We start from the raw sequence: 50,952 nt of genomic DNA on the forward strand, positions 1-50,952 counted from the left end.
AAGACCCTTATAGGGTCAGAGCAAACCACCCGTTCTACGGGTGGTTATGATTTATTTTGATATTAAAATATATTTAATGAGTTTATCTTCTCCTTTTAAATCTGAGAAGTGTTGGCAGGTTTTCACAATCCGTGTACAATCATAGTAATTAGTAATATACATTTATGTGTGTAGTTTTCAGTATGAGAGAAGATTATGGTTTTTAATTATGGTGAGACATTACGTATTCGAAGGGATTTATATACGATCTTAGGCAAGATACGCTATATTGATACTCATGGAAAAATTGGGTATGAGTATAAGTTAGTTAGACATAAGAATAATGCAGAGTTTTGGCTCAGTTGGGATAAGAAGCGAGATGCGTACCAGTTTTCCAAGTTGTGTGGAAAAGCGCTACCAGCCGATATGAAACTCTTAGATAGTGGTTATGAGATGGTAACAGGCACTTGGGGTGAGGTAGACGTAGGTACTACTGATACTGCTAAATATAAAGAGTATGAAAATGTTGATGGTACTGCTACATTTTCTGTTCAAGAGTGGGCTTTTGAAACGGAATATTCAAAAGGCTTTTACGTTAATAAAGAATACGTATCTGTCGAAAAGGATTCAGAGGTAACCGAGTCTATTCTAGATAAAATGGATACGATTAAGAAGCTAAAGTTCATAGGACCAATCGGTTGGATTTTGGGGAACTTACTACTTTATATGCCAATCTTTGATATAAAAATATTGAATGATGTACGGGATGTACTTATATGGCCTTATATAGTAGCTGGGAGTATAGTCCTTGGTATCATTGTGATATCTGTCCTTATTATTAGAAGAATTATCCGTTGATGTAATTACATATCGATTATCATTGTTGACGATAGGGCTGTCCACTGATCTATAAGCTCATCATAGGTGCTATTAATTCCTATATTTCGGGCGATACAGTTTGGTAATACTCTATTATTATTGATTAATATATAGAAGCGACAAAAATGGCGTTAATACGCCGTTTTTTATAGAGGGAATACATGAAAAAGAAAAATATATCATTAACGATACTTTCGCTAGCGATTTCAGTTCAACTTGGTTCTGCTGCAAACCTACAAGAACCAGTTAAAAATATAAATGTAGGTATTGTAAATGATATAAACTCAACAGAAAATTTAAAATTAGAGCGGATTGAGGTGATTCCTGGTGCTATCAGAAATATAGTAAAAGATAGTGCAGGAAATCCAAGGAAACTTTCAATTGAAGAACTGGTGTTATTAAATGCGCAAGAACAGGAGCATTCTGCTCAGAGACTAAAAGTATCACAAAAAGCAGATTTTGGAAATCAGTATAAGACGTTTGATCCTTTTTACAATGATAAGGATGAAAAGTCGCTCAAACAAATCAATAACTATAATAATGAAAAAACACGTAGTCAAGGCTATTTCATCGGAGGTCGAGATAAACCATTACGTGTCGTAAGTCCATATATGAAAAAGAATGGTCAGGGGGAAGTTAAATTAACAAATTTAGTTGATACACTCAATTATCGGACACGTTCGGAGAAAAAAGTAGCAGATGAAAAGAAACTTCGAGAATATTTAGATAAAAATAAAGGTAAAGGGCACGATTTATATACGGCTAGATCTAAAGCTGAGATTAAAGATTTCTTAGAAAGTTTCCTTAAACCCATAGAGTTTATTGAGTATCCTATCAATGATCCTAAGAATTATAAAGTGATTTCTACAATTCCTGGTTTTCCTAAAAGAATACCAAGTTTTGCTAAGAATATTCATATGCATAGTAATCCAGGATTTTTGCAAGGCGGTTCACATATACAACTTGCATTTGGTGGTACGTCTGAGCAATTAAAGTCATATATTGATGAAGCACGTATAAATTCCAAATTAGTTATTTCCAAATCTGATTTAGAAAATGTATATGTAAAACAATATATTGATTCGGATATGACTCATGCAGATACTTTAGCACAATTGTTGCCTAAATCCATGGTGCTTGTTGAAAGTACAACGGTTCCTATGGGGAAATTTATTCAAAATAGATTGGATAATCCTATTGATAAAACTGTTGATGAATTATATGAGTTAGAAAATCAAATTTTGAGTGAATTTAATAAGGTTAAGATTGATGGTGAAGATCGGGATGCAAAGTTTAAACGGTATGTCGAGACTCGTAAGCGCATAGAAGCTGAGCGAGATAAATTAAAACCTAAACAAATAAACCAAACTAGTTTATCTAAGGATAAATCATATCCAACTTATACGGAAACTGAGAATCGAAGACTTCAGAAACAATATTTACATAGATTATCCTTTAACGAAGACTCTGTAAAAATACCTGATGAGTATGTGATTTATCTATTTGATTTTGGTAAAAGTTGGAATCATCCATATGCATTGGGAGCTGCAGTCAGTCCTAATAAAGATTATATAATTTATTTTTGTCAACAAGGTTGATAATATAAAAGGTAGATAAATATTTTAGATTTTTATATAGGAGGTGTGATATCTATGAAATATTTACGCCGTGAACTTAATCAAGTAGAAAAAGAATATGTAAAACAATTTGGTGAAGACTCTTTAAATCGTGTCATCCTTCATGATCCTAATACAAAGGATAAACAAGATGTGCAGGATACTATTGATATTCTAAAAGAAGCAATTGCAAAAAATAAACCTCTAGAACAGGTTCCAGAGGATATGTGGAAGCTTATTGAGTTTTAATGTATATGAATTCCATAAATAAAATAAAAAGGCACATTGTCATATGAATAGGCTATCTAACAATGAAATAATTTTAGATGGGTGTTCAATACAATGTGCCTTTGTTTTATAGTTTGTAGAGTTCAGGTTTGCGATCTCTAAAAATGTTAATTTTATTGCGAATATCCTCTACTACGGTGAGGTCGATATCTACAGATGAGATGCCCTCCCTAGTGTCCATTTCGAGGAGGTTTGTACCCCATGGATCGTATACAGCGGAGTGACCAGTGCTTTGAACTCGACCTACTGTACCACAGCCGTTGACAGCACATAAGAAGAGTTGGTTTTCAATAGCTCGCACTTCGTTTAATACTTGCCAGTGGCGTAAACGCATAGTAGGCCATTGAGCAGGTACAAATAATAACTCTGTATTTGATAATGCAGCCATTCTTACGAGCTCAGGAAAGCGAATATCGTAACAGATGACGGTGCTACAAGTGATTCCATCTAGTTCAAAATGCGTAGTATGGGTACCGCTAGCAAAATAGGTATCCTCTTTAGCAGGGCTAAATCCGTGCATTTTAGAATATTCTCCTACGAGCGTACCTTCACGGTTGTAAGCATAGGAGGTATTAAATACTAAATCCTCTTTTGCTACGGCTACAGAACCGCCCACAATGTTTACATTGTGTTCTTTTGCGAATGTACTTAATAAAGCTTTTGTTCTTTCTCCATTTCTGTCAGAAATATTGATTAAATCCTTAGATGGATGAAATCCTGTATTCCATGTTTCGGGCAAGACGATAATGTCAGGCTTTTCTGATAGGGCTTGTGAAAGTAATTCTTGGACGCGCACATAATTGTATTTCACTTCGTTTACATGGACGTCCATTTGTATAAGGCTTAAGCGTTTTTTCATAGAGAATCCTTTATCTATTAGATGAGTATAATTCTAGTAATGTGTATTATAATTAGAATATTAAAGCATTATTGAGTGTATTACAATATAAGAGTCGATAAAGCTAGTTTAATTTTTTTACAATCTTTTGATAATAATAGTTTGCATACTATTTATGGAGATATAGGTTATTACTTTAGATAATGTTAGATCTTTTGGTGAAAATATGGAAATAATAGATGTTATAAATGCGCGAACTAGCGTACGTCGGTATAAAAAATCTTCTTCGGTTGGAGAAGACATAATTCAAAATTTGGTAGCCCTCGGAATGCGAGCTCCATCGCCTAAAAATCGTCAGCCCTGGCAGGTTATTCATGTGACGGCAGTGGAGAAAGAACATTTTGTGAATTTAGGCTTTCAGGTGTTAGAGCAATATAAAGAGCGAAAAGAACATTTTGGCAGCTTAGAAATTAGCCTTAAGGCTATGCAAACAGCTAGCGATTTACTCTTTGTAGTTAATCCTTATGATCACTTGCCTGACTATACTCGCGTGTGGGAGAAAAGTGATCTACAAGCTATTGGTGCTTTTGTAGAGCATATTCTACTGGGAGCTAAAGCGATTGGGTTAGGCACACTGTGGATGAATGATGTGTATTTTATGCAAAGTGAAAGTAAAGCCTTTTTAAATATTCCTCACGATGTACAGGCAATCATTGCTATAGGTATTCCAGATGAGTCCATGTATCCTAGACCTCGGAAATCGATTGATGAAGTACTAATAAAGCGTTAATTTTTACTATTCTTCATGGAAATGTTATAATATTCTGTATATAATTGTGTTCTAATAGAGGAGGACCTATGAAACGGATTCCGTTGGTAACACTGTTAGTTTTGGTATTGGCAATGGTGGTGGCAGGTTGTGGATTGCTTTCACAAAAAACAGAACCTACTAGTTCAGTACCGCCTGCAAAAGAAGTTAAGATGGTACATCCAACGGGTATTCCTGTTCTTATGTATCATAAAGTCGGCGACGACAAAGATAATGATGCAGTTATTCGGGAGGATTTGTTTAGAGAACAAATGAAGTTTCTCAAGGATAATGGCTATAATCCATTGACGATGGATCAATTGTATGATTATGTTGTAAATGGTGCTGCGGTGCCTGAAAAACCTGTTGTGTTAACCTTTGATGACGGTTATGCAGATACGTATTCTATCGTATATCCAATTATGAAAGAATATGGATTCCCGGCGACTGTATTTATCAATCCTGGCGATGTTGGGACGCGTCTAACTTGGGATCAAGTGCGTGAAATGCACAAAAATGGTATTACTATTTCAAACCATGGTTTCCAACACATAGAAATGGGTCAATTGTCGGAAGCAAAACAAATTGAAAATATAACAAAGGCCCAAGAGGCACTTGCTAAAGAAGTAGGCATTAAGGATAATCCTTGGTTCTGCTATCCATATGGAGATAAAAATGAATTCACCGACTCAGCATCTAAGAAAGCTGGCATTAAAATGGGGATGGCTATGAAATCTGGCTGGGCTCATACTGGTGATAATCCATATAATATTTTGCGTGTTTGGGTAGGCAATGCGGTGGATATCAAGCATTTTGAAGAACGCATTAGCACCGAACATTTCACTGATTTATAAGGAGAAATACATTGTTCAAAAAGAATTGGGTAAAGTTCATCATTATGGTGTTCTTATTTACCGTTGTCACATCACCCTTTGTGGTGCTCTTTGGACCATTTAATAATGTAAAGCGCGCTGTAATTGGTGCTATCTTACAATCTCGCCATCCTCATTACATTACATGGTTGTTTAATGAAGACGAGTTACAATCTATTTTGGGGACTGTAGGGGTTGTTAAAAGCCAAGATTTGTTCAAGTTTAATGCTCGTGAAGATAAGACTTTAAATCTTGAAAAAATCCAGTCTGCTCGTTATGTAGGCTATATTTTAGAAATTCCTGATCCTCGTCGTATTCAAGTAGGTACAGCGGCTAATATTCAAGAAAAAGGCGATACTACAAGTAATATTGCAAAAATGAATAATGCTGTAGCAGCGATTAATGGTGGTGGTTTCCACGACCCTAATGGTACTGGTACAGGCCGTTTGCCATATGGTTTCATCTTGCATGACGGTGAGTACGTTATCGGTAAGGATGTAGGCCCTGATGAAGACGTAGACTTTGTAGGTTTCTCTAAATCTGGTAATCTTATCGCTGGTAACTATGATAAAACTCAGCTCAGTGATATGAAGGCCATGGAAGGTATTACCTTTGGTCCGCCTCTTATCGTTGATGGCAAGAAGATGATTACCGAAGGTGATGGTGGCTGGGGCGTAGGTCCTCGTACTGCTATCGGTCAAAAGAAAGATGGTACAGTGCTATTCCTCGTAATCGATGGTCGTCAACCAGGGTATTCCATTGGTGCTACCTTGCGTGACGTACAAGATATTCTATTTGAAAAAGGTTGCTACATTGCAGCAAATTTAGATGGCGGTTCTAGTTCAACTTTGTACCTAAATGGTAAAGTCGTAAATAAACCTGCCGATTTGTTAGGGGAACGCATGATCCCAACGGCGTTTATCGTGAAATAGGAGGACAGATGAAACCTTTTACGCGTGTACTGAGCGCCTTTGCGGTAGGTATTCTTCTGCAAGGTGGGGTATACCTATACCTTGATCAATATATGTTTGCACCGGCTACAGAGTTTAACGTAGCAGGCGCATCAAAAGATGATACTAAAAACTTCCCTGATGTGAAGGAAGGCACTAAATATGTGTCCTATGACCGTCAATTTATGGCCGTTGTTACAGAAAACTCTTTGAAAATTTACAAGGCTAATGAAAGTAAGCCTACAAATATCGATTTGAAGGGCCGTTCGATTAGTTACTTCAACTGGATGCCAGACCGTAACTATGCTGTCATGGGTTTATATGACTCCAGAGATGTTGTCATGGCACGCCTCAATGCGGATGATCCAGAACACGAAGTTGATACGAAACTTGAAGACTTGCCTCGGGGCAGTAAAATTGTAGATGCTGCGTACTCTGAAGCGACAAATGTGGTGTATATGAAGGTAAAAGTTCAAGAACACACATATCGCATTTATCGTACCGATGCTAACTACGATACACGTCGCGTTTACATGCAAGCTACTGATATCGGTCATATCGGTGTATTCTATGATGAAGATAACTTCTTCTACGATAATGTGAGAACTGGGGATGTATTCATGTTCAACGGCATTGAAGGGGGATGGCGTGTTATCAACCCTGAAGGGCGTTTCCGCTTTATCGGTGTTGATATGGACAAAACCATTTACATCGCCCGTGTTGATGAGGACAATAATGCATTGACTGTTTACACTGGTAAATTAGGTGTAGGATTCAATCCAGTTTACAAATACAACCACCCTACTACATTTAATGAGTTGACATTATCAGATGTAAAAAACATCATTAAGAATGGTAGTGAAGAAACTACTAAGGTAACAGAAGATACTACATCTTCTAAATCATCAAATAGTAGTGGTAGTAAAAAGAAATCTTAAGAAAAAGCCTTTATAATGTTCTTTCATTATAAAGGCTTTATTCCTATAATAGTATGTACCCTAAGGATATCTATGAATATATTATTTGTACGCCTTAGTTACATAGGTGATGTTTTGCATGCTACACCTGCTGCGCGGTGGATTAAGGAACAGTATCCTGATGCTAAGTTGCATTGGATTGTAACGCCTAGTATGGTAGAGCTCCTGCAGGGCAATCCCTATGTAGATAAAATAATTCCCTGGGAACGGGATGAATACGAGGCACATTCTAAAAAACTACATATTCCTACAATGTGGCGCATGTGGTGGGATCTTAAGGCCAAATTAGAGCCTTATAAATTTGATGTAGCCGTTGATGTGCAAGGGCGACTCATAACAGGGCTAGTACTATTAGCTTCAGGAGCCCCCATTAGACTTGGCCTTGGTGGCACAAAAGAGTTGAATTGGCTGTTTACTAACTATAAAACGAAGCCTAGTACAGAACACATGATTAAGCGCTATGTAGAGGTAGCTCAGTTGTTAACAAAGGCTGTTACTGAACATGCAAATTTAGATACATCGCTTAACATAGCTAAATGCGGTGTTGAAAGCAGTTCTCCACTAAATGAATCTAGTGCTAATACGCTGTACCACATGGATTTTCAGGCGCCATCAAATTTACATAGTTGGGCAGAAGAACAGTGGAAAACGATTGATAACGACATTTCTTTGAATCGTGGGGAGGTGGATACACCTCTACGAGTTGGGCTTGTATTAGGCACCTCTTGGGCAACGAAAGAATGGCCTCAGGGAAAATGGTACTCCCTCATTAAATCCCTTCAATATAGAGCAAATTTTGTTTGTTTAGGTGGCCCTAAAGAGGCTACTCAATACAAACCCTTGATGGACTCGCTAACAGATGAGGGCATTGATAAAATCGTACTGAATATGTTAGGGAAAACGACGCTTCAAGAATTAGGGGCTTTAATTGAAAGTTGTGATGTAGTAGTTACTGCAGATACGGGAGCTCTGCATATTGCGTTAGCTTTAAATAAGCCTGTAGTAGCACTCTTTGGCCCTACGGACCCTAAATTATGGGGCCCTCTGACGGGGACCTTTAAGGTGCTCGTAAATGACGAATTAGATTGCTTGGGGTGTCGAAAACGACGTTGTCCTAAGCCAGATCAATATTGTATGTCTGGTATTGATCCAGTACGTGTAAAGAAAGCAATTTTTGAACTGATAGGAGATACACATGGCAAAGTTTAAAATTCAAAAAGGTTTATCCGATGCGGATATGATGAAAAATTTTAAGGATACAGAAAATTTCGAAGATACTATGCTCAATAAGGAGCGAGATGCTAAGAAACCAGTAGTTCATCAAAGTCCAAAGCAAAAAGAAGATGCTTTTTACCGTGATTTCTTAACTGAAAAAGTAGAGACTATGATTGGTAAAATGCTCCTTGATATCAAGATGGAGTATTTTAAAGAAGGGGAAGGGGCTTTCTCTATTCAGGTGAAACGGGAAGGTAAAAATATTGTCCTTGAAACTGCGCCTAAAAAGGTTAAGCCTGAGAAGTAAGCCGTATAATGGGGACTCTCAAATTTTAAAGATTAGGTCAGAACCTGTTCGTAAATGGGCAGGTTCTTTTGCATGTTTATGCATTTAAAAATATCGGCTTAGTTATTAATAAAATTGATGAGCTTATAAGCATACCGACGTTTATCGAATTACTACATTTATAAATACCGATATATTTTGAAAAGTATTTAATAATAACCAAAAATTATTACGATATAATTTTTAGTTTCTCATTAAAATGAGCAATTACAAAAAAATTAATTTGATTAAACATACATGCTAAACTCTAGTTCTTCTGCAGTTTTTTGTGATATTCATCACGAAAAAATCATCTTTGAATACATGAGATTATGAGTAAATAGCATAATGTGGTTGTTGACAAAGAATTTTATAAGTAGTCTAATATAAGTATGTATTACGATTTTAGCGCGTTTGGCTAGTGTGAGCAGACATCGAAAAAATCGTAAAAAAAATAGGTATGAGATAGTTGTTTAATGAGTGTATAAAGTTACATACACAGACTATTTCGATTTGGAGGATTAACATGGCTAAAAAATTAAGAATTTGCGAAACCGTTCTTCGTGACGGTCATCAATCTATTTTGGCAACACGTATGCGCTACGAACAAATGGAACCAGTGCTCGGCCTTTTAGATGATATTGGTTATGAAGCTCTTGAATGTTGGGGCGGCGCTACTTATGACAGCTGTCTTCGTTTCTTGAATGAAGATCCATGGGAACGCCTTCGCAAATTGAAAGCTAATTTGAAAAATACCCCATTGCAAATGTTGCTTCGCGGTCAAAATTTGTTGGGCTATAAACACTACTCCGACGACGTAGTAGAAGCATTCTGTAATGCGGCTGTAAAAAATGGTATCGACCGTATCCGTATTTTCGACGCATTGAATGACCCACGCAATATGGAAGCTGCTATTAAGTACTCCAAAAAAGCTGGTGCACACGTTCAATCCGCTATGGTATACACAATTTCTCCAGTTCACACAACTGAAAGCTTCTTGAAAGTAGCTGAAACTTTGGTAGAAATGGGTACTGATTCCCTTTGTATCAAAGATATGTCCGGTTTGTTAGGACCTGCTGATGCATATGATTTGGTTTCTACTTTCAAAAAACGTTTTGGCGAATTGCCAATCGATTTGCATAGCCATTTCACTTGCGGTCTTGCTAGTACTACATACTGGGAAGCTGCTAAAGCTGGCGTAGATATTATCGATACTGCTATCTCTCCATTTGCTCATGCAACTAGCCAACCAGCTACTGAAACTATGATTGAAATGTTCAAAGGTACTGAATGGGATCTTGGTCTTGACCTTGATAAATACATTCCATTAGTTGACCACTTCCGTAAAGTAAAACAACAAATCGCTGAAGAGTTCAACTTGAAACCAGCTAGTGATGTAATCCCTGCTGTTCGTCGTTACCAAATTCCTGGCGGTATGTTGTCCAATACTCAAAACCAATTGAACGAAATGGGTATGGGCGATCGCTTCTTTGACGTTATGGATGAAATGCCACGCGTTCGTGAAGACTTGGGGTACCCTCCATTGGTAACTCCAACATCCCAAATCGTTGGTACAATGGCTATGATGAACGTTATGATGGGCGACCGTTACAAAATGGTTCCTAACGAAGTTAAAGATCTTGTTCGTGGTAAATATGGTCAATTACCTGGTACAATTTCTGATGAAATTCGTCAAACTATCATTGGTGATGAACAACCTATTACTTGCCGTCCAGCAGATCTTATCGAACCTGAATTGGAAGGTTACCGTCAAGATTTAGCTTCTAAAGGCTACAATGGCATCACTGACGAAGACGTATTGACTTACGCTATGTTCCCAGAAGTTGCTATTAACTTCTTCGATGCAAATCGTCGTTAATCCAAATTTTAAAAGAGGATTCTTAGGAATCCTCTTTTTTTTGACCATATTTAATCTATCCTCATAGAGAAATAGTATAATCCAGTATATATTTTGTTTTATTAAATGAAGAGATTCAATAGTTGTTTCATTTTTTATATTTTAGATTTTTTATAAACAGTATAGACAAGTTCCTATTAAAAGGGGAGACTAAGGAACTATGAAATATTAGATATTACCAATTTTCATATCGCCATAAGATACATGGGTGCGTGTGAAAATATAATTTTTACGAAAAGTATTAGATATTAAAAGGGTCGAGATACCTTTGAATAATCGGTCAATTATAAACTACGTATGAAAGAATAGTGAATAATATGTTGGATATTTGCGTGTTTTACTTGCGTTAAGTATTAAAAATAGCGTAAACTATAGAGAGTATCTACTATTTATGATATTGAGGTAATCCTGTGAATTTACAAATACGAATTTGGATATCCAATGTTGTGCTGTTTGTTGTACCTATTTTAATAGCAATTATTTTATTTTTGCTATATTTTACAGGTTTGCGCATATTGGCCAATGCCGGTTACTATTTGCGTATTGAGCAGGAACAACAGTTTAAAAGTGTCAGTCGAATAACTGAAACCATTACCTTTTATGGGTTAGAAAATGATCTAATTAATAGCTTGGTTAAGCCTAGCTATAGCTTACTTGATCCAAAGGAAGTATATGTTGAAGTACTTGATCAAGGAAGTATGGTGTATAACTACGGTAATCCACAAATCTATAGTGCTTCTGCCATTGTTGGTCTTATTGATGTTAACCCTGAATTACAGGGCATCGTATATCAATCCAATAATACTTTCGTTTATGAAATGAGAAAGTACGATGGACGTCATTCCTATGTATACCATATTGCGATTAGGCGTGCTACTCATGGTAGTGATAGCTTAATAGAATCCGTATCTTTCTATATTATCGTAGTTTCCATATTGCTCTTTATTGTTACATTTTTTGCTATTAACCGATTTGTTACACGATTTATCATGATTCACGTTAAGAACATGACAAAGTCGTTAGAAATGGCAAATCGTCAGATTGAAATGGAACAGGAACAACAAAAAGAGTTACTCGCTGGTATATCCCATGATATACGAACTCCGTTGACGGCTATTAAAGCTTACGCTGAAGGTGTTCGTGATGGTATTGCACCAACGGAAGAGCAACAAAAAAGATACATGGGGATTATTTTGAAGCGGGCCAATGATTTAGATTCTATGTTAGAGGAACTATTCCTCATAACAACATTGAACTATAAAAAAGAATCTCGTCCATCTGAGCGAATTGAATTAGGTCAGTTTGTACGTGACTTTGTAGAAGATCATTTAGCTCCGTATCAATCGAAGGGGCTTGAGATTAAGGTCCGTATAGCTACGGAAACACCTTTTATCAATGCTAACCCACAATTGTTACAACGTGTTTTGCAGAATGTGTTGAACAATAGTGCTAAGTATAAAATGACCGATATTGGTCACTGCATCATAGATGTAACGAGTGATGATGATTTTGTATACTGTGTCATCAGTGATGATGGACCAGGTGTGCCGCCAGAATCTCTAGAGCGTCTGATGCGCCCATTCTATCGTGTAGATTCGTCTCGTACGAATCCTCAAGAAGGTAGTGGCCTAGGATTGTCGATTATCCGTCGAATTATGGAAATCTTTGAAGGCCGAGTTATGATTGAAAATGTAAGGCCACATGGTCTACGTATTATATTAGAGTTTCCTAAGCAAGGAGAAGAATCATGAGTGAACATATCTTAATTATTGAAGACGATTTGGATATTGCCAATATTGAGCGTGATTATTTAATGGTGGCGGGCTATGATGTAACGATTATGACTAATGGTATAGATGGCATTGAAGCAGCATTAAATACTCCTGTAGACCTTATTATCCTTGATGTTATGTTGCCAGAAATGGATGGCTTTGAAGTTTGTCGTCAAATTCGTGACAAAGTTCGTGTACCAATCGTTATGGTAACTGCGCGTCTTGATGATATCGACAAAATCCGTGGCTTAGGCGTAGGCGCTGATGATTATATTGAAAAGCCATTCTCTCCATCTGTATTGATTGCGAAGATTAAAGCTATGTTGGCGCAATATAAACGTTTAACAGAGCGCGATGCAATGGAAACAAACGCTATTCAATCCGGTGAAATCCGTCTCGACCCTAAAATGATGAAAGTATGGGTGAATAAAAAAGAGGTTCATCTCAAAAAGAAAGAATTCCAGTTGTTAGAGTTCTTGATGCGTAACCGTGATATTGTATTTAGCAAAGAAGAATTGTATTCTCGTGTATGGGGACTTGACTCCTATGGTGATTATGCAACTGTAGCGGTTCATATTAATCGTTTACGTGAAGAAATTGAGGATAATCCATCTGATAGTAAGCATATTATTACAGTGTGGGGTGTAGGGTATAAATTCGTTTAGTATCGAGAATATGCATTCACATTATACTCACGTTGTTCGTGGTTGTTGATTAGATATGACTTTATAGAGATTTTATTATAGAGATATAATCAAAGGTTTAAGAATTGTTTATATAGTTACTTTGATAGTTTAGATATTCCATGTATACTTATTTAAGTAAGGCTGACTATGACTCTAGATAAGTAATATTTTAACTTCTCTCTCTTAATAAGTTCTCTCTAAAGCTTATCTAGATCATATATACTCTCTCTCTCAACAGTCCTTACACTCTCAAACTATATGCATAAAGGGCATTTGCTAGCGACGGCTAGTGAATGCCCTTTATGTTTTTTAGATTTTAGATATTTGAATACATTCTATACAGCTTCTTTCAGGGTTCTAGGTATTTATCTAGTGGAGGATATACGGTTATAATAATTATACTTCCATAAGAAAAGTTATAAATTGATATCTTGCATTGTAAAAGCAGGCGTACTATAATAGGTTCATCAAAATCAATTTTATAAAATTAATTTTGAGATGATTTGAATTATTGTGAGACGTGGCGTATTTATAAAGTATCATAATTATATGATTTATGATTTGGTTCTTATTTTACCTTTTATAATCATCATTAAGACGTTATGGGTGAGGTAGAAGAATATTAAGAAGAATATAAGGAGATCTACATGACATTTTCAAAATATAAGAAAACAGTAATTGCGTGTATTTTTGCTTTGGGTATTGGGGTAGGCGGAGGATATTATTTCTTTGGCAGCCCTGTTAATACGCAACCAACAAACGTGAGAGAACAAACTAAACAGACTAAGCCTATTACTGAAACGCGTAATACCTATGTAGTACAAGCAGCTAAAGAATCTGGGCCAGCTGTAGTAGGGATTACAACACAAGTATTTCAAAAGGATATTTTTAACCGTACTATCTATGCTGGAGAAGGTGTCGGATCTGGTGTGCTTATCGATAATGACGGACATATTATAACAAATAAACATGTGGTAGCGGGGGCTAGAAATGGGGAGGTTACAGTATCATTGTCTGATGGCAGTACGGTGACGGGGACTGTTATAGGTTCAGATTCACAGACGGACTTAGCAGTTGTAAAAATTAAACCTCCAAAAGATATTAAACCTATCAAAATTGGTGACTCTGACTCCTTGCAAGTAGGGGAGCCAGCTATTGCTATTGGCAATCCTTTAGGTCTTGAGTTTAAAGGTTCAGTTACCGCTGGTGTTATTAGTGCCTTAGCACGTACAATTGATGATCAAGGTCAACGATTCCCATTGATTCAAACTGATGCAGCCATTAATCCAGGTAACTCAGGTGGTGCGCTTATTAATGCAGATGGTGAGTTAATTGGTATCAATAGCTCTAAAATCTCTAAAGAGGGAATTGAAGGTATGGGCTTTGCTATTCCAATTAATTCTGCGATGACAATTGTTGATTCTATTATTAAAAATGGTAAGGTCATTCGCCCTTATATTGGGGTGTGGGCTGTAGACCGTCAAACTGCAGCGCGCAATAATGTAACCTATGAAGGTGATGGACTTCTTGTTGTTCAACTTGATCCTAATGGTCCTGCTGCACAAGCTGGTCTCGTAGAAGGGGATACGATTGCACAAATTGATGGTAAAGATATTACTACATTACGTGAATTAAAAGAACAAATTGATGCTAAGAGCCCGGGAGATACAATTTTGGTATCCTATACTCATAACGGCAAAATGAAGAGTACACAGCTTAAATTAGGGGAAGCGTCTTCAAATTAGAATCTAGTAAATAAAACTTAATTAAGTATTCCAATAATGCACTACTTTCTTTTGTAGTGTTAGAAAATCCTCATCTTTTAGATGAGGATTTTTAGTTATAATAGGGTACTTTAATAGATTTTGTATAAAAAATACCATAAATAAGAAAATTTTTTTGAAAAAATTTTTCCCTATAAACTCAGAAATTAACTGTGTTTATAGATTAGAAATAAGAAAAAATATATTAAATTTTAATATTTTTTTACAAGGTACCTTGCATTCCAAGGTACCTTATGTTATTATGTATTTGTCAGTACATGATAGTGACCGTAAGAGAGCTTTCACATTGGCAGGCAAGCACAGCCTAAAAGGGAGGAACTATGCAAGTTCAATTAAAAAAAGGTGTTATGGACATGCTGGTGCTAGCATTATTAACACAAAATGATCGCTACGGATACGAAATCGTAAGTACCATTTCAGAATATATTGAAATATCTGAAGGAACGATATATCCATTGTTTAACAGACTGAAAAAAGAAAAGTATGTTGAAACGTATTTAAAGGAGTCTTCTACAGGCCCATCACGGAAATATTATCATATCACGAACGAAGGCCGTGCAGCATATAACAAGATGCGTCAAGAATGGGATGATTTTTCTGGTGTTATCAATATGCTGTTGAAAGGAGTCGATAATAATGAACAAAAATAGCTTTTTGGATGCATTGCGTAATATATTTAAAAAAGCGCGTGTTGCAGATGTGGAGAGTATCATAGAGGTTTATGAAGAGCATTTTGCGGTAGGTTATGAAAAAGGGCTTACCGATAGTGAGATCATTAAATCCTTAGGGACTCCAGAGGAAATATATGCATCCTACGTAGATGCAGGTATCATTACAGACACAATGAATCAAGATGGTAGTGAAAGTAAATCCGTTAATATGCAAGAAATTTATGCACGATTTGATGATTATAAAGAGCGTCTTTTACCTCAATTACCGGGGATGGCTAAAAAAGCATCTAAGACTTTGCTCTCTATTGGAAGTGCCTTATCCTATATTGTAGGTGCTCTTATATTCATTATTACACCGGCTATCTTGTTCTTGCTAGGTAGCTCATGGCAACCATTTGAGAATGTTACTGCATTTCCAGTATTGTCCATTGTAACTTTAGTGGCACTTGGTGGTGTAGGTCTATTTGGTGGACTTACGTGCGTCTTTGTTGGTACAGAGCTTCGTGGTGTGCGTGAACGTTACTTCCGCAATGTGGACTAAGGAGGATTTATGAGACGAATTATAATAACAGCGATTTTAACCGTAATTTGTGCTGTTGGGGCATGTACATCGTTTGCAGTAAATGATTTACCTAATTTTGGTGAATGGATGAAAACAAATGAACAACAGTTTAGAAAACCACATAGACATGATGGTCCTAATAAATATATGGATAAACATATGATGGATGGAAATAATCAAATGATGCCTCAAGATGGCATGGGGCCAAATAATGGACAGCATATGCACCAAAATGGTCAAAACCAAATGATGCCTCAAGATGGTATGGGACCAAATAATGGCCAGCATATGCATTCAAATTGTCAAATGCCTCCACAAGGTCAAATGCCTATGCAAGGCCAACCACCTCAACAAACTAATGGTAATGCACCACAACAACAAAGTGAACAAGGTGTGCCACAAGCTACACAAAACTAACGATACTTTATGAGTCCATTTCTCTTATAAGATTATGGAGTACGTGGTCATGAAAGTGCATTCATGGCCACCATAGAGCCACATACTCTATGTGATACATTCGTATCAGAATCTCTCTCTTACACACAATAACTACACACAAACAAAAAGAGCTCCTCAGTGAAGGAGCTCTTTTTGTATCTATTTATAAATATAGACAGTAGTTGATGGACTGGGAATATTTTATTAACTTCCTAATGAAAAACGACCTATGCATGTATATAGGTCGTTAAAAAATTATTTGATGTGTTTAGAACCGCGTTCTGTCATAGCTACGCCGTCTTTGCAAAGAGGGCATTCTTCAGGTTTATAAGTTGGAACTTCAAGATTAAGTAATGCTTGTACCTTTTCATGAGGTACACCGAATTCTGCTTTGCCTCCAGAACGGTTTACAAGAAGGCCTACCCCTACGATTTCGCCACCAGATTGGTTTACCACATTTACTACTTCTTGTACAGAACCACCAGTAGTTACGATATCTTCAACGATAAGTACTCTTGTGCCTGGCTCGATTTTAAACCCACGACGTAATGTCATAACGCCTTTTTCGCGTTCTGTGAAGATAGCACGGGTGCCAAGCGCTTTACCTACTTCGTGAGCAAGTAAGATGCCGCCAGTCATAGGTCCAATAACAAGTTCTACATTTTGATCGCGGAAGCGTTCAGCTAATTCTTTACAAAGTTTTTCAGTATATTTTGGATGTTGCAATACATTGAATTTTTCAACGTACATTGGACTGTGGAGACCAGATGTCAAAAGGAAGTGACCTTCTAAAATAGCTTGAGTGTCGATCAATAATTGTTTTACTTCTTGTTCTGTCATCATTTGGATACTTTCTCCATTTCTTCAATAATTAAATGAACCGCTTCACGAGGGTTTTCGGCTTGTGTAATAGGTCGACCGATAACAAGGCGAGATGCTCCATCTTGCAAAGCACTAGCTGGTGTAGCAACCCGTTTTTGGTCGTCTGTTGTTGCAAAGGAAGGGCGAATACCAGGGGTAACGATGAGGAAGTCATCGCCACATGCTTCACGAATCATTTTAGCTTCTAATGCGGAACATACAACACCATCCATACCACAGTCTTTAGCGAGTTTTGCAAGGCGAATGACTTGGTCGGAAATAGGTAGCTGACCACCAATAGCAGTCCAAGATTCATCGTCAAAGCTAGTTAATGCGGTGATGGCTAATAATTTTGGGCGTTCCACGCCAAGTTCTTTGCCACTCTCACGAGCTGCCTCAACAGCAGCTTTCATCATGACAGGACCACCTTGACCATGTAAAGTAATTAAACTAGCGCCGAGACGTGTTAAGGAAGCTACGCCATGGGCTACGGTATTTGGAATGTCGTGCAATTTCAAATCAAGAAATACTTGTTTGTTTTGCTCCTGTAAAAAACGAATTGTTTTTGCTCCTTCGGCGTAGAATAGCTCCATGCCGACCTTGTAAAAGCTAACCGAATCACCGAGGGATAATACGATTTCTTTCACTGCATCCATCGTGGATACGTCAAGGGCAACGATTAATCTGTCATCTGCCATGTTGCAACCTCCATACTACATACATATCTAAATAATTTTCACATACTGAGGGCCTATCTGTCAATTAAAATTGGTGTGAATGAGGTGATTATTGGTCACCTTTGAACAGTAGATTATAGTCTATTTCATGCTATAATAAGTAGAGTAAATGAATATAATTCTTATATATAGATTTTGAAAGGAGTCCTATGTTAGATTTTGTTGCATTAGACTTTGAAACAGCAAATAAATTTAAAAATAGTGCATGCTCCTTGGCGGTTATTACCGTAAAGGACGGACAAATTACCAAAAAGGCATATAGCCTCATCAAGCCTCCGTTTATGAGTTTTGATGATGAATGTATTGAAATTCATGGTATCCAACCGAAGGATGTTCTTCATGAAAAGACCTTTGATCAGTTGTGGAATGCCATTTATGAAAACCATTTAAAAGGGAATATTATGGTGGCTCACAATGCGAAATTCGATATGAACGTATTGCGTGCTACTTTAGATTATTATAAAATCCCTTGGCCAGAACTAGATTATGCATGTACAGTTAAACTTTCACGTGCGGTATGGCCTGATTTAGTTAATCATAAGTTGAATACAATGGCCGCATATATTGGAGTTGAGTTTAAACATCACTATGCACTGGATGATGCAGAGACTTGTGCAAAGGTTGTATTAGAAGCTGCTAAGTTGAAAGGCGTTAATAGTTTACCAGATTTATTAAAGACTACAGGCGTACCGTTAGAACCATTCATTGATAATAAAAATCGCTCTGCTCAAGATGCATTACATAAAGAGCCAGAACCAGAACAAATGTCGTTCTTTTAGTAAGGAGAGGTACTATGTTGGGGAAAGAATTATTAGCGTATGTAGATCATACATTATTGCGTCCTACAGCTACATGGGATGATATTAAAGAAGTTTGTGAGGATGGTATAAGGTATAAAACTGCATCTGTTTGTATTCCTCCAGATTTTGTAGCATCCGCCCATGAAGCATATCCAGAACTTAACATATGTACCGTTATCGGTTTCCCTTTAGGATATGAAACAACAGAGGTAAAGGTGGCAGAAACGAAACAGGCCATTGAAGAAGGCGCTTCTGAAATTGATATGGTTATTAATCTTGGAGATGTAAAGCAAGGTGATTTTGAAGCGGTAACTAGTGAAATTGAGGCGCTTAAGAAGGCTTGTGGTGATAAGATTTTAAAAGTTATTATCGAAACTTGTTATCTTACAGATTCTGAAAAGGTGGCGCTTTGCAAATGTATTACAAATGGTGGCGCAGACTATATTAAAACATCTACTGGATTTGGTAGCGGCGGTGCAAGCCTTGAAGATATTAGACTCTTTAAAAAGCATATTGGTCCTAATGTACAGATTAAGGCCGCAGGGGGTATTCGCTCTATTACGGATATGAAAGCCTATATTGCAGAAGGTTGTAGCCGAATTGGAGCCAGTGCAGCTGTAGAGTTATTAAAGAATCACTTGAACGAAGAAGTATAATAGAAAACCACCTAGGCTATGCTTAGGTGGTTTCTTAGAATGGCGGTGTAACTATGCGTATGTATGATATTATTCTGAAGAAAAGGGCGAACTTGCCGTTATCAGATAAGGAAATCCGCTTTGTCATAGATGGCTATGTAAATGGAGAAATCCCTGATTACCAAGTGAGTGCACTCTTGATGACCATAGTTTTTAATGGTATGAATGCTCGCGAATTAGGAACTTTGACCTTGGCTATGGCTCAATCAGGTAATATGGTAGACTTATCGAATATTGATGGGATCACCGTAGATAAACATAGTACAGGTGGCGTAGGAGATAAGACCACACTTATTATTGCGCCTCTCGTAGCTGCTTGTGGCGGCAAGGTGGCTAAGATGTCTGGTCGTGGACTTGGTCATACAGGCGGCACTATTGATAAGATGGAATCTATTCCAAATTTAAAGGTATCTTTAGAGAAAGATGCTTTTATCAATCAAGTTAATAAAATTGGTCTTGCTGTTATTGGTCAGTCGGAAGGGCTTGCACCTGCTGATAAAAAGCTATATGCTTTGCGCGATGTGACGGGAACTGTGGATAGTATCCCTCTTATTGCATCCTCTGTTATGGGCAAAAAATTGGCTTCTGGTGCTCAAGCAATTTTGTTAGATGTAAAGGTTGGCAGTGGTGCCTTTATGAAAAACATAGAGGATGCTCGTGAATTGGCTAAAGCAATGGTAGAGATTGGAAAGGAAAATGGCCGTTCAGTTAAGGCTATTTTGACGAATATGGATCGACCGCTAGGCCATGCTATTGGAAATGCTTTGGAGATTCGCGAGGTTATTGATACGTTGAAAGGTCATGGTCCAGAGGATTTAACGCATGAATGTATTATCATGGCAGCTCATATGCTCGTATTGAGCCATATGTGTGATTATGAAACGGCTCTCAGTCGTGTGCAAGAGGCACTCGACTCTGGTGCCGCATTAGAACGATTGCGTATGATGATTGATGCTCAAGGTGGCGACAGCCAAGTTATTGATGATGAAAGCCTATTAGCTATTGGCAAATTCACCTATGAAGTTACAGCGCCTCAAGACGGTTATATTACCCATATGAATACAGAACAATGCGGGATTGCATCCGTTATGCTTGGAGCCGGTCGGACCGTTAAAGATGGCCCTATCGATTATGGTGCAGGTATTGTAATGCACAAAACAACTGGGGACGCCGTTAGCATGGGTGAAAGGATAGCTACACTATATGCTTCTGATGAAAGCTTATTCACTAATGCGGCCCAGACCTATTTAGCGGCGATTACTACTGGTAATACCGCACCTAAAGTAGTGGATACTATACTTGATATTGTAGAGTGAGGAGTGCAATATGAAAGAAAAGGATATTCAAAAGCTCATCGATCGTGCTATTGTGGCTCGCGACAAAACCTATAGTCCTTATTCACATTTTGGTGTGGGCGCAGCCCTTCTTTGCGAAGATGGAACCATCTATGAAGGGTGTAATATAGAAAACGCTTCTTATGGATTAACTAATTGTGCGGAGAGAACTGCTATATTTAAGGCAGTGTCGGAAGGGCAAACAAAATTTAAAGCCCTTGCCGTAGTTGCTGATACGGAAGGGCCTTGTGCACCATGTGGTGCTTGTCGTCAGGTGATTTCTGAATTTGAAATACCTCGTATTATAATGGCGAATTTAAGAGGGGACTATACAGTTGTTGAATTAGAAGGTTTATTACCTTTTAGATTTGGGGCCGATAACATGTAAAAAAGAGACCACGTTGATGTGGTCTCTTTTTGGTATACCTTAGAATGCAGGAACAATAGCACCTTGGTATTTTTCTTGGATGAATTTGATAATTTCAGGACTATGAAGTGCAGCCATCAATTTTTTGATGCGAGGGTCATTTTCATTGCCTTTAAGTACAGTTACGATATTTACGTAAGGGGAATCGTTATTTTCAATTGCCAATGCATCTTTGCCAGGGTTAAGACCTGCGTTTAATGCAAAGTTAGTATTGATAGCGGCTAAGGCTACATCGTCAAGGGAACGAGGTACTTGTGCTGCTTCTAATTCTACGAATTGATATTCGTTAGGGTTTGCAGTAATATCTTGTACGGTAGATAAGATGTTAGTGGAGTCTTTTAATGTAATTAGACCTTGTTTTTGTAACAACAATAATGCACGACCACCGTTTGTAGGGTCATTAGGAATAGCGATTTTAGCGCCTTTTGGAAGATCTTTTAAATCTTTGATTTTACGGGAGTATAAACCCATTGGCTCAAGATGAACACCACCGGCAGATACTAAGTCAAGTTTGTGAGCTTTTGCGAATTCCTCCATGTAAGGTACGTGTTGGAAGAAGTTGGCATCAATCTCTTTGTCCCCTAAAGCCAAGTTAGGTGTGTTGTAATCAGTAAATTCAGTGATTTTTAATTCGATACCATCTTTTGCTAAGATTGGTTTAACTTGTTCCAAAATTTCTGCGTGAGGTACTGCTGTTGCCCCAATTTTTAATACTTGTTTGCCATCGCTAGCAGCTTGTTTGTTGTCGTTACCACAGCCTGCGATTAATAAAGCGCCGCCAAGGATTACAGTAGCTGCCAATGCTAAAAATTTTCTCATTAGACACACTCCTTATACAATAATTACATATAAAATATTAAATCTATAGTACTAAATAACTTCCTATCTATCAAGAAGGAATTATTATAGGTTCTCCATAACTAAAAACTATGGAGAACCTATAATATAAGTATGTTCATTTTTAAAATAATTTGCCCATGATAAGTCCAATCGCCCACATTAGTTGATAAATCATAGCGGCCCCAGCGGTAGTACCCATAGCCTTATCTAATTGGAACTCATCTGTATTGGTAGATAATGTATGAATTGTTTTGAAAGCTAGTGGTGCTGCAAGGAACGCTAATAAGGCGAACCATGTCATATGGCCTACTATAATCCAAGCAATGATCCAAATAAAATTGAAAATATATGAGATACTCATTAAGCTGAGTGCTCTTTCACGACCAAGCACGATTGGCAACGTGTGACGTCCATGGCTTTCATCATTACGAATATCTCGGATATTATTCGTCAACATGATGGAACCAACTAGCAATGTAGATGGAATTGCAGGAATTAACAGGGCTAAGGATAATTCTCGTATCCAGGCATAGCCTGTAATGAGTACGATAGCAAAACCCATGGCGATACCAGAGGAAATTTCTCCAAATGGTGTTCGAGAAATTGGTTTTGGACCGCCAGAGTAAAGAAAACTAATTAGAATACATAAGAAGCCTACAGGAATGTAGTACCAAGTTATAGTAGCAGATAAATAAAGACCAATAATAATGGGTACAAACATGAGTACTTTAATCATCGTTATAATGAGCTCTGGTGTTATAACGCCACGTGTGATAGAACCAGCATTACCTACCTTTTGACCAGCATCGAGTCCAGATTTAAAGTCTTTATATTCATTCCATAAATTAGCTACAATTTGGGCTGTTACAACAGCTAAAAATATGAGCACTGTATGGAAAATGGCAAGACCTGTACCCTGAGCAGCACCAAATGCGTAATAACTAAAGGCGGCACCTAAAATGGTAGGCCCCAATGCAGCAGCTAATGTGCGAGGCCTAGTGAGGGGAATTAATTCTTGTATCATGTTAAAAGCACACCGAGTGTGCACTCCTTTCCATTTCTCATACATATATCATCTTTACATGTCTATTTATGTATTGTATAGCAGAAAGGTAAGCTTGTAAATTATACTATACAGTTATATATGTCGATATAGTATAATAATTAATATATGCAGTATAGATTATCCTTTAAACTCTTAATATATACTGCACAGATTATCTAACAATCTATACATAGTGTATTGTTAAAAAGGTGAGGTGTCTTATGAGAACTCTCAATAAAAAGTTGATGACATTGGCTTGTGCCACCTGTTTAACTGTGGGTATGGGGGCAGTGGCATGTGCTGATACGGTAGATTTAGGTTATGGTATGTACGGCACAACTTCCCCAACTGTGAAAGCTGTAGAAGTTATGCATATTTCTACTGATACAAGATTGCGTAATCAAGAACAAGATAAATTTCTTAAAGTAGCAAATAAATCTGCTGTTGATACTATTAATAATGTTGTGAAAGTACAGACTGGTGTAGCTGTTGAACCAGTGAAGGGGGACTTTCTTGATGGTTACTCCTTCTATCAATTGCAAGGTACTGATAAACAAGGACATCATATAGGTGGTTTAATTGTTATTAACTATTCTAAAAATGCAATTGATCAAGTTATAGGTATGAATAAGACTATTTTAGAGAAGGGGTCAGATGCGGAAAAAGCTGCATTAAAGCACTCTATCTCTAAACATGTAGAATCTTACTCTAAAGAGACGGCCCAACAACAATTACAAGGCATGAAGAGCAATACTATTGAAGGTGCTAAATTAGCTAAAGATCTAAAAACGATAAATGATAAGTTACCTTCTCAAATTATAGGTACCTTTGATAAAATGCTTGCCACAGATAAGAAATCATCTCCTAAAAGTATAGAAGAGGTCCGTTCTTATGTAGACTTTATGGCAAAACAAGTGAGCCTAGATGCAACGCATGTGGCCTATAAACCTGTGCAAACACGCTATGGTACAGCTGTGGCAGGCGATTTACGCGGTAGTCTAAAATATGATGGCTTTAGAAATACGTACTCCTTAATTGGATATGCTGTTCCTACAGATAAAGGTGTATCTTTACAGCTTTTAATGTCTGATGACTCTAGCTATGATTATTGGGCTAATGAGTTGAATCATATGTATCAAACACAATCTCTCAAGGGAGGTAAATAATATGAAATCTTTGAAAGTATTGGCTTGTGCAGCTTGCTTAATGGGTACTGTATCTGGCGTAGGTTTTGCTAAGGATGTACAAACAATTGCAGGATCCATGGTAGTGCCTAACAATGTAACTGTTGTTTCTGCATCCAAAACAAATACACGTGATTTTGTAGAAAAACAATTAAATGAAGAACCTTCAAAATCTACGATGTCGAATATGATGGCAAAGGAATTTTTCCAAAACTTTGGTACTAATTTTGATGTATACCAATTGCAAGGGGCAGATAAAACTGGTCAAAAAGATGCATTCGTAGTAGCTGTAGATGTTAAACAAATAGCGCAACAAGTGGCTAAAGAAAAGGCTAATGACCCTATGTTTATAGCGACAATGGCCGCTCTTGATAAAGGTCAAATTGATCCTGTAACAGAGCAACTTCTATTAGGAACAATAAATAAACAGATTCCCACTAGCACAACAGTAGTTCCTTTGAATAGACCTATTAATGTGTCTAGTCGTGATCCCCAAAAAGCAACGATTATGCCTAAAACACTTAAAACTCTAACCGTAGAAAATGCAGAACAAGTACATCCGGTGGGTGGCACAAAATATCAAACATATGCAGCAAGCTCTCGCTTGTTATATGCAGATGGAAGTGTACAAACTCCACTCTATGCAAATGCTGCATTTGTGTTGAAGGCAGGAAAGCCAGTGTTGTATGTAGGTATAACAACTGATGTACAACGTGATTATTTCAAACCAATATTTGACAATGCATTCAAATCAATTAAATAATTGGTTATATACGTACTTTTATTTTATATGTGATATATTGAGGTAAGTCATATATATCGAGGCATCAACATGAGTTTCGCGCCTTAAATATAGTCATATTAATTTATATTTATTTATAAAAGGAGATTTATCATGAAAACAATTTCTACAGACAAAGCACCAGCAGCAGTAGGCCCTTACTCTCAAGCTAAAGTGGTTGGCGGTTTATTATTTGCTTCTGGTCAAATTCCACTCAATCCTACAACTGGTACAGTTGTTGAAGGGGGCATTGTAGAGCAAACTGAACAAGTATGCAAAAATATTGAAGCCGTATTGACTGAAGCTGGTACAGACTTTTCCAAGGTTGTTAAAACAACTTGCTTCTTAGCTGATATTGGTGATTTCAAAGCATTTAATGAAGTGTATGCTAAATATTTCACTTCTAAACCAGCTCGTTCATGTGTAGCAGTAAAAGACCTTCCATTAGGCGTTATTGTAGAAGTGGAAATTATTGCGGAAGTATAAGATGGATTATATTTCTTTGTTACAGTCAGAGATGCGTCCTGCCTTCGGTTGTACTGAGCCAATTGCATTGGCTTATGCGGCTGCGAAGGCAGTCTCTGTTTTAGATGAGTTTCCTAACCATATTCACGCAAGATGCAGCGCGAATATTATCAAAAATGTAAAATCTGTAGTCATTCCAAATTCTGGAGGGCGAAAAGGCCTAACGGCGGCCGCTACACTGGGTGCTATTGTAGGTCATCCAGAGCGTGAACTAGAGGTGTTGGAATCTGCTACAGACGAAGATCGCAAATGGCTTGGTACATTGCTTGATGCTAACTTCTGTACCGTTTCACTTGCTGAAGGCGTAGATAATCTATATATAGAAATCACTGCAGAAACAGATGAACATACAGCGGTTGTTCGCATTGAAAATGACCATACGAATGTAACCTATGTATCAGTAGATGGTGAGATTGTCTCTGAAACAGTCAATGAAATCAAGAAAGCGGCTAAAACAGAATATGCCATGACCTTCGATAGCATTTACGAATTTGTCTTAACCGGTGATATTTCTGGTATCCTACCTCAAATTAAACAGCAAGTTGAGTATAATACTGCAATTTCTAAGGAAGGTCTGTCCAATGATTATGGATCTAATATTGGACAATTGTTATTGTTAGATGAAGAAAATCCATCTCTCGAAACGAAATGTAAGGCTCGTGCCGCAGCTGGCTCTGATGCGCGTATGAGTGGCTGTCCATTGCCTGTTGTTATTTGCTCTGGCTCTGGTAATCAAGGTTTAACCGTGTCTGTACCAATCATTACGACTGCCGAGGAACTTGGTAAAAGTGATGATGAATTGTATCGAGCGCTCGTCTTTGCTAACTTGCTAACGCTTTATGTTAAATCTGGTATTGGTAAACTATCCGCATACTGCGGGGTTGTATCTGCCGGTGTGGTAAGCGTAGCAGGCATAGCCTTTTTGAAAGGTGATAGTAAAGATATAATCGAGAACACTCTTGTAAACGGTCTTGCAAGTCTATCTGGTATCGTATGTGATGGTGCGAAACCATCCTGTGCAGGTAAAATTGCAATTTCCCTTGATGGTGCCTTTATGGGATATAAACAAGCTCGCCTTAACAAAAACTACCAAAAAGGCGATGGCCTTGTAGCATACTCCGTTGACGAAACTATCCGCAGTATTGGTGCTGTGGCACAAGGCATGAAAGAAACGGACGTAGTTATATTGAATGAAATGCTAAAGCATTGACTAAGTTTTGGTTAAAATATAAAAAAGCACTTCAAGTTTTATTTTGAAGTGCTTTCTTTAGATTTTATAGGTATGATGAAATATAGGTGATATAGTACGAGTTAAATAATTTGTCCTTTATAGTATAAAGAGAGGGGTGTTAGTGTTATGGAAACTCAATTCAGTCTTTTATTATGTGTTGTTCCAGGGTATATTTCACGAAAAATATATAAGCAAATTAATGATGTTAGTGATGATTTAAGCACTTTTGAGGAAACTTTATACTGCCTTATATTTAGTGGTGTTATTTCATTTGTATCATTAAATTTATTAGTAATATTATGGTTAGGCTCAGGATGTGATTATTCAGAACTAACATATGTGACACTTAAGTCCTATTTTAATAATCTAAAGTTTGTAACCATATATATTATTATGAGTATGATTTTATCGATTGGTTTTGCATTTCTGATCAATCCATTAATGAAAGCTTATACATGGCTAGTAAATTTTTATAGAAGAAAGACTAATAAGCCACAGGTTGTGTTGAATCAGAGTGTCTTTGATACTATATTTAATAATAAAGATGGTGTTCACTATGTAGAGATTCATAAGGATGATAAATTAATTTGTAGAGGCCTATTAAAGAGTAGTGTAGAGAAATATAAAGAGTTATCTATTGAACTTTGTGAAGAAGGGATCGACAATATTATTGCATCTTTAGAATGGGAAAAACCTAAATATAAACATATTTATTATGATTGCAAAACAGGATTATTAATTAAGGAATATGACTTTCCGGAAAATCCGGAAAATTAGATTTATTATTTTTTCGTACTTTTGATTTTTTTTGCAAGCTCATTAAGTGTTTCATTTGCAGATTGAGGAAGAGGGGAAGAGGTTTGATTTTTCCCCATTCGGACATTATTCTTATCAAATTTTCTTCCTGATGTTGTCGTATTAGTATTCTTTTCCATAAATATATGATTTCCTTTCTAGTATATATAAAAAATATATTATAATTTTTTCCTAGCTCATCTGGGAGATTCCATTAAGGATTTAGGATCTTTTAATAGTAATGAAGCCCCAAGACCTACTACTAGGAATGGTACGAGTGTCATCATAGCGGTAGGTAAAGTATAGGTATCCGCAAGGTTACCTACTACAGGTGCGATGATACCGCCGATAGTTTGGCTCACCCCGAGGGTAATACCGGACGCAAAGCCGATGCTTTTAGCAAGGTAGGTTTGGCCTAGTACGATAACGGGGCTGTAGCTAAGAGCTTTAGCAGCGCCAATCATGAGTAGTAACATATAGGCTACAGGCATCATGATAACAGGGGAGAAGGTTGGCACTTCTGTTAATAGGAACATAGCTGGCAACCAAATCAATAGGGATAGTCTAATGATTTTGATGGGACCATATTTGTCGCCTAATAGACCGCCAATATATGTCATGAAGATACCGATACTAAAGAATATGGTTAATGCAAAGCTCCCTTGCTCTGGGCTAGTGCCGAGTTCACGAGTCCAGAAGATAGGAATAAATGCATTAATAACGCGGAAGTTTACCGATTGGCTTAGGATGATAATAAACAAGATACCAAAGTATTTCCAGTAATTCTTTAGCGGCTTAGCCACTAGTGTAGGGTTTTCCATAGCTACCGCTTGGTCGATAGTGCGTGCTTGAGTTACTATGCGCGGCATGAGGGCGAATAAAACTGTTGAGATAATAAGACCCACTATGGTGAAAGCTGCCAGTCCATGAGGTCCTACTGTATAGGCAATAGAGCCCGCAAAGAGTGGACCGATGGCAAAACCAGAGCTACCACCGATGGCGAAGGTACCCATGGCTTTACCTTTTTTACCACCTCCCAGGCGATTCATGATTTTCGCTCCTTCAGGGTGGAAGATAGAGGAGCCTACACCAGCTAAGGTAGCACAAACAAGCAAGCTTTCATAAGAGGTTACAAAACCCATGGCACCTGTGCTACAAGCTGAGAGCAGAACACCTAAGGCGATTAGCCGTGGCTGATTGATCTTGTCAGAGACATAACCTAATAATGGCTGTAACAATGAAGATAATGCTGTATTGGCTAATATGAGAAAGCCTGCTTGCTCTAAACTAAGTCCATAAGTGTAGATAAATAATGGCAAGAGGGCAGGTAATACACTTTGACAGGAGTCGTTAATCATATGACTCACCGTAATGAGATAAGGGTAATATTTTTTCATAGTAGTGGTCCCTTCGCAAAAAAGCGCTAACCATGGTTAGCGCTTTATATATTTTATATGGCAGAGGAGGAGGGATTTGAACCCCCGCGCCGGTTGCCCGACCTACCGCATTTCGAGTGCGGACCCTTCAGCCTCTTGGGTACTCCTCCGTGTTTTACGGCGCTCTTTAAAAAAGTCTTTCATGATTTGACTACATTCATCACCAAGGACCCCCGATGCTAATTCGGGTTCATGATTTAAACCAGGGTGAGAGAGTACATTGAAAAGAGACTCTACAGCGCCTCCTTTGTAATCACTTGCACCATATACAACACGGTCAATACGACTGTTGATGATGGCTCCAGCGCACATCGGACACGGCTCTATCGTAACATACAGGGTACAACCAGTCAACCGCCAGCGCTTGAGTACATCGCATGCTTCGCGGATGACGAGCACTTCTGCATGAGCCGTTGCATCGTGATCTAATTCGCGGCGATTATGGTGGCGTGAAATGATTGTACTGTTTTGAACTAAAATGGCGCCGATAGGAATTTCTCCTAGAGCATAAGCTTTGTGGGCCTCCTCTAGGGCAAAACCCATAAAATATTCATCACGGCTACGCTCATCCATATTTTTAATCTCTATAGGTGTAATGTTCTTTGTCATTCTCATACCTCTTAATGTATAATATCTTACATAAAGTCTATCATAGTGTGCGCAGTTATGCGAATAGATTGTGTGAGGGTATTATGGATATTATTTGGTACATATTTGATATGATTGGCACTATTGCCTTTGCTATCTCCGGAGCACTTGTTGGGGTGGCGCGGAGAATGGATATATTTGGTATGGCTGTATTGGCACTGGCCACGGCAATCGGTGGTGGAATTGTACGTGATGTTCTCTTGGGGTATTTTCCGCCGAATTCGTTACGCAATATTGTATATGTAACTGTGGTTATTTCCGTAACAATTATCGTATTTATTATCTATAACAGCCGTTATCGCAAGCATGCTATGGGCCCTCGTAGCCGAGCAAGCTATTTATTAGCCGATGCAGTTGGGTTGGCATCTTTTACAGTAACTGGAGCATCTGCAGGGTTTAAACTATATCCAGAGTTGCCAATTTTCATTGTTTTATTAGGAACTATTACTGCTGTTGGAGGTGGTATTATCCGAGATATGCTGGCTCAACGGATTCCGTCTGTTTTGAAAGAAGATGTGTACGCTCTGCCTAGTGTTATTGGGGGCATCGTTTATTACTTAATGGTTATTTCTAACTGGGTTGGAGAGGCTGTATATGGTGCGTTTACCGTTGTACTAGTTATCCGTTTACTAGCTATTAAATATAATTGGAGCTTACCCAAAGTGCGCTAAAGCTAAAGGCATTGCATTTGAGAAATAACAGGTAAATGATATAATTATACTATTAAGTATTTCATAAAAGTGTCAGAAAAAAAGAGTATTATATAAAAGTTAATTTTCGAGTCGAGAGTACTCGTGTACACAGAAGGAGATTTGCTTTATGACAAATAAATGGTTGAAAGTAGCATTAATGGTTACAGCCATTGCTACAGGTACATCCATCAAAATTGATGCAGAAACCGTATTATATGTACCTCAAGATGATCGCCCTGTAAGTTTGCAATATACAGTTGATACAGCTCGTGAGGCGGGTATGACTGTGTTGACTCCACCTCAACACTTGATTTCTGGTAAGACGTACCAAGGTCAAGCTGATCAAATTATGGCTTGGGTAGAGCAAAATGCAGGTCGTGTTGATGTTATGGTATTAAGTACAGATACTCTTATTTATGGAGGTCTTGTAGATTCTCGTAAACATAATATTCCACTTAGCACATTGCAAAATCGCTTGAAACGTATTGAAGGTTTAAAAGCGCGGAATAAAAATGTACGCATCTATGGCTTTGGCACCGTAATGCGTTCCCCACGTGCGAGTGGTGGCGGTACTGAACCGGCCTACTATGCGGAATATGGCCCAACTATCTTCCAAATCGCTGCATTACAAGATAAATTAGATTCTGGCTCTTTAACGCAAGAAGAAACTCAAAAATTGATGAGCCTACAAGCCTCTGTTCCTGTGGAATACTTGCAAGACTGGTTTGACCGCCGTCAAAAAAATATGAAAATCAACAAAAAGTTGATTGATGAAACTCGCAGTGGTGTATTCGACTACTTTGCATTAGGTCATGATGATACATCTCAATTATCTCAATCCGCTCTAGAAGGTCGTTACCTTAACAAATATTCCAAGGATATTTCTGTTGAAAAATACGGTAGCTTCCCTGGTGCTGACCAACTTGGTCTCTTATTGATGGCGCGTTCCCGTACCGATGTGAGCACAGAAAAACCTACATTCTCCGTAATTTATCCACTCGGTGGTGGCGGTAAAACATTACCAGGTTACGAAGATCAAACGATTGATAAAACAATTGCTCAACACGTTGAGGCTGTAGGTGGAACGATGGTGACACAAGGTAAACCAACTGTATTATTGGCTGTTAATACACCTCTTACTACGAGTACAGGCGAGTCTGAAAACTTCGAAAACTTCCCGATGATCTCCAACTCTACAAATGCTTTCGTAGATCGCATTCAACAAGCTGTTGACTCTGGTGTGAACGTAAGCGTTGCAGATATTGCTTTTAATAATGGTGCAGATAATACATTGGTATCCGCTATGTACAAACGAGATTTGTTGTACAAAATCGGTGCGTATAATGGTTGGAATACAGCAAGTAACACAGTAGGTTACGCTATTGCTCAAGGATTATTGCTTAAATCTATGAGTCCAGAAGGTCATCGGGATATGTTGACGCAACAATATTTGGACAACTGGGCATATCAAGCAAATATCCGTAAAGATATTTATCGTATGCAAGATTCTATCAGAACAGACAATGTTCGTTACTCTGGTGAATTAAATGAACGTCTTGAAAGTTATTTAGGTGAACGCATTCAAGATTTCGCTGAAAAATATCTTAAAATCAATCCTCGTACAGTAAAAGCTACATTCCCATGGGGACGTCTATTTGAAACGGATATCACTGTTTATGACAAACCAGTGGTACCACTTGAAAAAGAATTACGCTTGAAACGAGAAGCTGAAGCAAAAGCTAAGGCTGAAGCAGAAGCTAAGGCTAAGGCAGAAGCGGCTGCTAAAGCAAATGGTCAGGCTGTACCAGTACAAGCCGCACAACCTGAAAAAACTGCAACGCCTCAAACACCTACATCTACACCTCCGGTAGTTAAACAACCAGCTACAGAGTCTCAAGGTCCACGTGTTGTACCAACACCTGCAGTGGCACCTGGTCAATAGTGAATAGGGAATGGCTATGAAAAAAGCGTTTTTACCGGAAATTACTTATATGCGAGGCCTCTGTATGCTCGGTGTTATCGGCATTCATGTAGGATCTTACGCATTGCAAAATCCTTTTGTAAATTTAGAACTCATCAGCGTGTTAGAAATTCTCTCTCGCTTTGGAGTACCTGCGTTTTTCTTCCTCTCTGCATTTGGCTTGTTTTATCATACTTCGGTAGAGGGACCATTCTCATATAAGGAATTTATGCACCGCCGCATTCAGGTGGTGCTATTTCCATATATTACGTGGTCCATTTTTTACCTGCTATATACAGGGGTGACAGCTCATAATCTTGGCAATTTACACCCAGGGTCGTTGGCGATAAATCTACTCTTTGGTACTTCTATGTATCATCTATATTTTATGGTTATTTTGCTATGGTTCTACGTGATGATGCCGTTATGGCGGGCAATGGTGAAAGTCATCTTAAAACGGCCTGTATTTTGGCTGGTGTTACTATTTGTCATCCAAGTTGGTATCGATTATGTTTCGTCTTACATGCTTGGCCGTTGGGTAACAGAAAACCTAAGCAATCAGCCAGTTCTTAAATATCTTTTTGATATGCGACTCAACTATTGGGTTATTCATTATGTGTGGATTTTCCTTTTAGGTGCCGTATGTGCTGAACGATATGAAATCGTCTGCGAATATATGTGGCGTTATCGTTACCTTTTAGGCGTCAGTGCGGTAAGCTCTATATTATTAATGCTTGGCTCTTATTACTATGTCATGGACGTATGGCATTACACTGTGTTGGAAGCAATTTATACGGTACATCAAATGAGTCCTATGGGCGTTCTTTATACAGGATTGGGAACGATGTTTAGTTTGTTCCTATTCCAAAGGCTACCTATGAACGTGACGATGGAGTCCATTTGGTCTGAGATAGGCGATAAATCGTATGGTATTTATTTAGCGCATCCATTTTGGTTGTTAATCATATCTGCTGTGATGGCTAAATACAATCTCTTGTACACGGTGGTCAATGTTCTCGTTATGTATGCCATGGCGCTGGCATTATCCTATTTGACTACGGTAGGTTTCAATTATTTACCTAAGTCTATTCGTAAATTTGTACTGGGGCACTAGTATAATCAGAAAGCTTTTGTTGTATAGAGAGTCCTAATTGGTATTAGTACTTTCGTATCGGCCATAGTATTAACTAGCTCTGTGGTGCTGATTTAGTATTAAAGTAATATATGCAATACATCCGCTAGGATATAGTTTTTAACTATGGTATCCTAGCGGATTTTTGTATATCTAATTAATATCTTTCACAAAGTAAAGTGTGAAAATTTGAAAGTAATTGTGTTATAATAAGTCCATGATGATTACCACTTGATAGAGTAACGGAATAGAAAAAGAGGTGCTCCTATGCAAGAATTAACATATTTTAACGGTGAATTCGTCGAACCAGGTGCTAAAGTTATCAGCATTGATGACCGTGGCTATTTATTTGGTGACTCTGTATATGAAGTTGTTCGTGTCGTAAAAGGCCGTTGTTTCGCTTTGTCTTACCACCAAGATCGCTTGTATCGCTCTATGCGTGAAATGGATATCCCTGTAAAAATGACCCCTGATGATTTGACAGAATTGCACGAAATTTTGATCGAGCAAAGTGAAATCAAAGAGGGCTATATTTATTTACAAATCTCTCGTGGTATAGCACCACGTCATCATGCTTATGATCGCTCCAAATTAGAACCACAAATGCTTATGTCTATCCGTACCTTGGATTTAGATGAAGTCAATAAATTGGGTGAAGGTGTAAAAGCGATAGCTTTGCCTGATGAACGTTGGGATCATGTAGATATTAAGACTACAAACTTGATCCCGAATATCTTGGCGCAAACAAAAGCAGAAAAGAAATTTGCCTATACAGCAATTTTGTTCCGTGATGGTATTTGTACAGAAGGTGCCACATCTAATGTGTTTGCTGTTAAAGATGGTATCTTGTACACGCATCCAGCGGATAATCATATCTTAAAAGGTATTACGCGCCAAATGATCTTAACCCGTGTAGCACCATCTTTAGGTATTACCATTATTGAGAAAGAATTTGACCGCACCTTTGTAGATGAAGCGGACGAACTATTCTTTACCGATACAATTGGTGGTGTCATTCCAATTACTAAGCTAGACAGAAATCCAGTATCTGGTGGTAAACCAGGTGCTATTACACTTCGTCTACGCGAAGCTCTAGAAAAATTGATGGAAGAAGGATTACCTTGATAGATAAGCTGCTTTCATCAAATGTTAAACATTTACCTTAAGAAAGGAAATTATTTTGATACAATTAGAACACATTAGTAAAGTCTATGAAGGCGCTACTCGTGTGGAAGCGTTGAAAGATATTAGCCTAAATGTGAAAGAAGGCGAAATCTTTGGCATTATCGGTCAATCCGGTGCCGGTAAATCCACATTGATTCGGTGCATCAACATGCTCGAAGCACCTACATCAGGCTCTGTTATCGTAAATGGTACAGATTTAACAACACTTAGCAAATCAGCTTTGCGTAAAGCGCGCAAAGATATTGGTATGATTTTCCAACATTTTAATCTCTTGTCCTCTCGTACAGTGTATGACAATGTAGCATTCCCGTTGGAATTGCAAGGTATGAGCAAGGCCGAAATTAAGGAACGCATTGAGCCAATTCTTGATATTGTAGGCCTTACAGACCGGATGAACAACTATCCATCTCAATTGTCTGGTGGTCAAAAACAACGTGTTGGTATTGCTCGTGCTTTAGCGTCTAATCCAAAGGTTCTCCTTTGTGACGAAGCTACATCTGCCCTTGATCCTCAAACAACAGATTCTATTTTGAAATTGTTGAAAAATATTAACGAGAAGATGGGGCTCACTATTGTGCTCATTACACATGAGATGCACGTTATCCGTGAAATCTGTGATCGCGTGGCAGTTATTGAAGGCGGTGTAATACTCGAAGAAGGTAGCACGGTTGAAGTATTCACACATCCTCGCGAAAATACGACAAAAGAGTTTATTAGCTCTGTAGTGAGTGAAAACTTACCTCCAGAAGCATTGGAACATCTAGAGTTGCATGATCAATGGATTGCAGGAACCGCGCCATTAGTTCGCCTCAAATTTACAGGACAAGCAACAGATGAGCCTGTAGTAGCAGGTCTCGTAAGACGCTTTAATTTAGATGTAAGCATCCTTTTTGGCGGCATTGATTACATCCAAAATACGAGCGTTGGTCGCCTCATCGTTATCTTGAATGGTGACCCAGAAAATGCACAAGAAGGTTTGGACTACATCAAAACGTTACCAATTGAAAGCGAGGTGATCGGTTATGTCAGAGCAAATCATTAATCTACTCATAACTGGTACCCTTGATACATTGCAAATGACGATAATTTCTACGGTAATGGCAATGTTATTAGGTATTCCTCTTGGTGTTGTTTTGGTTGTTACTTCTAAAGGTCATATCTTGGAAAATGTAGCACTAAATAAAGTGTTAGGTGCAATTGTGAATGCCACTCGTTCCGTACCTTTTATCATCTTGATGGTTGCCATCATTCCATTTACTCGCATGGTGGTAGGTACATCCATCGGTACAACTGCAGCATGTGTACCATTGACAATTGCGGCGATTCCATTCTTGGCGCGCCTTGTAGAAACGTCTATTAAGGATATTAATTTTGGTGTTATCGAGGCGGCTCAATCCATGGGGGCAAGCCCATTAAAAATCATTTGGAAAGTATTATTACCAGAAGCATTGCCAACAATTATTGACAATGTGACGGTGCTTATCGTTAACCTCATCGGGTACTCTGCGATGGCTGGTGCTATTGGTGGTGGTGGCCTTGGGGATATTGCTATCCGATATGGTTACCAACGTTTCCAAGCAGATATTATGATCGCTACAATCATCATCTTGATTGTATTGGTACAAGTTGTACAAATGATTGGTGATGCTTGGTCTAAAGCGATGAATAAGAAGTAGGAGGATCCTATGAGTATCAATGAAAAATTGAGAAGTCAACAAAATGACGAATTGTTCACCGCCATTTTAACGCTTGAAAATACAGAGGAATGCTATGCATTTTTTGAAGATATCTGTACGATTAACGAATTAAAAGCATTATCTCAACGCTTACAAGTAGCAAAAATGCTTCGCGCAGGGGATAGCTATGAGAAAATCGTAGAAGAAACAGGTGCGAGTACTGCTACGATTAGTCGTGTAAAGCGCTGTTTAGTATATGGTGCGGATGGTTATACATTGGCCCTCGATCGTCTAGGTGCAAAATAAAATAAATTAGCATGACAACGGTGGCCTTTGGCGACCGTTGATGTGCTATCTGTAGGAGGTTTATTATGGAGTGGCTCATTGCGGTAACAGGTTTACCATTTGATATCCTTATACTCGTTTTACTTGCCGTAGCTGGTGCGTTTGCTGGCTTTGTAGACTCCATTGTAGGCGGGGGAGGCCTCATTTCTGTACCTGCCATGTTATTAACAAATCTTCCACCTAGTGTGGCTCTAGGCAGTAATAAATTATCTAGTATTTTTGGTGCTGGCAGTGCATCGATTACATTTTTGAGAAATCACATGGTTGATTTTTCCCTAGTTCGCAAATTACTGCCTTTTACCTTTGTGGGTTCTATGCTTGGTACCTTGGCGGTTGTTTCTTTACCACCGCTATATGTAAAGCCTATTATTATCATATTACTTGTTTGTGTAACACTCTTTGTGGTGTTCAAAAAAGACTGGGGTGAAATCAATCGTACATCTCAGGTAACAGGAAAAGCGCTATATATTTGTATGGCTTTTGCTCTTGGCATTGGTATATATGACGGCTTTATTGGTCCTGGTACAGGTACATTTCTGATTATGGGCTTTATCTTTACAGGCTTTGATTTTTTACATGCATCTGCTAATGCAAAAATATTGAATTTTACTAGTAATTTGGCGTCTTTATTGGTATTTTTATATTTAGGACACGTCAATATTAAGTATGGTCTTGCCACCGGGGCAGGTCAAATTATAGGTGCTTATTTAGGCTCGCATTTGGCAATTGCGAAGGGCTCATCTTTGGTGCGAGTTGTATTCTTGTCGGTAACGACAGTTATGTTGTTGAAATTAGTCTATGACTATATTTCAACATTATAGGAGGGCAAGGTATGCCTCATAAAAGTGATGTTCAAGTGGCCTTGATTAGTGGTGGTACATCGGGTATTGGATTTGCTACGGCAAAGCTTTTACTTAAAGAAGGTTGGTGTGTAGTCATCAATGGTCGAAATGAAAAAGTTGGTCAAAAGGCTAAAACTAAGCTACGTCGTTATTCCTCTAAGGTACAATATATTCAAGGTGATGTATCTAAAATTGAGGACTGTCAGCGAATTGTAAAAGAAACAGTAGATTTATTTGGTGGGGTGTCTGCTCTTGTAACAGCTGCAGGCTATTATGAAGAAGAGTTACTAGCTGATGTTACAGAAGCAGCTTTTGATGAAATGTTTGGGACCAATGTAAAAGGTACTGTATTCTTATGTCAAGCGGCGCTTCCCTATTTACGAGCCTCAAAGGGCAGTATTGTAACAATCGCTAGTGATGCAGGTTTACAAGGTAATGTAGCGTGTTCTGTATATGGTGCGTCAAAGGGAGCTGTAGTGAGCTTTACAAAATCTCTATCTCTTGAAATGGCACCTCACAGTGTTCGTGTAAACTGTGTGTGTCCTGGTGATGTAGATACATCATTAGTAGATAAACAGATTGCTAATGCCCACCAAGATGCGGCGGCTGCTAAGGCTGAAATGGGCCAACATTACCCATTAGGTCGTATTGCTAAGCCTCATGAAATTGGAGAAGTAATTGTATTTTTGTTGAGTAATAAGGCGTCTTTTGTGACAGGTGCAGCCTGGACAATCGATGGAGGACTCACAAGTTGGTAATATAGAAAATATTAGAAGCTATTATATATGGATAATTAGAAAAATTCATTTCACTTCTATCAATAGAATGGTATAATAATACTAATAATAAGACCTATAGTTGGTTCACAACAAAGGAGAATACTTATGGCAGAATATAATGGCGTAACACTTGAGCCCCTTACGGATGGATCTCAAGATCGTGACTATCAAGTTGAACAATTTATCTTCTGGGGGGCAGGTCGTGCGGCAGCATTGGCATTATCCTCTAAATTCAGCAGTGTCGCTTTGTGCGCCAATGCTACGTACATGGTAACTCGCATTGCTCATCTTTATGATGTAGAATTGCAAGCAGGTGCTGTAGTTGGTTTAGTAGGTGGTCTTAGCACAGCTGTAGGTACAGCTGCAGTATCCCTTTTAATTCCAATTAAAGCTGTTCGCGTTCCTGTAGCTATCGGTTTAACTTATGCTATTGGTAAAATTGCACATATTTGGATTCAAGATGGCATGCCTTCTGATATCGAACGTTACAAACCGATGGTTGCTGAATTCCTTGAAAATGGCAAAGCTATTGCTTCTGAAATCGTTCGTGATGCAAGTGCTAGCATTCCTTTCACTCAAGGTCAACGTGACGTATGGGCTGGGATTGCTAACGAAACAGGTCTTGCTAAAGAATCTTTAAAGCAAGTTTACGATGAAAAAGTAACACCTGCCATCAATAAATGGAATAATGAAACAAAATACCAAATCCATGATAACGCAGCAGAGGTTGTAGCAAAGGTTTCTGATGCAGCGAAAGAAAAAATTGATTCTGCTAAAGAAGGTATTGAAGTAGCCAAAGAATTCGCAAAAGGTGGTGTAGAAGTGGCAAAAGCTTCTGCACAAGTAGCAGTAGAAACTGCAAAAACTAAAGCTTCTGATGCCGTAGAGACAGCAAAAGATGTTGCTACAAACACTGTTAATACAGCGAAAGAAAAAATTGGCGGTTTGCGTAAATAAACGCTGAAGGATTATTATTACTATGAATCCATTTAATATTATTAAATATGGTAAGTATTTTAGCGAATCAAGATTTTTAGGGTTTCTTGGTCGATATGGTAAGAAACTTGCCTTTGTACAACAAGCAGTAACCTTGTTCCTTTGTTTTCGTGACAAGGATACTCCCAAATATGTAAAAGCGGTCATTGCAGGTGCCTTAGGGTATTTGGTATTACCTATTGATATTGTGCCGGATGCGATTGCTGTATTAGGTTGGGTAGATGATGTGGCAGTACTCGGATTAGCCTTTAAGATTGCGAATCGTTATATCAAAACGAGTCATCAAGAAGAGGCAAAAAAATTCTTTCCATTTGGTAGCAGTCGCTAACTTTTACCATTTTAGGCAGTTTGATCCACAGTGATTGAACTGCCTTTATTTATTTGACACACTAAAGTAATAGATATAGAATAAAAATTGTATACTATTTAAAAAGGACAGAATTTATGCATATTGCTTCAGTAAATGTACGATTTTATGAAACTGATATGATGGGGATTGCTCACCATAGTAATCATTTTAGATGGTTTGAAATGGCGCGCATTGAATTCCTTCGTAAGATCGGTGTCACTTTGTGGGATATGATGAATGAGGATATTGTATTTCCTATCATGAATGTATCTTGCAATTATAAAGAACCTGCGAATTTCGATGATGAACTTCACATCGAAACGTATTTGGTTAAGATGACAAGGGCTCAAATGGTGTTTCGCTATCGCATGCGCCGTGCTAGTGATGGAGCGTTACTTGCTACGGGGGAAACTAAGAACGCCTTTATGTCAAAATTAACAGGAAAAATTGTGCGATTAGACGATACTTTTTATCTGCCTATGTTAGCAGCTGTTGAGGAGATGCCGCATGAGTAATGTACAACAATTGCCTATCGGTGTATTTGACTCTGGTGTAGGCGGATTATCTGTGTTAAAGGTGTTACAAGAACAATTTCCTAACGAAGATTTCATCTATATCGGTGATAATGCGAATAATCCTGTAGGTAATCGCAGTGATGATGAAATCACTTATTTGGCGTGTCGTATTGCGGAGACGCTAGAAAAGCAGCCTGTTAAGTTGATGGTGATTGCCTGTAACACCTTCACCGTTGTGGCTCTTGATGCGGTCCGTGAACTTGTATCTGTGCCAGTTATTGGTGTATCACAAGGTGTGAAAACAGCCATTAATAAAAGTAAAAGCAAGACTATCGGTATTATGGCAACCGTAGCCACTGTAAATAGTCATATTCATAAGCATGTGGCTTTAGAAGTTGATCATGAGGTTTTGGTTTGGGAACAACCTTGTCCAGAGTTGGCGGGGCTTATTGAACAAGGTCATTTAGATGATTACTTTGTTCGTGAAGTATGCAAGGATTATTTAGAACCTTTATTATCTCGAGAAATTGAGGTAGTCGTTTTGGGCTGTACTCATTTCCCATTTGTACAACCTTTACTAGAGGAACTAACATCATGTCGCATTCAGTTCATTGATCCTGCTTTTGAAACAAGTGAATTGGTTCGTCACAGACTTGAGCGTAAAAATCTTTTCAATCCTCAAGATACTGTAGGCACCGTGACATTGTATTTTACAAAGGATGTCGAACTTGGTGATACATTGAGTGCATCCTTCCTTGATACAAGCCGTCGTACCATTGAACATATTACATTATAAAGGAGATACCCTATGTGGTTTTATAACATCCTCAGTGCAGTAATAGCTATTATTGTGGCTGTTGCAGCTCTGTACTTATTATTCCGTTTGTTTGTATTGAAACAAGGTAATGAAAATATTGTCTTATTAGCGAAACGAGCAACGAACTTTCAAGTATCTGATCGTAATTTTGAGTCCATTACGTTGTTCTGTGATATACCATTTGTAAATAAAGGGCGCCAATTAGGCACAATAATGGACTTATTTCCACGTCCATTATTACCAGAAGAACATTTTGATGCTATTAAGGTAAATGCTTGGGCTATGGATATTAATCGTCCACGTCAAGATGGATACTTTGAAGCTATAATTATCAAACCACGCAAAGGTGGCACAATTCGTGTATATGTTACATTAACAGGTAAAACTGGCAATATTCGAGAAGATATTAAGGGATTCCCTTATATGGACATCGATATTTACTACCAAATCGTAGGTCGGACAGACTATCATATCGATAAACAGCGTATTCGTTTGACTGCTGAAGAAGTTCAAGCAGCAATGGTTCAATAAGGAGGCATAACAATGGCAGAATTAGAGTTAGTATGTGTGCCAACACGTATTCTTACAGATAATGATGACATCGTTGATGCTATCGTTGAATTTGGCGGTCATAATATTGGACCTGAAGATATCGTATGCGTTGCTGAATCTGTAGTAGCTATTACGCAAGGTCGTTTTACACGTCCTGAAGAGCTAAATGTGTGCTGGCAAGCTCGTTTAATTAATCGTTTTATCCATCCAGATGGTTCCATGGCATCTATTTATGGTATGCAATCGGCTATGAATTTGGATGGTAAATGGAAGGTATTAGGTGCTTTTATTTTAGGCGCTATTGCTAAAATTTTCCGTAAACCAGGGGTATTCTATGCAATTGCTCGGGCTGCATCCTTAACAGATGATGTAACGGGGACTATGCCTCCATTTGATAAGCACATTGTATTTGGTCCAAAGGATCCTGATAAAGTGGCTGAGAAAATTGTATCTCGCACTGGTTGTTATGGTGCCGTTGTAGCTGATGTTAATGATTTGAAACGGTCCGCTATTTTAGGTACAAGTCGTGGCATTGACGCTAAGAAAATTGCACAATTGTTGATTGATAATCCATTTGGTAATGATAGCCAAATGACTCCGATTGTTATCATCAAAAATTACGCATCTGTATCTGGTAAATAACAGAAGGCTGTACTCATCACATAGAGATGGGTACAGCTTTTTTATATATAATGAGATTGAATACGAACTATACGCAGGGTTGAATAGGAATTGCATATTAGTTCAAATAGAGATTATATGCTAGCTTAAATTGAGTTTTCTTTACTCTGTTTTGAGTTTGTATAGATTCTTTATTAATACTAATAAGGAGGTTATATGTTACTAGGGTTAGACGTAGGTGGTACTTTTACCGATGCTGTTATCATTGATGGCCATCGTGTAGTGGCAACTGCCAAGAGGCGGACTACAAAGGATAATCTAATGAATGGTATAGGTGAGGCCTTAGATGCGGTTTTGGAGGGTTATGATACATCAAATATTGAACAAGTAACCTTATCTACTACCGTGGTGACGAATACCATCGTAGAAGAGAAGGAGCAAGTAGTAGATCTCTATGTGGTTACAGGTCCAGGCCGTAATGTAGATGATATATTCCCTGTGAAACCTATATACCTTCAAGGTTATACAGATCATAGAGGTATCGTTGTAGAGCATACCCCTGCTGATGCTGTACGTGGTATAGCCAACATGGTTCAAGCACGTAGTGGTACTGATTTGGCTGCTGTATCAGCTAAATTTGGTGTACGGAATCCTCAGGAAGAATTATCTATTACAGAGGAATTGAAAAACACATATCATACAATTTCTAATGGCAGTTTATTAAGTGGCTCTTTAAACTTTCCACGGCGTACTATTAGCGCTTATTTTAATAGCGCTGTGACACCCGTATTTACGGTATTTAAGGAAAATGTCGAAGACGCTCTCCGTGCTCGAAATATAGTGGCTCCACTTCACATTTTAAAGGCCGATGGTGGTTCTCTACCTATGGAGCATATGGTGAGTCGTCCAGTAGAGACTGCCTTTACAGGCCCTGCTGCAACAGTTCTTGGACTATCGGCTCTCGGCGTTATAGGTAATAAGCATACAGTGGCTCTAGATATTGGGGGTACTACAACGGATATATCCCTTTGGAAGCATGGTAAACCATTGATGACAAAAAATGGTGTATCTATCCGTGAGTATCCAAGTGCAGTGCGATCCTTTGCCGTTACTTCTGTCGGTATTGGTGGGGAATCTGTAATTCGCCTTAAAAATGGTAATCTTACCGTAGGTCCTGAACGAGTGGGACCATCAGTGGCTCTAGGTGGTATAGAACCTACCTTGGGGGATGCACTTATCGTGCTCGGTCACGCGAACTATGGCGACTTTAATCTAGCATCACGAGCTTTACAAGATTTAGCGGATGCTATACAGGCTGCGTTGCAATCTAATAATATAAATACCTCAAATAATCAACTAACTCTTATTAAGACCGCCTCTGATGTAGCAAAACTAATCCTACAAAATGCGTTGGAAACGATTCAACGTGGCGTAGATGAGGTCATAACGGTTGAGAACAAACGCCCTATTTATGTGGTGGCAGATATTGTAAATCCTGATATATTTGTGCCTGAACATATTGTTGTAGTAGGAGGCACGGCGCCAAGTCTCGGAGCGAGCATTGGAGAATATATGGATTTACCTATTACGATTCCAGAAAATGCAGCCGTAGCGAATGCTATTGGTGCTGCGCTAGCCCTATCTACCATCGAACTCACTGTCCATGTAGATACAAAACGTCGTTTACTTGTCATTCCAGAATTAGGCATTAAACAGCAAAATTGTACTTTAAAACGAGCGGAACAAGTTGTAGAACGAGCTAAAGAGGTTCTTAGTGAAGAGGCTTTACGTTTAGGTTTAGATACAGCGCAAGAGATAGAGGTTATTAGTATTGAGGATTTCCCTGTAGTAGAGGGCTGGCAATCTATGGAGCGTTTAATTACTGTGAAAGTACAACTAGCGGCGGGGGTGAAACACTATGTGGAATAAAGGTCTATCCTATCGTGAGCGTCATGGCCTTATAGAAAAGAATATGAATACGAAACTGAATGACGACGTGAATTCTACTATTGATAAAGCTGAATATAATCACAGTTTAGGTCTAGTATTCTTCCCCGCGTTTGACTGGAAAATTTCTGAAACACATCCTGAACGACAAGAGCGTTTACTTTATACGCGTGATCAAATCGTAGAGGAAGGTCTGTTAGATATACCGAATATTAGAGAATATAATCCAATAGTAGCGGATTGGAATACAATAGAGCGGGTTCACGTTGGTGCTCCAGATTTAGAGTCTTGGGTGACTGAAGCTCATCGGGTATCTGCTGGAGGTGCTATTGCGGCAGCTGATGCAGTCATGCGCGGTGAAGTAGACCGTGCTTTTGCGTTAGTAAGACCACCAGGTCACCATGCAATGGCTATGGTTCATGGTATTCGTGGCTTCTGTACGATTAATATTGAAGCCGTTATGATTCAACACATGCGCCAAACCTATGGAATCAAACGCATTGCCGTAGTAGATACCGATGTACACCATGGTGATGGTACTCAAGATGTGTTTTACCACGATCCAGATACATTGTATATTAGCTTTCACCAAGATGGACGAACCCTCTATCCAGGAACAGGCTTTATGGATGAATTTGGTGGACCTCAGGCTATCGGTAGTAATATAGATATTCCACTACCTCCTGGTACCGGTGACGAAGGTTTGATGAAGGTCATGCGTGAGCTTGTATTGCCTATTCTTGAAGAGTTTAATCCAGATATCGTCATTAACTCGGCAGGACAAGATAATCACTTTAGTGATCCGTTGGCTAATATGCAGGTAACTGCGAAGGGTTATGCAGAATTAGTCGATTTGTTACAAGCAGATATAGCTGTACTTGAAGGAGGCTATTCCGTACAAGAAGCGTTGCCATATGTAAATACGGGTATCATTTTATCCATGGCAGGCCTTGATTACAGCAAAGTCGTAGAACCTGCCTTTGATCCTGTTAAATACAAACAGAGTCAAAATGTAACTAGTTACATAGATGATTTAATCGTTAAGTGGAAAATACAATGGGCTAACCGTCATAAGATGGTCGAAGACGAGCGCGTAGGTGCAGGGGATGTTTGGTCTAATCATTATAACGTGTACTACGATGAAACAGGCGTACAAGAGGAGCGCCTTGAAAAGGTGGGTATGTACGAAGACAAGGTAGGCTGGCATAGCGTGCTCTCTCGAGGACAATACGGACCATATGGGTCGCAAAGTGTATATGCTATGTTCATCCCTTGGCAAGCAGATGAAGGGACGCGTCAAGATGCTATTGTAGAAGCAAAACGAGCCAAAGTAGAAGGGGGAGCAAGCCGTTACGTTGTGGTAGATCCACTCGGCAATGGCCAATATGAACTATAATGTTAATTTCCATAAATAATAATGCGAGTCATCATGTTAGAATCGTAAATTATAATATGATTTGTAATACTGAAAAATAGAAAAAATATGATATAATATAAGAAATAACGCCCCTTTGTATAAGGGGCGTTCTAATATTTAGTTTTAGAATGGTGAGGTTCCTATGCGCAGCGATAATAGAACAGCGGGTCAATTGCGACCTATTAAAATAACACGGAATTTTACAGAGTATGCAGAAGGTTCTGTACTCATTGAGTGCGGTAAGACCAAGGTTATCTGTACGGCCACTGTTGAGGATTCTGTGCCGCGCTGGCTAAAAGGTTCTGGACAAGGCTGGGTAACTGCGGAATATTCCTTATTGCCACGTTCTACGCAAACTCGCGTGAGTCGTGAGGCCTCAAAGGGGAAACAAACTGGTCGTACCGTAGAGATTCAACGTCTTATCGGCCGTGCTTTGCGCGCTGTCGTAGACCTTGAAGCTTTAGGCGAACGCTCTATTACTATCGACTGCGACGTTATCCAAGCGGATGGCGGTACGCGTACAGCATCTATTACGGGTGCTTTTGTAGCCCTCGTTGATGCGGTGGACTTCACCTTTGGTGGAGCAGGAAAATTCCCAATTACTGATTTTTGTGCAGCCATCTCTGTAGGTATTGGTCTAGAAGGTCCTATTACGGACCTTTGTTACGAAGAGGATAGTGCTGCCATCGTAGATATGAATGTAGTTCGTACAGGTTCTGGCAATATGGTTGAAGTACAAGGTACAGGCGAACACGGTACCTTTAACCGTGATGAACTCAATGTTTTACTTGATCTAGCAGAAACTGCTACAGATGAACTCATGGCTAAACAACGTGAAGTACTTGGTGCGACAGCAGATAAAGTAGGTAAAGCGTATCCTACAGTTCCGGAGGTGTAAGATGGAACAAATTGTACTTGTTACAGGCAATAAAGGAAAAATTCGTGAGTTCTCCGAGGCTTTCTCCCATTTATCTATCGATTGTGTTCCTGTAAAAGCTGTGATTTCCATTGAGGAGCCTGAGGAAACTGGTACAACCTTTATGGAAAATGCTTTGTTGAAGGCTCGCTACTATGCAAAGGCTACGAATCGCCCATGTCTTGCTGATGACTCTGGCATTACGGTTGATGTCCTCAATGGTGCACCAGGTGTATATTCTGCGCGTTATGCAGGTCGTCATGGTGATGACAATGCAAACAACGAGATGTTAATTCGTGAACTACAAGGGAAAAGTAACCGTACAGGTCATTATGTATGTGCTTTAGCGCTTGTATATCCTGATGGCCGAGAAGTTACTGCGGAAGGCTATTGTGATGGACTTGTTCAAGATGAGCCAAAAGGGGAGAATGGCTTTGGCTATGATCCGTACTTCTATGTGCCTCAGTTTAAAAAGACTATGGCAGAGCTAAGTATAGAAGAGAAGGAAACGATTAGTCATCGTGGCCGTGCACTACGTGAATTAATTAACAAGCTTTGATATTTTCGAACTATATGGTATAGTTCATATAAATATATAATATAGTGGCATTAGAGATTAAATACAATGAAACGAATTGGCATTTTAAGTGACACTCATGGGTATCTAGAGGATATCGACCTCGTCTTGGCTGCTACCGCTGATCAAGACATCGATATGTGGCTTCATGCTGGTGATTTTGGTGATGATGCACGCTATATGCAGGGACATACGGATATTCCTGTTTATGCGGTGCGTGGCAATAACGATCGTGTGCAACCACTTGAACCACGAGAGCAATTGATTCCGCTCGAAGATACTTATATTTACATGACTCATGGTCATGAGGTATCATATTACAATCGAATACAAAAACTGATTGAGTTAGGAACTGACATGGGTGCACGACTCATCGTGTCCGGTCATAGCCATCATCATGGTGAGGTTCGTGCCCGTGATGCGGTATTTGTAAATCCTGGCAGTATTTCTTTGGCTCGTGATCGCTCCGGTGGTACCTTTGCCATCGTTACCTACGATAATGGACAGTTTGATGTAGAGTTTGTGTATAAACAAGATATTGTTTAGTTATATGGTGAAAGCTTCGTTTGCGAAACTTTCAAAAGAAATAGTAAGTCTATGCATGGAAAGGGTTATGACATATCATGGATACACCAGTTAAAGCAAAGCCTAAAATGAAGTTATATGGTTTTAACAATCTCACAAAGACATTGAGTTTTAATATTTATGATATTTGTTATACTCGTACGGAAGAAGAGAAAAAACAATACATTCAGTACATTGATGAAGTATACAATGCGGATCGTTTAACGGCTATTTTGACGGAAGTTAGCCATATTATTGGCGCTAACATCCTTAATGTAGCGAAACAAGATTATGATCCTCAAGGTGCATCTGTTACGATTTTGATTTCTGAAGAGGAAATTGAAAAAGAAGATGTAGTTATGCATCTAGATAAATCACATCTTACTGTACATACTTATCCTGAAAGCCATCCGCACAAAGGGATTAGTACATTCCGTGCCGACATTGAAGTTTCTACATGTGGACAAATCTCACCGCTAAATGCACTGAATTATTTAATTCAAAGTTTTGACTCTGATATTCTTACCTTGGATTATCATGTGCGTGGTTTTACTCGTGACGTATCTGGTAAGAAAATTTATATCGATCATCGTATCAATTCCATTCAAAATTACATTAGTGCAAAAACTCGCAACATGTACAACATGATTGATGTAAATGTATATCAAGAAAATATTTTCCATACAAAGATGATGTTAAAAGAATTTGATTTAGATAATTATCTCTTTGGCATCACTGAAGCTGAGTTGAGCGATCGTGAAATCAAGCAAATTAAACATCAATTAAAACAAGAAATGATGGAAATCTTTTATGGACGTAATTTGCCATCTGTGAAAGCTTAAAGACCGCTTTTATAACATTGTTGTGACAGCTTTTAGCGTATAATACGAAGATAGATTTGAAGTAGATAAGCCTTATATGGTTTATCTACTTTTTTATAATTTACTTTATAACTATTAGAGCTTAATCTTTATTACTACTGGAGCTTAATGATAGTAGTTTTTAAAAATTTCGAAAAACTATATCGAAAAAACTTGAATTATGATTTAGCATTTTGTATAATACAATTAGTTAAAGGTATAAATTACCGACTCTAAAGAGTCCGAGTGTATCCACAAAGGAGAATTGTTATGGACGTACGTGAATTAGCTGTACAAAAAAAACGTGAATTAAAAGGTTTCCTTACTGTAGGAACTAAATATGAATTAAAAGACGCTCATGATTTATCTGTAGCTTACACACCAGGTGTAGCAGAACCATGTTTGCGTATTAAAGATAATGAAGCAGAATCCTTCGAATTAACTTGCCGTTCCAACATGGTTGCCGTTGTATCTGACGGTACTCGTGTACTTGGTCTTGGTGATATTGGCGCTGCAGCAGCATTGCCAGTAATGGAAGGTAAATCCTTATTGTTCAAAAAATTCGGTGATGTAGACTGCATTCCATTGGTTGTAGATACAAAAGATGCTGATACATTGATCAATACAGTAAAATTATTGCAAAAAAACTTTGCTGGTATTAATTTAGAAGATATTTCCTCTCCTAAATGCTATGAAGTTGAAAATCGTTTGAAAGAAGAATTGGAAATTCCTGTATTCCATGATGACCAACACGGTACTGCAATTGCATGTTTAGCTGGTGTAAAAGGTGCTCTTCGTTTAGTTAAAAAAGATTTAGCTACTGCTAAAATCGTTGTAAACGGTGCTGGTGCTGCTGGTGCAAACATTGCTCGCTTGTTGTACCTTGCAGGTGCTCGTGATATCACATTGTTGGTATCCTCTGGCGTATTGCACAAAGACTACAAACGACTTGACTCTTTGCAAGCTGAATTGATTGATTTGCTCAAACTTGAAGAAAAACATGGCAACTTGGCTGAAAATGCTAAAGGCGCCGATATTCTTCTTGGTGTATCTGCAGCAGGTGCTTTCACAAAAGAAATTTTGGAAAACTTGGCTGACGATGCAATCGTATTTGCAATGGCTAACCCTAACCCAGAAGCTACATATGCTGATATGAAAGCTGCTGGTATCCGCGTTGCTGGTACAGGTCGTTCCGACGCTCCTAACCAAATCAACAACGTAGCAGTATTCCCAGGCGTATTCCGCGGTGCTATCGACGTTCGTGCGTCTCAAATCACTGACGAAATGAAATTAGCTGCTGCTGACGCTTTGGCTCACTTGATTCCTGATAGTGAATTGAACGAAGAAAACGTAATGCCATCCGTATTCGATCCTCGCGTAGCTCCAGCTGTTGCTAAAGCAGTTGCTGAAGTTGCTGTAAAACAAGGTATCGCAAAAAATCCTCAAGTAGTAGAAGATGGTAGCTACGAAGGTTAATCTATTTGTTTTACTAGCATTTTAAAATCTTATATAACTATAGAATAATACAACATGCACCTCGAAAGGGGTGCATGTTTTTATATGCTCGATTTAGCATATGATTGGCTTTATACTATTAGGGCGAATAATTTATAGATTAAAATGATATGGAAGCGTAGGCGTATAGGATAATAGAAGTAAGGATAGATATATATTAAAGAATGTATTAATGTATAAGTAAAAAAATTAATGAAGTTGTAAAAAAGTACTTGTCACTAGTTTCTATCAATGATATAATAATTTTCGTTGCAGAGCGATACTCGAGAGAGTAAGAACTCAGCAAGAGTAGTGGTTGACATCAACTACCGGGTTTGCTATAATAGCAAAGTAATTAATGACGGGGCATAGCGCAGTTTGGTAGCGCACCTGGCTTGGGACCAGGGGGTCGCAGGTTCGAATCCTGCTGCTCCGACCATTTTTTATTTGCGGGTGTAGCTCAATGGTAGAGCCCCAGCCTTCCAAGCTGGTCGCGAGGGTTCGATTCCCTTCACCCGCTCCATTTTTTTTTGCCTTTTTTAGGGTATACTAAGATAGGGTGTAGTTGACGATACATAGTACATAATTTATACTATAATAGATAATTATATAGGGAATCCACATGGTTCAGTAGCTCAGTTGGATAGAGCAACGGCCTTCTAAGCCGTGGGTCGGGGGTTCGAATCCCTCCTGGATCACCAAAGAAATAAACGGATAGCTCGTAATGAGCTATCCGCTTTTTTATATTGTACGCCGAATAGGCATGACTAAACCCCCAGTTAAACTGGGGGTCAGTAAA

At 38.5% G+C, this 50,952-nt stretch carries 55 protein-coding genes and 4 tRNA genes; 50 read left to right on the forward strand and 9 right to left on the reverse strand.

The genetic code is table 11. From position 1 onward, the window contains the following. Positions 1 to 195 precede the first annotated feature (195 nt). From DW000_RS08840 to DW000_RS08850, 3 genes are all read left to right on the forward strand, one after another. Positions 196 to 837: a hypothetical protein gene (locus DW000_RS08840; RefSeq protein WP_060919499.1), complete on the forward strand. Its 642-nt coding sequence runs from the start codon at positions 196 to 198 to the stop codon at positions 835 to 837. A 182-nt stretch (positions 838 to 1,019) separates the two neighbouring features. Then, the gene (locus DW000_RS08845; RefSeq protein ID WP_060919500.1) at positions 1,020 to 2,456 is read left to right on the forward strand and encodes a hypothetical protein; all 1,437 of its coding nucleotides are present in this window, start codon (positions 1,020 to 1,022) and stop codon (positions 2,454 to 2,456) included. Between the two features lie 54 nt (positions 2,457 to 2,510). Next, entirely contained in the window at positions 2,511 to 2,723 is a 213-nt protein-coding gene (locus DW000_RS08850) for a hypothetical protein (protein WP_060919501.1), read from the forward strand. 106 nt (positions 2,724 to 2,829) lie between these two features. On the opposite strand, the gene DW000_RS08855 is transcribed toward DW000_RS08850, so the two are convergent. Beyond that, a complete protein-coding gene (locus DW000_RS08855; RefSeq protein ID WP_120056101.1) occupies positions 2,830 to 3,621 on the reverse strand; it encodes a carbon-nitrogen family hydrolase in 792 nt (263 codons plus the stop codon). 205 nt (positions 3,622 to 3,826) lie between these two features. Here DW000_RS08855 and DW000_RS08860 point away from each other — a divergent pair, with 205 nt between their 5' ends. From DW000_RS08860 to DW000_RS08920, 13 genes are all read left to right on the forward strand, one after another. Beyond that, complete coding sequence (locus tag DW000_RS08860; protein WP_120056104.1) at positions 3,827 to 4,390, forward strand: nitroreductase family protein; 564 nt, start codon at positions 3,827 to 3,829, stop codon at positions 4,388 to 4,390. Positions 4,391 to 4,458: 68 nt separating this feature from the next. Next, positions 4,459 to 5,262: a polysaccharide deacetylase family protein gene (locus DW000_RS08865; protein WP_004693679.1), complete on the forward strand. Its 804-nt coding sequence runs from the start codon at positions 4,459 to 4,461 to the stop codon at positions 5,260 to 5,262. An 11-nt stretch (positions 5,263 to 5,273) separates the two neighbouring features. Further along, positions 5,274 to 6,212 (forward strand): phosphodiester glycosidase family protein, encoded by a 939-nt coding sequence (locus DW000_RS08870; RefSeq protein ID WP_004693677.1) that lies wholly within the window; start codon positions 5,274 to 5,276, stop codon positions 6,210 to 6,212. 8 nt (positions 6,213 to 6,220) lie between these two features. Next, on the forward strand, positions 6,221 to 7,168 hold the full coding sequence (locus DW000_RS08875; protein ID WP_120056106.1) for a hypothetical protein: 948 nt from the start codon (positions 6,221 to 6,223) through the stop codon (positions 7,166 to 7,168). A gap of 72 nt (positions 7,169 to 7,240) precedes the next feature. After that, on the forward strand, positions 7,241 to 8,416 hold the full coding sequence (locus DW000_RS08880; protein ID WP_120056108.1) for a glycosyltransferase family 9 protein: 1,176 nt from the start codon (positions 7,241 to 7,243) through the stop codon (positions 8,414 to 8,416). Continuing rightward, complete coding sequence (locus DW000_RS08885; protein WP_060919506.1) at positions 8,403 to 8,729, forward strand: hypothetical protein; 327 nt, start codon at positions 8,403 to 8,405, stop codon at positions 8,727 to 8,729. The genes DW000_RS08880 and DW000_RS08885 overlap by 14 nt, the downstream gene beginning before the upstream one ends. Before the next feature lie 544 nt (positions 8,730 to 9,273). Further along, positions 9,274 to 10,626 (forward strand): pyruvate carboxylase subunit B, encoded by a 1,353-nt coding sequence (locus DW000_RS08890; RefSeq protein WP_008602782.1) that lies wholly within the window; start codon positions 9,274 to 9,276, stop codon positions 10,624 to 10,626. A gap of 449 nt (positions 10,627 to 11,075) precedes the next feature. Further along, complete coding sequence (locus DW000_RS08895) at positions 11,076 to 12,416, forward strand: HAMP domain-containing sensor histidine kinase (protein WP_060919507.1); 1,341 nt, start codon at positions 11,076 to 11,078, stop codon at positions 12,414 to 12,416. Beyond that, positions 12,413 to 13,102, forward strand: a complete 690-nt coding sequence (locus DW000_RS08900; protein ID WP_060919508.1) for a response regulator transcription factor — start codon at positions 12,413 to 12,415, stop codon at positions 13,100 to 13,102. Before DW000_RS08895 ends, DW000_RS08900 begins: the two co-directional genes overlap by 4 nt. Before the next feature lie 668 nt (positions 13,103 to 13,770). Then, positions 13,771 to 14,868: a trypsin-like peptidase domain-containing protein gene (locus DW000_RS08905; RefSeq protein WP_060919509.1), complete on the forward strand. Its 1,098-nt coding sequence runs from the start codon at positions 13,771 to 13,773 to the stop codon at positions 14,866 to 14,868. A gap of 359 nt (positions 14,869 to 15,227) precedes the next feature. Then, positions 15,228 to 15,557 (forward strand): PadR family transcriptional regulator, encoded by a 330-nt coding sequence (locus DW000_RS08910; RefSeq protein WP_004693657.1) that lies wholly within the window; start codon positions 15,228 to 15,230, stop codon positions 15,555 to 15,557. Then, complete coding sequence (locus DW000_RS08915) at positions 15,544 to 16,119, forward strand: DUF1700 domain-containing protein (RefSeq protein WP_008602778.1); 576 nt, start codon at positions 15,544 to 15,546, stop codon at positions 16,117 to 16,119. Before DW000_RS08910 ends, DW000_RS08915 begins: the two co-directional genes overlap by 14 nt. Before the next feature lie 9 nt (positions 16,120 to 16,128). Further along, positions 16,129 to 16,557: a hypothetical protein gene (locus tag DW000_RS08920; protein ID WP_060919510.1), complete on the forward strand. Its 429-nt coding sequence runs from the start codon at positions 16,129 to 16,131 to the stop codon at positions 16,555 to 16,557. A 276-nt stretch (positions 16,558 to 16,833) separates the two neighbouring features. Here DW000_RS08920 and pyrE read toward each other — a convergent pair whose 3' ends face one another. After that, positions 16,834 to 17,421 carry an orotate phosphoribosyltransferase gene (pyrE, locus tag DW000_RS08925; RefSeq protein WP_008602774.1) on the reverse strand — a complete coding sequence of 196 codons (588 nt, stop codon included), beginning with the start codon at positions 17,419 to 17,421 and terminating at the stop codon, positions 16,834 to 16,836. Then, positions 17,418 to 18,137 carry an orotidine-5'-phosphate decarboxylase gene (gene pyrF, locus DW000_RS08930; RefSeq protein WP_060919511.1) on the reverse strand — a complete coding sequence of 240 codons (720 nt, stop codon included), beginning with the start codon at positions 18,135 to 18,137 and terminating at the stop codon, positions 17,418 to 17,420. The genes pyrE and pyrF overlap by 4 nt, the downstream gene beginning before the upstream one ends. A gap of 188 nt (positions 18,138 to 18,325) precedes the next feature. On the opposite strand from pyrF, the gene DW000_RS08935 reads away from it, so the two are divergent. From DW000_RS08935 to DW000_RS08950, 4 genes are read left to right on the forward strand one after another with little or no spacing between them, the layout of a single operon-like run. After that, on the forward strand, positions 18,326 to 18,955 hold the full coding sequence (locus tag DW000_RS08935) for a 3'-5' exonuclease (RefSeq protein ID WP_060919512.1): 630 nt from the start codon (positions 18,326 to 18,328) through the stop codon (positions 18,953 to 18,955). Between the two features lie 14 nt (positions 18,956 to 18,969). Continuing rightward, entirely contained in the window at positions 18,970 to 19,632 is a 663-nt protein-coding gene (gene deoC, locus DW000_RS08940) for a deoxyribose-phosphate aldolase (protein WP_004698377.1), read from the forward strand. A 53-nt stretch (positions 19,633 to 19,685) separates the two neighbouring features. Next, positions 19,686 to 20,987 (forward strand): thymidine phosphorylase, encoded by a 1,302-nt coding sequence (locus DW000_RS08945; RefSeq protein WP_120056110.1) that lies wholly within the window; start codon positions 19,686 to 19,688, stop codon positions 20,985 to 20,987. A gap of 10 nt (positions 20,988 to 20,997) precedes the next feature. Continuing rightward, on the forward strand, positions 20,998 to 21,393 hold the full coding sequence (locus DW000_RS08950; RefSeq protein WP_060919514.1) for a cytidine deaminase: 396 nt from the start codon (positions 20,998 to 21,000) through the stop codon (positions 21,391 to 21,393). A 39-nt stretch (positions 21,394 to 21,432) separates the two neighbouring features. Here DW000_RS08950 and DW000_RS08955 read toward each other — a convergent pair whose 3' ends face one another. After that, positions 21,433 to 22,251: a MetQ/NlpA family ABC transporter substrate-binding protein gene (locus DW000_RS08955; protein ID WP_004698373.1), complete on the reverse strand. Its 819-nt coding sequence runs from the start codon at positions 22,249 to 22,251 to the stop codon at positions 21,433 to 21,435. Between the two features lie 142 nt (positions 22,252 to 22,393). Continuing rightward, positions 22,394 to 23,296: a 1,4-dihydroxy-2-naphthoate octaprenyltransferase gene (gene menA / locus DW000_RS08960; protein WP_060919515.1), complete on the reverse strand. Its 903-nt coding sequence runs from the start codon at positions 23,294 to 23,296 to the stop codon at positions 22,394 to 22,396. Positions 23,297 to 23,538: 242 nt separating this feature from the next. Here menA and DW000_RS08965 point away from each other — a divergent pair, with 242 nt between their 5' ends. The 5 genes from DW000_RS08965 to DW000_RS08985 all read left to right on the forward strand — a co-directional run bounded on the left by DW000_RS08965 (position 23,539) and on the right by DW000_RS08985 (position 27,815). Continuing rightward, entirely contained in the window at positions 23,539 to 24,483 is a 945-nt protein-coding gene (locus tag DW000_RS08965; RefSeq protein ID WP_060919516.1) for a hypothetical protein, read from the forward strand. Between the two features lies 1 nt (position 24,484). Then, positions 24,485 to 25,264, forward strand: a complete 780-nt coding sequence (locus DW000_RS08970) for a hypothetical protein (protein ID WP_060919517.1) — start codon at positions 24,485 to 24,487, stop codon at positions 25,262 to 25,264. A 132-nt stretch (positions 25,265 to 25,396) separates the two neighbouring features. Then, complete coding sequence (locus DW000_RS08975) at positions 25,397 to 25,768, forward strand: RidA family protein (protein ID WP_060919518.1); 372 nt, start codon at positions 25,397 to 25,399, stop codon at positions 25,766 to 25,768. A 1-nt stretch (position 25,769) separates the two neighbouring features. Next, positions 25,770 to 27,017, forward strand: coding sequence for an L-serine ammonia-lyase, iron-sulfur-dependent, subunit alpha (locus DW000_RS08980; protein ID WP_060919519.1), 1,248 nt, complete (start codon positions 25,770 to 25,772; stop codon positions 27,015 to 27,017). Between the two features lie 147 nt (positions 27,018 to 27,164). Then, positions 27,165 to 27,815 (forward strand): DUF6338 family protein, encoded by a 651-nt coding sequence (locus DW000_RS08985; RefSeq protein WP_120056112.1) that lies wholly within the window; start codon positions 27,165 to 27,167, stop codon positions 27,813 to 27,815. 5 nt (positions 27,816 to 27,820) lie between these two features. On the opposite strand, the gene DW000_RS09825 is transcribed toward DW000_RS08985, so the two are convergent. From DW000_RS09825 to tadA, 4 genes are all read right to left on the reverse strand, one after another. Then, positions 27,821 to 27,973, reverse strand: coding sequence for a hypothetical protein (locus tag DW000_RS09825; protein WP_165851015.1), 153 nt, complete (start codon positions 27,971 to 27,973; stop codon positions 27,821 to 27,823). A gap of 57 nt (positions 27,974 to 28,030) precedes the next feature. Then, entirely contained in the window at positions 28,031 to 29,230 is a 1,200-nt protein-coding gene (locus DW000_RS08990; protein ID WP_120056114.1) for an MFS transporter, read from the reverse strand. Between the two features lie 58 nt (positions 29,231 to 29,288). Continuing rightward, positions 29,289 to 29,379 (reverse strand) — tRNA-Ser (locus DW000_RS08995). Beyond that, on the reverse strand, positions 29,333 to 29,878 hold the full coding sequence (gene tadA, locus DW000_RS09000; RefSeq protein ID WP_207798790.1) for a tRNA adenosine(34) deaminase TadA: 546 nt from the start codon (positions 29,876 to 29,878) through the stop codon (positions 29,333 to 29,335). Before tadA ends, DW000_RS08995 begins: the two co-directional genes overlap by 47 nt. 83 nt (positions 29,879 to 29,961) lie before the next feature. Here tadA and DW000_RS09005 point away from each other — a divergent pair, with 83 nt between their 5' ends. The 25 genes from DW000_RS09005 (at position 29,962) to DW000_RS09125 (ending at position 50,854) form a co-directional block, all read left to right on the forward strand. Then, complete coding sequence (locus DW000_RS09005) at positions 29,962 to 30,588, forward strand: trimeric intracellular cation channel family protein (protein ID WP_004693621.1); 627 nt, start codon at positions 29,962 to 29,964, stop codon at positions 30,586 to 30,588. Positions 30,589 to 30,736: 148 nt separating this feature from the next. Beyond that, complete coding sequence (locus DW000_RS09010; RefSeq protein ID WP_120056116.1) at positions 30,737 to 32,551, forward strand: DUF4127 family protein; 1,815 nt, start codon at positions 30,737 to 30,739, stop codon at positions 32,549 to 32,551. 10 nt (positions 32,552 to 32,561) lie between these two features. Continuing rightward, entirely contained in the window at positions 32,562 to 33,683 is a 1,122-nt protein-coding gene (locus DW000_RS09015; protein ID WP_120056118.1) for an acyltransferase, read from the forward strand. Positions 33,684 to 33,968: 285 nt separating this feature from the next. Next, entirely contained in the window at positions 33,969 to 34,826 is an 858-nt protein-coding gene (locus tag DW000_RS09020; RefSeq protein ID WP_120056120.1) for an aminotransferase class IV, read from the forward strand. 55 nt (positions 34,827 to 34,881) lie between these two features. Continuing rightward, on the forward strand, positions 34,882 to 35,928 hold the full coding sequence (locus DW000_RS09025) for a methionine ABC transporter ATP-binding protein (RefSeq protein ID WP_004698350.1): 1,047 nt from the start codon (positions 34,882 to 34,884) through the stop codon (positions 35,926 to 35,928). Next, on the forward strand, positions 35,909 to 36,562 hold the full coding sequence (locus tag DW000_RS09030; protein WP_004698355.1) for a methionine ABC transporter permease: 654 nt from the start codon (positions 35,909 to 35,911) through the stop codon (positions 36,560 to 36,562). The genes DW000_RS09025 and DW000_RS09030 overlap by 20 nt, the downstream gene beginning before the upstream one ends. Positions 36,563 to 36,571: 9 nt before the next feature. Next, a complete protein-coding gene (locus DW000_RS09035) occupies positions 36,572 to 36,868 on the forward strand; it encodes a YerC/YecD family TrpR-related protein (protein ID WP_004693609.1) in 297 nt (98 codons plus the stop codon). A 65-nt stretch (positions 36,869 to 36,933) separates the two neighbouring features. Continuing rightward, a complete protein-coding gene (locus tag DW000_RS09040; RefSeq protein ID WP_060919525.1) occupies positions 36,934 to 37,728 on the forward strand; it encodes a TSUP family transporter in 795 nt (264 codons plus the stop codon). 11 nt (positions 37,729 to 37,739) lie between these two features. After that, complete coding sequence (locus DW000_RS09045) at positions 37,740 to 38,507, forward strand: SDR family oxidoreductase (RefSeq protein ID WP_004693607.1); 768 nt, start codon at positions 37,740 to 37,742, stop codon at positions 38,505 to 38,507. 126 nt (positions 38,508 to 38,633) lie between these two features. After that, positions 38,634 to 39,485 carry a hypothetical protein gene (locus tag DW000_RS09050; protein ID WP_004698348.1) on the forward strand — a complete coding sequence of 284 codons (852 nt, stop codon included), beginning with the start codon at positions 38,634 to 38,636 and terminating at the stop codon, positions 39,483 to 39,485. A gap of 22 nt (positions 39,486 to 39,507) precedes the next feature. Beyond that, positions 39,508 to 39,852: a YkvA family protein gene (locus tag DW000_RS09055; protein ID WP_004693603.1), complete on the forward strand. Its 345-nt coding sequence runs from the start codon at positions 39,508 to 39,510 to the stop codon at positions 39,850 to 39,852. 116 nt (positions 39,853 to 39,968) lie between these two features. After that, the gene (locus tag DW000_RS09060; RefSeq protein WP_004693602.1) at positions 39,969 to 40,388 is read left to right on the forward strand and encodes a thioesterase family protein; all 420 of its coding nucleotides are present in this window, start codon (positions 39,969 to 39,971) and stop codon (positions 40,386 to 40,388) included. Then, positions 40,381 to 41,184: a glutamate racemase gene (gene murI, locus DW000_RS09065; RefSeq protein WP_120056122.1), complete on the forward strand. Its 804-nt coding sequence runs from the start codon at positions 40,381 to 40,383 to the stop codon at positions 41,182 to 41,184. The genes DW000_RS09060 and murI overlap by 8 nt, the downstream gene beginning before the upstream one ends. Positions 41,185 to 41,196: 12 nt before the next feature. Continuing rightward, positions 41,197 to 41,736 (forward strand): hypothetical protein, encoded by a 540-nt coding sequence (locus DW000_RS09070; RefSeq protein ID WP_004698324.1) that lies wholly within the window; start codon positions 41,197 to 41,199, stop codon positions 41,734 to 41,736. Between the two features lie 12 nt (positions 41,737 to 41,748). Further along, complete coding sequence (locus DW000_RS09075) at positions 41,749 to 42,399, forward strand: coenzyme F420-0:L-glutamate ligase (RefSeq protein ID WP_004693597.1); 651 nt, start codon at positions 41,749 to 41,751, stop codon at positions 42,397 to 42,399. Positions 42,400 to 42,594: 195 nt separating this feature from the next. Further along, positions 42,595 to 44,307 carry a hydantoinase/oxoprolinase family protein gene (locus DW000_RS09080; protein WP_120056124.1) on the forward strand — a complete coding sequence of 571 codons (1,713 nt, stop codon included), beginning with the start codon at positions 42,595 to 42,597 and terminating at the stop codon, positions 44,305 to 44,307. Beyond that, positions 44,297 to 45,721 (forward strand): histone deacetylase, encoded by a 1,425-nt coding sequence (locus DW000_RS09085; RefSeq protein ID WP_120056126.1) that lies wholly within the window; start codon positions 44,297 to 44,299, stop codon positions 45,719 to 45,721. The genes DW000_RS09080 and DW000_RS09085 overlap by 11 nt, the downstream gene beginning before the upstream one ends. 163 nt (positions 45,722 to 45,884) lie before the next feature. Further along, positions 45,885 to 46,640: a ribonuclease PH gene (gene rph, locus DW000_RS09090; protein WP_120056127.1), complete on the forward strand. Its 756-nt coding sequence runs from the start codon at positions 45,885 to 45,887 to the stop codon at positions 46,638 to 46,640. Between the two features lies 1 nt (position 46,641). Next, the gene (locus DW000_RS09095; protein ID WP_120056129.1) at positions 46,642 to 47,217 is read left to right on the forward strand and encodes an XTP/dITP diphosphatase; all 576 of its coding nucleotides are present in this window, start codon (positions 46,642 to 46,644) and stop codon (positions 47,215 to 47,217) included. Positions 47,218 to 47,283: 66 nt separating this feature from the next. Continuing rightward, complete coding sequence (locus DW000_RS09100) at positions 47,284 to 47,781, forward strand: YfcE family phosphodiesterase (protein WP_120056131.1); 498 nt, start codon at positions 47,284 to 47,286, stop codon at positions 47,779 to 47,781. A gap of 77 nt (positions 47,782 to 47,858) precedes the next feature. Next, the gene (speD, locus tag DW000_RS09105) at positions 47,859 to 48,641 is read left to right on the forward strand and encodes an adenosylmethionine decarboxylase (RefSeq protein ID WP_004698372.1); all 783 of its coding nucleotides are present in this window, start codon (positions 47,859 to 47,861) and stop codon (positions 48,639 to 48,641) included. Between the two features lie 288 nt (positions 48,642 to 48,929). Beyond that, positions 48,930 to 50,135, forward strand: coding sequence for an NADP-dependent malic enzyme (locus DW000_RS09110; protein WP_120056133.1), 1,206 nt, complete (start codon positions 48,930 to 48,932; stop codon positions 50,133 to 50,135). Positions 50,136 to 50,515: 380 nt separating this feature from the next. After that, positions 50,516 to 50,592, forward strand: a tRNA-Pro gene (locus tag DW000_RS09115). Positions 50,593 to 50,602: 10 nt separating this feature from the next. Further along, positions 50,603 to 50,676 (forward strand) — tRNA-Gly (locus tag DW000_RS09120). Positions 50,677 to 50,777: 101 nt separating this feature from the next. Next, positions 50,778 to 50,854 (forward strand) — tRNA-Arg (locus DW000_RS09125). Positions 50,855 to 50,952: the final 98 nt, after the last annotated feature.

The sequence above is a fragment of the Veillonella sp. AF36-20BH genome (genome assembly GCF_003602765.1).
GTDB lineage: Bacteria > Bacillota > Negativicutes > Veillonellales > Veillonellaceae > Veillonella > Veillonella hominis.

Bases quoted from the DNA above. Each gene is read 5' to 3' on its own strand.
- DW000_RS08840 (WP_060919499.1), top strand. From the start codon at position 196: ATGGTTTTTAATTATGGTGAGACATTACGTATTCGAAGGGATTTATAT.
- DW000_RS08845 (WP_060919500.1), top strand. From the start codon at position 1,020: ATGAAAAAGAAAAATATATCATTAACGATACTTTCGCTAGCGATTTCA.
- DW000_RS08850 (WP_060919501.1), top strand. From the start codon at position 2,511: ATGAAATATTTACGCCGTGAACTTAATCAAGTAGAAAAAGAATATGTA.
- DW000_RS08855 (WP_120056101.1), bottom strand. From the start codon at position 3,621: ATGAAAAAACGCTTAAGCCTTATACAAATGGACGTCCATGTAAACGAA.
- DW000_RS08860 (WP_120056104.1), top strand. From the start codon at position 3,827: ATGGAAATAATAGATGTTATAAATGCGCGAACTAGCGTACGTCGGTAT.
- DW000_RS08865 (WP_004693679.1), top strand. From the start codon at position 4,459: ATGAAACGGATTCCGTTGGTAACACTGTTAGTTTTGGTATTGGCAATG.
- DW000_RS08875 (WP_120056106.1), top strand. From the start codon at position 6,221: ATGAAACCTTTTACGCGTGTACTGAGCGCCTTTGCGGTAGGTATTCTT.
- DW000_RS08880 (WP_120056108.1), top strand. From the start codon at position 7,241: ATGAATATATTATTTGTACGCCTTAGTTACATAGGTGATGTTTTGCAT.
- DW000_RS08885 (WP_060919506.1), top strand. From the start codon at position 8,403: ATGGCAAAGTTTAAAATTCAAAAAGGTTTATCCGATGCGGATATGATG.
- DW000_RS08890 (WP_008602782.1), top strand. From the start codon at position 9,274: ATGGCTAAAAAATTAAGAATTTGCGAAACCGTTCTTCGTGACGGTCAT.
- DW000_RS08900 (WP_060919508.1), top strand. From the start codon at position 12,413: ATGAGTGAACATATCTTAATTATTGAAGACGATTTGGATATTGCCAAT.
- DW000_RS08905 (WP_060919509.1), top strand. From the start codon at position 13,771: ATGACATTTTCAAAATATAAGAAAACAGTAATTGCGTGTATTTTTGCT.
- DW000_RS08910 (WP_004693657.1), top strand. From the start codon at position 15,228: ATGCAAGTTCAATTAAAAAAAGGTGTTATGGACATGCTGGTGCTAGCA.
- DW000_RS08915 (WP_008602778.1), top strand. From the start codon at position 15,544: ATGAACAAAAATAGCTTTTTGGATGCATTGCGTAATATATTTAAAAAA.
- DW000_RS08920 (WP_060919510.1), top strand. From the start codon at position 16,129: ATGAGACGAATTATAATAACAGCGATTTTAACCGTAATTTGTGCTGTT.
- pyrE (WP_008602774.1), bottom strand. From the start codon at position 17,421: ATGATGACAGAACAAGAAGTAAAACAATTATTGATCGACACTCAAGCT.
- pyrF (WP_060919511.1), bottom strand. From the start codon at position 18,137: ATGGCAGATGACAGATTAATCGTTGCCCTTGACGTATCCACGATGGAT.
- DW000_RS08935 (WP_060919512.1), top strand. From the start codon at position 18,326: ATGTTAGATTTTGTTGCATTAGACTTTGAAACAGCAAATAAATTTAAA.
- deoC (WP_004698377.1), top strand. From the start codon at position 18,970: ATGTTGGGGAAAGAATTATTAGCGTATGTAGATCATACATTATTGCGT.
- DW000_RS08945 (WP_120056110.1), top strand. From the start codon at position 19,686: ATGCGTATGTATGATATTATTCTGAAGAAAAGGGCGAACTTGCCGTTA.
- DW000_RS08950 (WP_060919514.1), top strand. From the start codon at position 20,998: ATGAAAGAAAAGGATATTCAAAAGCTCATCGATCGTGCTATTGTGGCT.
- DW000_RS08955 (WP_004698373.1), bottom strand. From the start codon at position 22,251: ATGAGAAAATTTTTAGCATTGGCAGCTACTGTAATCCTTGGCGGCGCT.
- menA (WP_060919515.1), bottom strand. From the start codon at position 23,296: ATGATACAAGAATTAATTCCCCTCACTAGGCCTCGCACATTAGCTGCT.
- DW000_RS08965 (WP_060919516.1), top strand. From the start codon at position 23,539: ATGAGAACTCTCAATAAAAAGTTGATGACATTGGCTTGTGCCACCTGT.
- DW000_RS08970 (WP_060919517.1), top strand. From the start codon at position 24,485: ATGAAATCTTTGAAAGTATTGGCTTGTGCAGCTTGCTTAATGGGTACT.
- DW000_RS08975 (WP_060919518.1), top strand. From the start codon at position 25,397: ATGAAAACAATTTCTACAGACAAAGCACCAGCAGCAGTAGGCCCTTAC.
- DW000_RS08980 (WP_060919519.1), top strand. From the start codon at position 25,770: ATGGATTATATTTCTTTGTTACAGTCAGAGATGCGTCCTGCCTTCGGT.
- DW000_RS08985 (WP_120056112.1), top strand. From the start codon at position 27,165: ATGGAAACTCAATTCAGTCTTTTATTATGTGTTGTTCCAGGGTATATT.
- DW000_RS09825 (WP_165851015.1), bottom strand. From the start codon at position 27,973: ATGGAAAAGAATACTAATACGACAACATCAGGAAGAAAATTTGATAAG.
- DW000_RS08990 (WP_120056114.1), bottom strand. From the start codon at position 29,230: ATGAAAAAATATTACCCTTATCTCATTACGGTGAGTCATATGATTAAC.
- tadA (WP_207798790.1), bottom strand. From the start codon at position 29,878: ATGACAAAGAACATTACACCTATAGAGATTAAAAATATGGATGAGCGT.
- DW000_RS09005 (WP_004693621.1), top strand. From the start codon at position 29,962: ATGGATATTATTTGGTACATATTTGATATGATTGGCACTATTGCCTTT.
- DW000_RS09010 (WP_120056116.1), top strand. From the start codon at position 30,737: ATGACAAATAAATGGTTGAAAGTAGCATTAATGGTTACAGCCATTGCT.
- DW000_RS09015 (WP_120056118.1), top strand. From the start codon at position 32,562: ATGGCTATGAAAAAAGCGTTTTTACCGGAAATTACTTATATGCGAGGC.
- DW000_RS09020 (WP_120056120.1), top strand. From the start codon at position 33,969: ATGCAAGAATTAACATATTTTAACGGTGAATTCGTCGAACCAGGTGCT.
- DW000_RS09030 (WP_004698355.1), top strand. From the start codon at position 35,909: ATGTCAGAGCAAATCATTAATCTACTCATAACTGGTACCCTTGATACA.
- DW000_RS09035 (WP_004693609.1), top strand. From the start codon at position 36,572: ATGAGTATCAATGAAAAATTGAGAAGTCAACAAAATGACGAATTGTTC.
- DW000_RS09040 (WP_060919525.1), top strand. From the start codon at position 36,934: ATGGAGTGGCTCATTGCGGTAACAGGTTTACCATTTGATATCCTTATA.
- DW000_RS09045 (WP_004693607.1), top strand. From the start codon at position 37,740: ATGCCTCATAAAAGTGATGTTCAAGTGGCCTTGATTAGTGGTGGTACA.
- DW000_RS09050 (WP_004698348.1), top strand. From the start codon at position 38,634: ATGGCAGAATATAATGGCGTAACACTTGAGCCCCTTACGGATGGATCT.
- DW000_RS09055 (WP_004693603.1), top strand. From the start codon at position 39,508: ATGAATCCATTTAATATTATTAAATATGGTAAGTATTTTAGCGAATCA.
- DW000_RS09060 (WP_004693602.1), top strand. From the start codon at position 39,969: ATGCATATTGCTTCAGTAAATGTACGATTTTATGAAACTGATATGATG.
- murI (WP_120056122.1), top strand. From the start codon at position 40,381: ATGAGTAATGTACAACAATTGCCTATCGGTGTATTTGACTCTGGTGTA.
- DW000_RS09070 (WP_004698324.1), top strand. From the start codon at position 41,197: ATGTGGTTTTATAACATCCTCAGTGCAGTAATAGCTATTATTGTGGCT.
- DW000_RS09075 (WP_004693597.1), top strand. From the start codon at position 41,749: ATGGCAGAATTAGAGTTAGTATGTGTGCCAACACGTATTCTTACAGAT.
- DW000_RS09080 (WP_120056124.1), top strand. From the start codon at position 42,595: ATGTTACTAGGGTTAGACGTAGGTGGTACTTTTACCGATGCTGTTATC.
- DW000_RS09085 (WP_120056126.1), top strand. From the start codon at position 44,297: ATGTGGAATAAAGGTCTATCCTATCGTGAGCGTCATGGCCTTATAGAA.
- rph (WP_120056127.1), top strand. From the start codon at position 45,885: ATGCGCAGCGATAATAGAACAGCGGGTCAATTGCGACCTATTAAAATA.
- DW000_RS09095 (WP_120056129.1), top strand. From the start codon at position 46,642: ATGGAACAAATTGTACTTGTTACAGGCAATAAAGGAAAAATTCGTGAG.
- DW000_RS09100 (WP_120056131.1), top strand. From the start codon at position 47,284: ATGAAACGAATTGGCATTTTAAGTGACACTCATGGGTATCTAGAGGAT.
- speD (WP_004698372.1), top strand. From the start codon at position 47,859: ATGGATACACCAGTTAAAGCAAAGCCTAAAATGAAGTTATATGGTTTT.
- DW000_RS09110 (WP_120056133.1), top strand. From the start codon at position 48,930: ATGGACGTACGTGAATTAGCTGTACAAAAAAAACGTGAATTAAAAGGT.